Below are 56418 nucleotides of genomic sequence, written 5' to 3'. Positions count from 1 at the left end.
GCATGGGCGTCGGACAGTGCTTTGACGACGGTCTTCGCAAGTGTGTCTTTATCAAGTGTTCTGGAATCGTCGATAGCGTCTCGGGCGACAGCGGTGAGATATTGCACACAGCGGGTGGTGATACTGGCGTCAACGTCGCTGCTGGCGGGGGTATGCTGTAGAGTCGTGGTAGTATTCATTAGGGTGAGTCCCTCCACCAAATCGGGGACGACAAATGAGAGTGTGACTTTCTGGTCTTACGTTACGTTATTAGTATGATGGTAGCGTGGGATAGCACATGCCCGAACCTGACCCCGATGCTAGCGCTCCTGCCGGTCCTGAAGAGCGTAGTGTGAAGATGCCCGCACCCCCGGAGGGGTTAGCAAAGCGCGTGTGGGAACCCCTGCAGGCACAAACCGTCTCCGATCTCGAGCGAGTCATCGATTACTGCGAGGAACTCACCGAACACAAAGAGCGACCAGTGGCTCCGAGTGAGACGGCTGGGGCAGGTGACGTCGCAGAAGAGAAGCTACCACAGGATCTCTCCCATAAGAGGCGGCGTGCAGCCACGGAAGAACTCGAGGAGATGAGTGCGGACGAGCTGAAGAACCTCTCAGAGGACAAGACATTTGATGAACTTCTCTAACGCCTTGCACAGAGCGAGAAGCCCATTCACATCGGCGTGTGGAGCGAGGAAGAAGGCGATAGCGCACGAGAGGCAGTGAAGCGCTCTCGAAAGAACTTCGAGCGGTGACCTTCCTCGATTCCTCAGTCATCATCGACATGCTCGAGCGCATCCCTGACGTCGTCGAGTATGTCGAAGACCGCAGCCAGCCGTACCTTACGTCCTCGCTCTGCGTGTTTGAGGTCATCGATGGCGAGGTCGGCTCCGGATCCACAGATGTCGCCGCGGTCCGGCAGGAGTTCGGCGGTGTCTGTTCTCTCGATCTCGACGAACAGATCGCCGTGGAAGCGGAACGGATACAGGACCGCTTGATGGACGACGGCGAACGGATGGCGGCTCGGGACCTACTCACCGCGGCGACCGCTCAGTCTACGGGCGACGAACTCATCGTGATCGTCTGGGTTCGACTCGTCCGCTTCGTCACTGTGAGATGGACGGTGTCGGTCTGGGTCCCGCGGAACACTAATACCTGCGTTCTGGGTTTGAATAAGTATGGTCCGCCGGCTGTCTCGACTATACTGCGAAGCTCAGCGCTGAACCGTTCGTGCCACTTTACCACAGTGTTGACTGGTCCAGTACACGCTCCAGGTCCAGCTGCTCGGAGAGTGTCGGATGACATTCAGGACACTCCCTCAGGTCCGTTTCGTGCTCCCACCCGGTGGGGTCTTTTCAGTGAGAACACCCGAAAAAGGGCGTCCATCTGGCAGCGTGTCGAATTCCCATAGCAGTCTTGGGCTTCGAAGCGAAAGTATGCTATCGGAAGTTCGCAGATGTACTATTCGAGTGAGTCGTGTTCTTGATGACTAAACCAGACTTCCGAGACGACTCGAATGTCCGATTCTAATCTGGGGAGTGAGGTTCGATCGTACAACGGCGTTGAGTCATAGGTTGGACACCCAACGTACGGCTGTTGGGGGATTCGGCGAAAAATGATACATTGTGACTCACAGGTCGCAGCCACTACGAGATGCTAGCCACCACACGGTCAAGAATCCGTCTAAGTGATTATATGTGTGCTTTTGAGACATCATATTCGTTATACATATCCGGAGTTGGCACAGGCGACTGTCACATTTGTACGCTTGTTTTCGCAAAATATTGCCGGAGACAGTCATAGTTACTTCTCCATCACAATGACAAGTGTCATATCATGAACGAAGAAGCACCGGTGGATGGGCTCTGCCTTGTCGGAGATGTAGAGGTGACGTGTCTGTTCCGGCGTATCGACGTTCCTATCATTTTCTTCGTTAATTAAGAGATTAGTATACAAGGCTTTTTATTGCGTCGTCTGGGTCTTTGTCAGGAGGCGCTGTGGACGTTTCACCGCAGCCGACGACGGTTACCGGTTTCTCCTCTGATGTTAGTGGCTCCGGAGGATCTGTGTCGCCGTCGCCTGCTGGTTCTGGCTCCGGTTCCTAATCGGTCGATTTTGTGGACCTGGCTGTCTGTGGTGCATCAACTGGCTGTGAGTCGGTCTGCCGCGTCGTTGAGGCCGTCGTGTCGTGGACTCGTTGGACGTGCGAAAGCAAACGCCGGAACGCCTGTCTGTCGCTGTACACCCACCGTGTCGTCGCCTATGAAGACCGCACGGCGTTATGTCGGTCCGAACCGGATATGTTATGTCCGGACCGTGCGATCGCGACCGGACACTTCGCTGAACGGTAAGATGGCTGGATCCCGGATACTGAGACGTGACGCAAGCTGACGCTATTGAGCGGGGAACGGTCCGACCGACACACTCGTCTCGCGGGGTCCGTCTCAGTTCAACCGCTGTGGGTCGTGATGACAGGGACTCGGTCGGACACATGGGTGCGTAACAAGATTGAAGAGATTGTTGACCGCGCCGGGGTTCGCTTACCTGACGGGTCGAATCCGACGCCGAAGCATTTCCGACAGTTCTGGTTCAATGAGTACCTCGATGCCTACGAGGCGTATATCGCCAAAATAGAGGATGTCGCTACGGAACAGTCGAGCGCTTCAGCAGAGATCGTCGATAAACACTACCTCGCTAGTCACCGTGAACGAGATCACTTCCGCCGGTTCGCGTACACGCACTTCGAGACAGCGTTCCCGACCGACGTTGTGATCTCGCCTGAAGAGATCGCAGAAGCTCGGAACGACACTGATGACGACGGACAGACCTCGCTGGGAGACTTCGTCGGTGCATGGCTTCCCGGGACGGCGACCGCATGGGTATCCGCCCAGGCAACGAAGGCGCGAGCGAGCCGAGAAAAAGCCGCTATCGAATATGATCCGCGAACATCGCTCCCCTCACGGCGAGAAGCTGCTGTTACCGCTATCGGTACGTTTGCGCTGGCAGCAGTCATCGGTGTGATGACAGCAATACAAGGGATCAACCCGCTTGTTGCCCCAGGGTCAGTTCCGCCAGAAATGCCAATCGCTCTTCTCCTGTGGCTGGCGTACGCAATCTACGATATGCCTGATCTTGAAGAACCGCCTATACAGCCGGGATAATTACTGTCTGTTCGCGCTTGACACTTGATCCAACCGAAGTCCTCGCATACCGTGGTCTGGCCCGACGCTTATGGGTCCTCGGACGGGTGTAGGCGTTCAACTCGCATCTTGCGTTTTTTATCCTTTATTTCACGAACCCGCTCCAGTACTTCACCGCGTTCGTGTTCTCCAGCATGGATTCCATGCAGTTTATCGAGCGATGGCACCGGCTCGATGATGATGCGCCCCTGGTCTTCGTAGACGAACACTCTGCCCGGCGTCTCGATCCCGAACTTCTCTCGTAACCCCTTCGGGATTGTGGCCTGTCCCTTCTGGGATACACGTACTACCCTTGGTTCGTTTCTACTACCTACCATCGCTAGTAGTACTACGGTACTTTGTATCACTAATCTTTCCCAGCCAGCCAATCACAGCAGATGTTAATGTTAATATTAAGTTTAACCCGGTCTGTGTTTCTCATTTAAGACGTTTCAATCTTCTTGTGCCGACCCCCGTCAACTCTATAAGTATGAAAAAAGTATGTACTGGTATGCGTGAGCACAAGCGAAAGGTGGGCGACCGGGGACAAGTTACGATTCCCAAGGAACTCAGAGATCGTCAAGGCATCAAGGGGGGAGACGAAATCGAGTTCGTGGAAACAGACGACGAGATCGTCATCAAACCCCCGACAGACAAAGAACGACTCGCGGAAGGCTACCGGGAACGTGCGGAACGATCACAGCAGTTGGCCGAGGAGATGGCCCCAGCGTCATCGGAAGCGACTGACCGCCTTGGGGAAGCCCCTGGGTGGAGCGAGTGACGCCTAGGTGTTGATACGTGAAAGTACGCCGCGGCGACATCGTTATTGTTGATTTGAGTCCGACGAAAGGAAGCGAACAGCAAGGAACGAACCGCCCCTGTGTAGTCATTCAAAACGATGTGGGGAACAGGAACTCCCCGACCACGATCATCGCTCCGTTCACAAAACAGTACAACCCGAATAACACGTACCCGTTCGAAGTAGAGGTACTGGCATCGAATACAGCGCTCAATCAGGATTCGGTGGCAGACCTCAGTCAAATCCGCGTAGTGGATGTCAACAAGCGAGTGAAGACAAATATCGGATCAGTCCCTTCCTCTCGGATGAGAAAGATCGACACGGCGATTAAAACCAGTCTCGGCCTGTAATCGCTCAGTTGAATCGGCTTGACAAGGCCCACCGACTGATTTTACCAGCGTATAAGACCATTAGCGAGTGTCAATCATATATGAGGGAACGGCAAGCTAAAGCGATCAACGCGCCGTACGTGTGGGTCGCGCGGCTCACTGGATCGGTCAGTGACTACACCGGATTTTGTAGCCGCCACACAGCGCGGCGCTGGGTCGAGGAGCGAATCGAGACGGACAGCGATAACGCTGGCTGGACGGTCGGTGAGTCAGTCGATACGTATCACGTTCCGGATCGCCCGGAAACGGGACGTGTAGAACTCCTCGTCGTTAATGACGCAACGGCGATCATCCATGAAGACATGTGAATCAAATCGTTTTCTCAGACGATTTGATTTCAGTTATTCTTCCAAGCACCGCTAAGAACATCGCTCACCGCTTCAGCTGTTTCAGACGCATCAATATGGGAATAGGCATCGTGAGTCGTTCGGATAGACTCGTGACGCAACGCTGACTGCGCGAGCTCAGCCGATTCCCGGTAAAGCAGGTCCCCCAATCCTCGTCGAGCTCCGTGCGGTTTTAGATACTCGCCTTCAACCTCGATGTCAGCCCGTTCACATAGCCGTTCCATCAACGTTCGTGCCCCTCGAACCGTGATGGCAGGCGGTGAAATATCGTACTCTCGGAGAATCTCCTTTGTGGGCTGTTCGTCCAGGAGCGTCTCAATCGCTGATTCTTCCCATCCACGCTGTCCGAGTTCCCTTCGAATTGTTCTGTACAGCGACGGGACGTGTGCGGTCGGAAATACAGGCCAGTCGTTTGAAGCGGGTTGTTGTACGTCGTAGTGGCGACGAAGATGATCCCGCGCTTGAGACGGAAGCTGAGCGTATTCCCACTGCTGATTTTTTCCGAGCACGCGTAACGCTCCACTCTCCAGATCGACGCGTTCCCACCGTAGCCCCTGTCGCCCGTCTCGGTCATCGTCGGCGTCACGGCAGATTTCTGCTCCCCGCACACCAGTCGAGGCCAATAGCGAAACTAACGCCCGGTTTCGGATGGGTATCGCTGCTGCATCCATCCTGCCGTCATCGAGCCGTTCATCAATACGCTGAGAGAGGTGTGCGAACAACGCTTGGACATCCTCGGGCGTCCAGAATTGCCGATTCGGTTCGGTCGTATCTTCGGGGAGTTCTTTCGTCGCTCTCGTAGCCGCAGCAGGATTCGTGTCGATCAGCCCATCTTCAACAGCCCAACTGAGACAGGCTCGGACTGTCGCATAGTATGTGTTCGCAGTCGAGGCAGCGAACTCGCCATTCCGGACCCGCTTACGGAGTTCCTGCGCGTATGCCCGCATCACGCCGTCGTCGATCTGCTCTAATCGAGACAACCCCTGGGTTCAAGCCACGAAACCCACCGTCCAAGCGCTGCTGAGGCGAGTCCTCGGTAGTTCCCCCCGCCTTGCCCCTCTTGGCCTTCGCTTCCAAGTAACGCTCTACAACGCCGTCAATACGGGCTTCAGAAGCCTGTCCCGGTCGTGTGGTCACGATTCGTGGTCACCTGACGGCAAGGTGGTGTCGGAAACCACTTCTCTTTACTGGTCTAAAGAGAAGTGACTTAACACACCCTATTTCGAGTGAAAACCGTAAGACGGCGTGGTGTTCGACCCTATCATAAATCACAGACCGCTATATGGAAAGGTTGGGCGTGGAGTTGAGACTACAGTGGGTTTAGCGGGGCTGTGGTGCGTGGATTCGGTCGAATCAACGAGCGGGAACTGCCTCAGATGGCTCTCCAACCGGGCTCTCTTGTTGTACGGCCAACCATATGGCCGAATGTTTGTGACTTCCAGCAATGTAGCCACTCAGACGCTCCGCTAACTCGGATAGAGGTTCTAACTACCCGATGCCAGTCTCCTTCTTCAGCAGCGTCAGCGTGTTATCTGCCGTCACGATGGGTGAATGGTCGTACTCTCCGGCCAACTCCACCTGCACTAGAAGATCAACGGCTCGCCAAATTGAGTACAGGAGACACGTGAATGCGAAGTAGAAGAACCGCAGCCCGAAATAGTTTGATGTCGTCGCGGTCATGAACGGCTTGATCGACCTGTAGCCGCTCTCAATCTCCCAGCGATACCCGTACTCTGTGAGGTGGCCACTCCCGCAATTCGTCATGAACACCGAATACTGCCGGTGATCGTCGTGCTCGGAATTCGCTCTCCGACGGTAGATCAGCGTCGTCTCGTGCCACTCATTCTTGCCGAGGTGGAGCTTCCGGCCGGTCTCGTATCGGTCCTGTCCTGGTCGCGTTGGAGTAACCGCTTGACCTGGGCTTTCTCGCTGGTCTGCATCCGCTTTGGCACGACGTACGAGAGCCCCACGCTGGCTGAGCATCTCCAGGACGTGCTGGCTATCGAACTCACGATCCATCAGGACGTTATCGGCGTGAACCATCTCCTCAGCAGAGTCCAAGAGGTCCTCAACGATTTCTAAGCGGGACTCACCCTTCCGAACTGGTCTCGCGTCCAGCACAATCGGGACTGCATTGCCGACTAATTGGACGGTGGCCTGCTGATAGGCATACTCGTCGGTCTTCTCCTTTGTTCCGATTATTTCGTCTTCGTGGCCCGTTCTATCACCGGTGAAGGGGTCAGCTTCGGTGATATCGATTGCGACAATCCCGGCTCGGAAGAACTCCTCTATCTCCGCAACTTCGTTCAGGAGCCTGTTGACGGCCTGTCGGTACATCTCGCGAACCTGTTCAATCGAGAGGTCTCGAATCTGCTCGCGATGGGCGTGATCTAACGGCGTTCGCTCACGAGTCGACTCGTAGGTAAAACTACGAGCGCCCTCGTTAGCAGCTAGCCGCTCGCGAAGTCCGAGATACGTCTGTAAGTCCCAGTAGGCGTTCTCGTGAATTTCACAGCCTTCACTTCGATCCAGTGAGAACGCCGGGAAGACGACGTGACTGACGTGGTCCGTAACCGTTGCCGCTTCGTTGAGGACAGCTTGATCGTCTGGGTCCGATTCGTCCTCCTCGTCACCATGAGATGGGAGGTGTCGCTCTGGTTTCCGCGGGACTGCAACATCCGCGTTCTGGGCTTTGATCAGAATCGTCCGGGCGGCTGTCTCGACTGTACTGCGAGGTTCGACGGGGAATCGTTTGTGCCAACTTCGCCACAGCGTCGACTGGTTCGGGACACTTTCTAAGCCCAACTGCTCGCAGAGCGCCGGGCGACACCCGAGATACTCGATCAGCGCTGTTTCGTGGGGCTACCCGTGGAGCTCTTTCAAAATAAAGACGCGAAAGAGAGTATCCATCTCGTAGCGAGTCGACCCTGCGTAGCGGTCGTGCGCGTCGAATTCGAGATACGCCAGCGGAAGTGCGCAGATGAAGTTCTCGACCGACTCGTGGCGGTCGTGTCTGAACCAGATCTGCGAGACAATTCTGATATCCGATTCCAGCCCGTCGAGCGAGCTTCGCTCGTACAGCGGCGTCGCATCGTATACTGACCAATCAGCGTGGGGGCGGTGGGCAATCCGTCGAAAGAGACTTCGGCGAGACTCACGAGTTGATGCCACTACGAGACGCTGAACACGACTCGCTCAAAAACGCCGCTCTCTCGAGGAGCCATACTGATCGACCGATTCTCTCTCTGTATTCATAGCCGTTCTGCCCGACTTTTTGTATCCCTCTCCTGAGTACTGAATATGTTCGAGACGATCCTCTTTCCAACCCCGTGTCTCGATCACGAGCGAGACGGTCCCTGAAGAGCCAAGTTACCCCACAAAACGGGGTCGAGGAACTCTGTGGGGTAACTCTACGCAAACAGAGCCCGCGAATCGGGCCTCCGGAGGTGGCACCGTGAGGAGCACAGATACTGGCGGGATTCAAGAGAAGCTTCCACCGGAGAAGTTCCTCGAGACCGACCACCTGCGGCTGATCCGCGCTGGTGTCGTCTGTATGCACGACATTGAGACCGTTCGAGCATACGTCGTTCACGGTAACCAGCATCAGCGACCGAGGTGGGTACTCCGGTTGCTCGCTACCCGTGCAGCGACGCTCCGAGAGAACGAATAACCCGCTATCTTCGAGGGCTCGCTGGCACATACTCATATCCCACCATGACGGACAACTGACTACGTGGTGTGTTCCCATGGCAGTCAAACCCGGATCCGGCGGTGACCGCGACTTCGTGACGATCTTCAAGACTGGCTCGGTCGACCGCGACGACTATCCCGAGCTCGCCGAGCACCTCCTCGAGGGGCGGACCCAACTCGCTGCGGAGACTGGCTACCTGATGAAGTTCGGCGACATCTCACATCGGGGCTTGACCCCCTTCGACGTCGCCTCGTTGCACGACGCTCCGGCGTATCCCCTTCCCCTTCCCGCACGCAGCACTGGAATCACTGCCAGCGCATGTCCGAGCCGACTTGGAGCGCGATGGCGCCGTCCAACTATTCGCTGCATACGATCGGGACGCTCACGAGTTCGAAGACGTCGCGCTCGCGTGGGAGGAGCAGGACTTCCTCGAGCGACTTGCTGAGCTGATCGCCGGCGACTGCTCGGTCCACGAGGCGATCGATTGGGTCGTCGTCGAGGAGGCAGAACGCTATACTGTCGGCCAGTGGGCTGACATCAGAGCGGTAACTGAGGATGCCGTCCAGTCGAACATCAACGCGGCTCGGGAGAAACTGCTCGCTGAGGAGGACCGAGAGCACTAGACGAGATCGCATATCGGACCGTCTGAGCGTGTACCGGACTGTTTCGGTTCTTTTCACTCGATACTGAGGTCGCCGGTATCGGCCGCGTTCTCGTCCCACTCCAACTCGAATTCAAGTTCGATCTCTGCCGATCTCCCGGACGTTGATGTCTCGCGCTCGAGTTCAACCTCGAACTCGACCCGATTTGGCAGAGTAAGGGTGATCGATTCGGTCCCCGACTGCAAAGTAAATTCGTCGCCGGCTTCGAGGTGGTCTGCGACCGTTCGGAGATACTGAGCGACCTCAGCCACGTCCATGTCGCGCTCGAACTCGAACAGTGTTTCTTCAGGCATCCCTGTATCTTCGCAGCACGAGCTCTTGACTGTGCGTATCTGCGGCTGCCCTCTCAGCTAACGAGTTCACCGGAACTCGCTGGCGGTGATCGTTTCGAGGTATCCCTCGCTCACGTAGCGGTACTCGATTCGCCCCTCGAAGCCATGCCCCGGGAGCAGCGCCTCTGCGGCGTTCCCGGCTGGCTTGTCGGTAGTGAAGTGAGAAGGACGACGTCGTCGGATTTGCCGGCATCGAGCAGCTGTGCGGCGAGGCCGATCAGCGCTGTGTCTGCCTTCTCGACGGTGTCCTCGTCGCGATCGGTCTCGGTCTCGTTTGCGATCCACCGTCGAGTGTCGTCCATCACCGTCGAGACGAGTGGATCGGTGTAGTCGAGTTCGTCAGCGACGACGATCCAGCCCTCCTGGAAACCCTTGGGGTAGGGGATATCCCCCGAGGGGTACGCCTCGGCGGTTGGATCCCCGCCGAGTTCTTCGTACACACGCTGCGGAACGATCAACGAAACTCCTGCCTGTCGGACCGCCCGCCGGAGCCGCTGGAACTTCTCGTTGCCCGGGCCGCCACACCGAACGAACACGCCGGTGTCAGCAATATAGGCGGTCGTCATTCAGCCGCGTTGGTGTAGGTCGTTGCGACCGGTTCGAGCGCTTGGAGGATGATTTCGGCCTCGAGCGGCGAGAGGTCAAGCTCGCGGGCCATGATCCGGTGGTTGACAGTCCCGCCCACCTGTTCGAAGGCGTACTCCAGCGCCGCTGAGAGACCGTCGAGACCGTGGCGCTCGACGTACACGTCGACATCCTCGTCCGTATCCACCTGGGCGATGGCGGCAATCAGGGCTGGGGTGACCGTCGTGGTCGTGCCGTCGACGGAGAGCGTGAGCGAGATCGCCTCGGCGTCGTACTCGTACGGCCGCGACTCAGTGACTCTCTTCAGGAGACTGGCTGCCTCCAGCCGCTGGACGTAGTCGTAAGCTGTCCCCTGTGGAATCCCGAGTTCGTCGACGAGGTCCTCGACAGTCACCGGTCCCTCACGCTCGGTGTAGGCGTAGATGCGGGCGAGCGCTGGCGTCTCGATGAGGTCGGCGACGGTTTGGAGCTGCTGGAGGGGACGGTCACGACCGGTTGAGGACTTCGCCATCGTACTCATGAGTTATAGATAATTCATAATATGTCTTGCGATGGAGTTCACACGAGCACGTCTCGGACACGTAGAGCGAAAGCGTCTCTGTGACCGACTGGACCCGACAAAATGGAGTTCGTCGAGCACTCGTGAACGGGATTGAACTGGATGTCAGAGAACCCAGCCTGGCTAGTCGCGGAGCTCTGCGACCGACTCGCCGACCGCTCGGACGTGGTCGCTCCGCTCGAGATCGAATTCCTCGGCGAGGTAATCACCCGTCTGTTCGAGATTCATATCCGAACGAAGGCTTTCGAATCGTAAAACGACATAGCTGAATTGTTCAGAGTGATACCAACCGTACCCCGAAACGATCTGATAAAACTGAGGATCAATCTAACGTAACCGAACATATGAAACAAGAGCGTCAGAAAATGCGCATTCCATACAAGTTTCGGCGTGATAGTGTTCAGGACGGTCGGAATCGTGTTCCGTTATTCCTGCAGGAGGAGACGAGGGGAAACGAAAACGAGCGTGATGCACAACGAGAACTCGAAAGTCGAACGCGGTCGTCTGAACGGATTCTAAACGACCGCTCAGCGTTCCGGTCCGACGAAGTGGCACACCACCGACGCGAACCGTCGCAGTGTAAGACCCCTCTCCAGATAATTCGTAATTCGCCCCGTAGTGTAGACCCATCTGTTGAGAGAGCATTGGGTAGGCCACCTCCTGTGTGACCAGGCCGTCATCGTTCGTTATCTCGATCGTTATTCCCGAATCGATCGGTAGTGTCGTCCCCGTCTCTTTGTCCCACAACGAAACCATCAGATGGATCGAGTCGTCAGCTTCGACGACAGTCTTTCCGACCTCGTCTCCCGTCACCGTCCAGAATCGGTGCGGGTACGAATACATAACCGCAAGCCCGTATGGCCCGCTCGTTGTCATCCCGTACATCTTCATTCCCTCGGTGATAGCCGGGAGGTACACGGCGTTCGGGCGGTCCTCAACGAGCGGTGGGTCACGCCAGGCCGATTCCTGCTGGAAGCCCGCTGCTTCAACTGTTCCGAGGCAGCCGGTCGTCGCTGCCATTCCGACGCCCGCGAGCCCCCCAAGCAGTCGGCGCCGGGTTGAGCGGAGCTTCCCGTCCGGCATCGAAACGCAGCACCCGCTTGTCCGTACACACCGGCTCCTGCTCAAGCCGTTCAGTCCTGCTGTGACTGTCGCAGGCGATTGCCCCGCAGTTCGGACAATACGTGTACGGCTCGTCGACGCCGCTCGTATCACAGTGGACGCACCCGCTGCGTAGTACTCGTAAGGATAGGTATACTCCTGAGTGTCGGTGGTGTGCCGAACTTCCGGGAGGTATACTGGTTCGATCGACTGGACGGAGATGTCCGAGCGGTTCGGCTCGCAGGTCTCGTTGTACGTGACGTTGTTGTCGCCGGTGTAGGTGACCGTCGTCGTGTGGTGCTGTTGGAGCCGCTCGACGGCCCACTCCTTGTACTCGGTCTGTGTCTGGCCGAACCGGTTCTCCTCGACGTCGTCGAACACCTCCGCGAACTGCTCCGAGTCGAGGTTGACCGTCGCGTGGAGGTTCTCCGTGACCAGCGTCGCGACGTCCTCGTCGACGACCTGCGGCTGCCCGCGTTCGGCGTGGGCGACGAATCGAGTCCGGTCGTTGATCCGGTGGATGACGCCCACCGACGTCTCGAAGACGGCGTTCGTGTCCGCGGTGACCGCGACTACCGGACGGAACGTCACCGCCGAATGTGGTTCTGGGAGGTCACCAACCTCGATGTTTTCGATGTCGCGGAACGCCTCTTCGACGGGCGTACCGACATCGGCCGCCGGGTCGTAGGGGCGGAGCGTTTCGTTGCAGAGAATCTCGATCCGACCGTTGTAGAGGTCGAGGCCGATCTCCCGGAGGTCCTCGCCGTCGAGCAGCTCGATGGGATGGATCATCGTTCTGCTGGAGACGCTGGGCGTACTCCTGGGCGGGATTCGTAAACCGACCGGTCGTGACGACCGCGCTTTGGACCGTCGAAGTCGAACGTCGCGATTGCCGAGTGGAGCTCCTGGACGACCGGTCGCCCCACCGTCCCCGTATGCTTGCACTCCACAATGATCGCGCGCCGGGTGCCGTCGATAACCTCCTCCATGATGACGTCCCGCCCCTCGTCGGCGGTTCGCTCGGCCTGACGGACGTTCTCGTAGCCGAGATTTCGGAAGACATCCTCTATCACGTCCTCGAACTCAAACTCTGAGAGATCGTCCAGTACAGCCATTCCGATATACCTGGACAATACGTTGCAACTGTCAAATACGTTGCCGAACGCAGCCCCGCCCTGTTTTTGAACCCCCGAGAGGGGTGCGGGGGTGATCAAACGAGCCTCCCGCGAACCAACCTATGAGTGGAATCAGCGACCCACGTTCACACGTACAGTCACGGACCTCGGCTGATCTCGACGTCATCTACGTCGGTTACCGTCGTCGAGGCCGCGCCATCGTCGAGAAGCAATCGGACCAAGAACAGCTCACGCCAGAGCGGAGTCTCGAGCTGGCGAATCACAGTCCTTCGGGCTTCGAATGTGGATATGGTGGGAGTGGGCCGGCGCAACTCGCACTCGCCCTCCTGCTCGATTACACTGACGATGAGGAGGTGGCACTGGCGGAGTACAAGGCGTTCAAGACCGAAGTGGTGAGCCAGCTAGAGTGTACAGGACCCGACAACTGCTGGCGACTCACCGGACACGAGATAGGTGCCACCCTTCGTGAGATAGGCGACGATCCAGTCGCACCGTCCATCAACTAACGATCACAGAGAGCAATCAATGTCAGAACACACCCAGCAGCCTCGTACGAGCGCAGAATCGCCGCAGAACCGTGAGCGTCAGGCACCAACCGAGTACGTCGAGCGAAGCGATGTCGGCGTCTCACTCACCGTCAAACTCACTCGCGGTACTGGCACCCGCGATCAAGACAAGATCACGGCCAAAGTGAAGGGCAAGACGCTCGAAGAAGCCCGCGAAGATATGGAAACCCTCCGCGAGTATATCCACGACCTCGCTGAGGACACTCGCCAGATCCAGCCAGCCGACCCACACGAATAGTACTTCTTTTGACTATTGCACAGAATTGTGTAGCCATAGAATGTACGAAGTGTGCGGTGAGAAGGAACTCAAGTTCATCCTCGCGCTTGACCCGGGCGATTCCATCTCAGGCGTCGCGCGGAAGATCGACGAGAACCGGGAGACGATCCGTCGCGTCGTGCATCGCCTCGAGGAGGCGGGATACGTCGCGTACGACGATGGGCTCCATCTCGTCGATCAGACGCTCCGAGACGCCGGTCTCGAGTTCCTGACGGCGTCAGCAAACATCTCGCCGCCATCCATAGCGGAGGCGTATGTCCTCCCGCAGTTCGCGGGGATGGAGTATGCATACACTGGCATCGATGCGGTCTACGTCTGGACCCGCGGTGGCTACCAAGTCGCTCGCGAGCCGGATGATTATCCGCTGTTCATCGCCGTCCACGAGCCCGACCTCGACGCCTGGACGGCGTTCTTCGATCGATTCGGAATCCCGACTGCGGAAGAACGCCTGCCCGCTGCCGACCTCAATAGTGCGATTCAGGTGGTACTCAAGCCGCGGCCACAGATTGAGGCCGAGATGGTCGACGGGCGGGCCGTTATCTCCCTCGAAGAAACCGTGGCGTTCGCAAACGAGCACTACGCCCACTTCCAGTCGGCGCTCGACATGCTCGGCCGCATGTACGACAGCGTCGACACTGACGCGAACTACCGTCCAAACTGACTTGGGATTCTGACAAGGAATGTCTTCGACCGGGAGTGGCCTGGCCGCTGTTTATTGTCGCCTTGAGGGAGCGGAGGCGAACAAAAGTGAGCAACTCGTCAAACCTATCCGTCGAATCAGACGGTCTCACACCGGAACAGCGTCTTGAACCGCCAAACACTCGACTCATCAACGCTGGTATCGCGACGATTCACGACATGGAGACGCTCCGAGCCTGCGTCGCCTACGAGAATGCTAACCAGAACCGGACGCATATTCTGCGACGCCTCGAGTGGAAGGCTAGGGAGCTCCGTGAGGACAAGGAGTAGATTCCGGTCTTAACCAACAATCCCGAGTTGTATCACTAATTGTTGGTTAATAGAATGTAGTCCCGGTTTTTCGAGCCCCTGAATGGATGCGGGGCGGCCAGCAGCGGCCTCGCAAGCCCAGTCATGTCCCTCGATCTGAGTGCAAATCCCAACACGGCTAGTGAAATCGCTGCCGCCAGACAAGCCGACGTCGTGGCCTTCCTCCATCGAGCGCCGTTCACCCTGGATGCCTATAAGATCGGATTCCTACCCGGGTTCCGAGAGGACTGTGGATACCAGCAGAGCCAGTATCAGGACTTTAATATCCCCGTCGGAATGCTCGACAACGACTTCCGGAACCCCAATCTGGATCGATTCGTCGATCGGTTCTTCGAGCACGAACCATGGGTCGGTGTCATAGGCGATGTCTACGAACGCGACGACGTCGATGACCACGTCGCCGCTGCTCGCGAGATTCAGGCCAGCTACCCCGAGGCCGAGCTCATTATCGTCCCGAAGTCACGATCGGTGATCGACGCGGTTCCCGATGACATCGTCCTCGGATATTCGCGTGGCTACGTCGACCGGTTGGCCCACGAGTTCTCCGAGCCGACCGATTGGCGCGGTCGTCACGTCCACATCCTCGGCGGGAGCCCACCCAAGCAACTCGAGGCCATCCAGCAGCTGACCCGACCGACGCTCTCTGCCGATCCACCAGCCGACATCGTGGGCGTCGACTGGAACGGACTCCATCGCGGCGCACAGTTCGGCGAGTTCTGGACGGCCGACGGCTGGGACGACAGCGGTCGCAACGCCGATCACGTCACCGTTCGGAAGACGGTGCGCCATAGTCTCGCTCGAATACGTGAGTTCTGGAAGTCCCACGGGATCTGACCCGAGACGACACCACAGGACGCGGGGTTACACATCGAGTACGGGGGGCCGAGCCCAGTCGATCTCGAGGAGGCCGCCTGCACCGAATGCGACGTAAACGTCTGGCGAACACGTCGCGGCCCTTTCGTCGCTGAATACGACACTGGCGCAGTCTGTGGATACTGCAGCTACGAGTGCTACTTCAGCCACCGTCACCGGAACAACCTGGGGGAGATCGCCGGCGAGCAGAGCGTCTACCTCCCGCCGGCGTGACTTTGCGACCTGTTTTTCGTGCCTCCAGAGAGGGCGAGGGCTCCTTCGAAAGCTCTCAGAGGTGAATTCCAGTGAGTCAACAACAGAGTCCTGACAACGTCTCGATCGACGAGATCCCTGTCGATATCGATAACACGCAATCAGCAGAGGTCGATCCCGCCGACGTCCCCGACGAAATCGAATCCATCACCCGTGGGCTCGCCGGTGAGCAGCCGCCGACGAATCCGCTGGTCGTGCTGAAAGCGGCCCGGTGGTGGTACATTCACGGCAAGGGCGGCACGGATCCCGCCTTCCAATGGGCTATCGAGTGGGCACGTCACCTTGCGACCGATACGCCCAGCGACGTCGAGCGGTTCGACGAGTTCCTCGAGTACCTCGTCACGGTCGGCTTTGGCGCGGACGAACGCCACGAGCTCCGCTGACCGACAGCTCGGTTTTTTGAACGCCCCTGAGGGGGTGCGGCGCGGTCTGAACAGACGCAGTCGCCGTGAACTCGATTCGGTGAACACAATGGCTACGACCAGTGACTCGTCGGTCTCCTTCGACCAGACCGACACGCGATCAGACGAAATGAACAGCACTATCGAACAGTGGATCGACGACCTCGTCGCCGGCGTCGACGACGCGCAGGTCAGCGCGGAGTTCCAGGAGTGGCTTGACGTCCAGAGTCGCTTCCACGACTACTCCTACCGGAACACGCTCCTCATCAAGCGGCAGTGTCCCGAGGCAACGCGGGTGGCGGGCTACCGGACGTGGCAGGAGGAGTTCGACCGCCACGTCAAGGAGGGCGAATCGGCTATCTGGATCTGGGCACCAATCATCACGAACCAGTGCCCGGAGTGCGAGAACTCGCCGAGCTACCACAAGAGCAGCAACTGTGACTACGACGAGACACCGCCTGAAGAGTGGTCGAAGGGGCTCGTTGGATTCAACCCGCACCGGTGTTTGATATCTCCCAGACCGACGGTGAGCCGCTCCCCGACCTCGACACTGAGGCGACTGGGGACGCTGGCGACCTCGTTGGTCAACTGACCGACGCCTCGGATGAGCTCGGCGTGACGGTGCAGATCATTCCAACAGACGAGTGGACCCACGGTGAGGCAAAGGGCATTTGCGAGCAGTTGAGTCTCGTCGATATGCAGCCGCGTGTCGAGATTCGGGATCGGGATCGGGAGAACGATGCTGATCTCGCCCGGACGTTGATTCACGAGTACGCGCACGCCCTGCTCCACTTCGACGTCGACGACGACACCGAAACCGAACGGTCGAAACGCGAAGTCGAGGCCGAAGCCGTCGCGTACGTCGTTGGGCGGTACTGCGGACTCGATACCAGCGGCTCGGCGTTCTACCTCGCAGTCTGGGAGTCGGACGATCCCGAGGTTGTTCGCGAGCGGCTTGGACGGATCAGTACGTCGGCGCAGGAAGTCATCGACACACTCGAAGCGAGAGAGTAACTCTTAAGCAACGTTCTTCCCCGTGATCTCCTTCCGTTGGTTAACCGGGTTGGGCCCGTCAGCGAGTGGTGGCACAACAGTCAAGTTGGTGCGGTTGTATATTCTATGTACGAAACGCAGGCATGGGCGCCATAGAACAACCGCAAAGTAATCGGCAGGGGCTCTCAACTCGGGAGAGTCGGCTCCTCTCGCGGCTTGCCGCTGAGGGCCACCAGATCATCTCGGTCGACGACATCGAGACGACCCTGGAGGTCGCTCCGAACGCCGCCCGGGAAATCGCGTCCCGACTCACGGAGAAGGGATGGCTCGACCGACTCTTTCCGGGAACATACCTCATCATCCCGCTCGCGGCCGGCGAGAAGTCTATGTACACGACCCATGAGTACCTCATCGCCGCCCACGTCGCCGATCCGATGTACATCGGCTACTACAGCGCGCTCAGCCACCACGGGCTGACTGAACAGGTTCCACGGACAGTCTACGTCGTGACACCAACCCGGGCCCAGAGCCGGGAGATTCACGGCGTGCCCTACCGCGTCACGACGGTCACCGGCCGGAAGTTCTTCGGCACGACGCCGACCTCCGTTGAGGGGACCACCATCCAAGTCAGCGATCTGGAGAAGACGCTCATCGACTGTGCGGACCATCCCGAGTTCTGTGGCGGCATCCGCGAGCTTGCGAGCGCAATGCGTGCCGCCGATGAACAAGGTTGTTCCTGGCAAACTGTCGGCGAGTATCTCGAACGCCTCGACAACGGCGCCGCGACCAAGCGGATCGTTTACCTCGCCGACCAGCTCGGCATCGACCTTCCCACCCGAGAGGCGCTCGTCGCGTCGTTCACGAGTGGCTATTCTCTGCTGGATCCCACGCGTCCCGAGACCGGATCGACAGACAGCACGTGCCGCCTCCGGGTTAACGTCGAACCAGCCACGCTGGAGCCGTCGGAGTCCTGATCGCGATGATCAGCCAAGATAGGCTCCGGGTTCTCGCTCGGGAGCTCGGCGTCCGCCAGGGGTACGCCGAGAAGAACTACGTGAACTCCTGGCTTCTCTGGGGCATCTTCACCAGCGACTACGGTGACAATCTCCTGTTCAAGGGCGGTACCGCGCTGAGCAAGCTGTATTTCCCGCGCTCGTGGCGGTACTCCGAGGACCGTGACTTCGGCGTCGCAGGCCAGTATAAGGGGTCAAAGAGCGAGTTGCGAGCGCTACTCGAGACGGTCACCAATCGCTCCGGAATCGAGTTCACAATTCGAGAGCATCACGAATCCCGGCAGGATCATTACCCAACCCACTACGTCGACATCAGTATCCAGTATCGTGCTGTCCTCGGCCATCCCAACACGACCAGCATCGACGTGATGGTCGACGAGCACGTCGCCTTCGAGCCGGTCCAGCATACCCACGCCTACGAGGACGTCCCCGAGTTCAACCTACAGGCCTACAGCGTTGAGGAGATCTTCGCGGAAAAGCTTCGCGCGATCTACCAGCGGGGGGCCGCTCGCGACTACTACGACCTCTACCAGTTGCTCGAAACCGAGTCGGTTACAATTGACTTTGCCGAGGTTCAACCCGCGTTCGAGGCAAAGTGCGAACACGATGGACTCACCGTCGATCTGTCAACGGGACTTCCGGAGGACCAGCGGGACGAGATCTGCCAGCAGTGGGAGACGACGCTCCCAGACCTCACCGGCGAACCGCCAGCGTTCGAGACGGTCTGGGAACGGTTGGACACAACAATCTCGCAGCAGAGGTCACTGTAGGTGCTAGACGCTTTTGATGGCCGACCGGGAGGAATCGAATTCGGTAGCTCGATTCTTAACCAACAGCGCGGAGGTTCAGCCGACGATGTTGGTTAAGTTTTTCTGCGCCCGCAGAGGGGCGGAGGCGCATTCTGACCTCCACGAATCATGACTGACGACTATCTCACGACGGTCCTCGAAGAAGCTGAGCACGTTGCCGAGCAGCACGACCAGATCGCTCGCACGGCAGACAACGAAGCCCACGAGTATCTTCGATACGCCGTCCTCCGCCTCCGGATACTCGAAGGGCAGACAGACCACCTCCCAACGGACTGGACACCGATCGACGGCGTCACTGTCGGCTACGGCACCGACGAAGCGATGTTCGATAGCTGTGGCTCCAGCGAGGACTGGTGGGAGACTGTCCCGCCGCAGGAGGCGTATACACGCTTCCGGGTGTTCTTCCCGGACGACCACCAGACCGTCCCACGGACCATCGTCGACGTGATGGCCGCGCTCGGTGCCTGGCGAGTATGGACTGGGAGCGCAGCCGCGTGCGGTTCCTACGACCATCGCGAGCGCCGCGAAGTCCACTACCTGTGGTCGGAAAGGCCATCCGGTCGAGGAAGTGCTCCACGAGCGGCTCAGTGGCCCTGCGGAAGCCGTCGCTCCAGACGGTGGTCGGACTGGCGACGTCCGCGACCGGCTGGTCGTCGACGACGATCCACAGCCACAGGATGACCTCGAACCACGCACGAAGCGTGCCATCGACGAAGCAATGGACGTCTCGCTCCTCACGAAAGGTGGTCGCTACGAGGTCCAGTCCGCATCCGGTAATCGATACGAAATCGACGTCGTCGACGAGTCGTGCACCTGTCCCGACTGGCAGCAGCGCTCACCTGAGGGTAGCTGCAAGCATCTACGTCGCGTCGACCACGAGATCAAACGAGGCCGCGTTCCCCGACCAGACGGCCGCCTTCCCTCCCCGCAGTCGTGACCGGACTACTCCACAGGACGGACTGTGTCGCCATCTCGACAAACCCGGTCAAGCGTTGGTAGCCCATAAGTGGGGCTAAGAGCCCATCCCCGATTCGCTGGAACACGTCCTCGATGTAATCGCGTCCAAAGGTTGGCCTCATTGGGGGAGGTCCACCTCGTAATCAGCTGCCAGCTCCTGGAACTCAGACCACTCGGGGAGAAGGCCGTCCTGGATCTCGCCGTGTGTCTCAAGATACTGGAGTAGGGCATCAATCTCGTCATCGAGTCCGTACTTCACCGCTTGCTCGCGAAGGTCGTCTTCGTCGACGTCGACGTGGCTGAGCAGGAGGAGACAGTACGAGCGGTGGCGGCTGCCGTTGTCGATTAGCAGCGTGTGACAGCAGAGCTCCGCCGGCGAGACTTCGTCAAGAGTCTCGGAGTAGAGGTAGTAGCGGTGGTCAGTGAGCAGGAACTGGAGGTCGAACGCGGCGAAACGAGCTAGCCCGGTTTCGTGGAACCCTTCTGCGTCGATCTCCGTCTCGGCTTGGGCGAGGAATTCGTCGTAGTCCTCCCAGAGAATCGTTCCCTTCGAGGCGACAACTTCGAGCCGTTGTCGATGGAGATGATGTGCGAGTTCACGGGCAAACTCGTGCATGCGGTTGAAGTCGGCGTTGAAGTCATAGTGACCGTCGTCCGTCCCGACGAGGCCGCGGTCGCGGATTCGCTTGAGGACACGGTTGACCGTGTTACGGTAGTTGTTGCTCCGGTCGGCGATCTCGGCGACGGTTCGCGGCTGGTCGAGATAGTAGAGCACCTCAAGGGCCTTACCGGTCAACAGCTCGGGGAACTCGATGTGGGAGTGCTGGCGGACGAGGTCTTGATAGAGTTCGACGGCGCGAGCATCCGACGGGACGACCCGTTTTCGGCGACCGTCGCGTTCCGTGTAGACGAGCCCCTTGTCGACGAGGTCGGCGACGGCACGAGAGAGGTAGCTCTCGCTGTGGTCGAGCTTCATCGCGAGCTCGGAGATCGTGTCGCCACGGTCGACTGTGGAGAGGACCTCAAGCTCAATACGCCGGAGCACGGTGTAACATATTACGAAACCGATTTATAAATTAGTTGCTCATGATGTTACAGAGGACGAGGTCAGCGAGTCCACGAACCTGCTTAACCAACAGAACTATCGATCGGCGAGTTTTGTTGGTTAACACGAAGAGAGTCGATGTTCTACGAACCACCCTCCCCACCAGCAAACCTCCCGACGGAGATCGTCGACGCCCTCAACGAAGCCACACCGGAGCATCTTCGGGACGCTGCCAGCTACGCCGAGGCGTTGACCGAACACAAGGAGCGTGAAGCTCGTCTCGAGGAGGAAGCGGACGACACTGACGTCAACTCACCCCGCGATTACTTCTTCAGCCGACTCGTCGACAACCCGGACAAGGACCACTTCAGAGAAGGGAACCTGTTCCACGACTTCGCAGAGTTCTACGTCTCACATCCGGACGCCATCACGACGGACACACTCGATGAGGTCGCCGCAGTCATTCTCGACGAGGTCGACCAGTTCCTCCGAGGCGTCGATCGGGAGGTCCGACTCACCAAGTACCGCGTCGGCCTTCAGACCATCGTCGAGTTCCTCGATGCAAACCCGCCGCAGAGTGATGGCTTGACGACGCCGGACAGTGGCTGGGGAGAGAATTTCTTTGCAGAGTATTACGACTGCCCCATCGATGCGTCGCACACTGAGCGCTGGTTCAAGAACACCGACCTCGGATTGAAGGGGAAAATCGACCTCGTTCATACCCCTGGCCGACTCCTCGACTACAAGAGTGGTACAAAGAGGTCGGCATACTCCATCGTCAAACACTCGGCGCTCGACCCACCGAGCGACAAACCGAACTTTCAAGTACTCCTCTATCTCGCACATCAGCGAACCGAGCGCCCGGACGAGGAACTGCGATTCACGTTCTTCCACTTCCTCGAAACGCTCGACGATGTGGTGACGGGGAATGGGTCCCTTGGAGGACTGCCTTACGACGGTGACGTATTATCCCGTTACGTACAACGGATACATCGCGAGGCGAGACACCTTCACCGAACTGCAGGAAGACGCCGCGAACGACTGTAACAAGACCTTCTCCAAGGTGGAGTACGAAGAGTACTCGGAGTTCTTGGACGCACACGAGTTCCCGGAGACGAGAGACAAGAGTGAACTCTTGGACTCTATGTTTGCTCGCCTATTGACGGAACAGATGAAGGAAAGGAAAAGGAGAGTGTTGGAGACTACAAGTACGTGAAGAAGGGCTGTAAGCAGGCACTGAGACACTTGCTCCGTATTCGCAACCAGAACTATTTCACTGGCGACGTGGACGCATTCGAGCAGTTCGTTCGAGAGCGCCTTTCGGAACTGAACACTCGCCGTGCGGGTGACGAGCGCTTCCCAGTTCAGGGGCTCGGTGGCGATCCCAACTATCGGTACGTAGACAACCGAGATTGCATCCTAGAGAGTGAGTCGCGATGACCGCACCAAACGACCAACAGCAAGATCAGATCTGATCGACAGCAAACAGGGAATCCACGTCGTCGACGCCGGCGCAGGGACTGTGAAGACGTCCACCGTCACCCGTCGCTACGCCGAAATAGTCGACCAAGACGACGTCGAACCCGAGGACGTTCTCCTCGTGACGTTCACCAACAACGCGGCGACAGAGATGAAGGACCGAATCGTCGCCCACTGTGACTACGGGATGCGTGAACTCTCGGACGCACCGATCCAGACGTTCCACAGCCTCTGTCACGACATCCTTATGAAACACGGCTTCAAGGCACCGACGCTCCTCGGCATCGACGACCGCATCACGGGGTCCACACGTGTCCTCGAAAATGAAAACGTCGAGAAGGCGCAATTCCGCGAGTTCATCCGTCGATTCAGCGACGACCATCCCGAGTACGACGACTTCTTCCGTGCCGTCGAGGAGCCAGCCGAACTCCTCGGTTTGATTAATCAGTTCGCGGCGAAAGGTGTCTTCCCGACGGCTGATAGCTGGTACCGGAACGGCGAGTGGCATCTGAACGGCGACTTCGACGCATTTCGAGAGATCTTCGACGAGCTGAATCACCCCCGAAACGACGGGAACAAGCAGTCGAAGCTTCGCTCGAAACTCGGGGGCTACGGGAACGACAAGTGCTACCTCCCAGATGCGCCCGAGGAGGACGAGATCCGTGGCGGATGGGGTGAGAAGCAAGTTCCCGCTACCGTCGCGCGACTGGCGTTTGACGAACAGCGAGAGGGCCTCAAGAACTTCGTCCACGACGTCTATCACGAGTACCTGCAGTTCGCGCTCAGTCGGAACTACCTCAACTTCAGCTTCCTCCAACTGTTCGCGTTTGTGCTGCTCTGTGACGACCACCGACTCCGCGACGACGTCGCGTTCGAGTACGTGATGATCGACGAGTTCCAGGACTCCAGTGAGATCCAGTTCAAACTCGCACTCCTGCTCGCGGATACGAACAACGTCTGTGTCGTCGGTGACTGGAAACAGAGCATCTACTCCTTCCAATACGCTGCCGTCGAGACCATCACCGAGTTTGAGTCTCGACTGGACCGGTTCGTCGACGAACTCAACGAGGACCACGAGCGAGTGTCGTGGGCGACACGCCCGATCATCGATATCGAACTCGTCGAGAACTACCGATCGACGCAGGCCATCCTTGACTTCTCCGAGCACAGTTTGGTCACGCCCGTTTCGAGCAAGGACAACGTCGACGAGGGGGCCGTCCGAGACCGTCTCGTGTCGCTCTCTTCGAACGCCGCGCACGAGAACTCTCAGATAGAGGCAATTCAACACGAAGACGAACACGAGGCCGTTCTGACCAAGATCCAAGAGGTCGTCGGGAACGACGCGTATCAGGTCGAAGAGGACGACGAACTCCGTCTCCCAGAGTACAGTGACATTGCCGTCCTCACCCGGACTCGTGACTTCGGCCGGGAACTCCTCTCTGTCGCCGAGGAGTACGGGTTGCCGATGGCGTACGAGGGCGGCATCGAGTTGTTCCGGTCCGACCCGGCGAAGCTTCTGTTGGCGTGGTTGCGGATTCTCGAATCAGACGCCGAGCGAGGATGGGTGGTCGTCCTCGAGGAAGCGGGCTACACGCTCGATGAGGTCAAACACATCCTCGATACCGAGGCGTACCCCGCCAATATGCAGACGTTCAAATCGGAGCTTGGAACACTGGAGACGGTCGGTGGGGTTGCCCAACGCGTGTTCTCCCAGTACGACTACGACGGGGCCTACGCCGACGTGCTGCTGACGACGATTCAGTCCGTTCACAGCGCGACGACATTGACACGAGGTGACCTCATCCGATTCATCGAACGGGGCATCGAGGACGGAAGCACTCACGAGGTCCACGCGAGTGCTGGGATGAATTCGGTGACGGTCCAGACCATCCACGCGGCAAAGGGACTCGAACACCCCATCGTCGTGCTCGCGAACATGAACTCACACCATCCGGCGGGAACAGTAACGCGATCACGTTCACCGATCCAATCGGGCTACGCCAGCGGAAGGTCTACGCCGACGACCACAGGTATCCCCACATTCACGACAACTGGCGGAGTGACGTCCTCCGGAAGTGCCTGCCGCGTGGATACGATGAGGAACGACGCTTGCTCTACGTCGCGATGACGCGGGCTGAGAGCCACCTCGTGTTCGCTGCAGGCGAGAGCCCAAACACGTTCATCGAAGAGCTTCCGGTCGACCTCGAGGAACTAGAACCCAACGTTCAGGAAGACGACATCAGCGAGACGACGCAGGCGCACCTGCAGATTGCTGTGCCGACGCCGGACGGTCCGGTCGGACACTCGCCGCACACGCTCATGCGCGACGACGTGTTCGAGGACGTCGACGACGGGAGAGGGACAGTGTTCGGAACGCAGACCCACGAGTTCGCTGAGCGGTACGTGCTGGAGGGGGACGTCGAACCCTCGAACGATGACGAACGTCACATCAATTCGTTCATAGACTCGCTCGATGGTGAGCTTCGAGTTGAGGAGGATGCGTATCTGCCACTCACTGTCGACGGCGAGCAGGTCACCATCTCTGGAATCATCGACCTCGTTCACATTCGCCCCGATACTGTCGAGATCATCGACTTCAAGACTGACCTCGGGCGGCACGCCGAGGATGAGTATCGGAAGCAACTCAGCGTGTACTATCACGTGCTGAATGACTGGTTCTCTAGTCGAGAGGTGACCGCAGGGATCTTCTATACTGCACAAGAGGTCCGTGTTGATATTGATCCGCTCTCGAAAGCGGACCTAGTCGCGCTGATTGGTCAAGATCAGCGTTCGGAAGCCAGCGTTATCGAGTAGTCTTACCGCAAATCCAGATATCCCCTAAACAACGTCTTCGAACATGGTTGGACTTTGTTCGGGGACAAATTGTTCGACGGCAACGGATTCTTCAGAGCAGGGAAGAACATCTGCGCATTCAGCACTGATCGAGGTCAACTGAGGCTGTTTGATACTCGTCTGGAGCCATGCAAGCGTTTATACGGTAGAAGAGACAAGATTAGGTTGACCAATGAGTCTTGATGAGGCGGTTGACGAAGCGCTCGCGGCGTACAATATGTCTCGCAGCCAAGAGGCCGAAGAAACGGGCCGAACAGTCGCCACACTCCAAGACTAACAGAACTCCTTAGTCGAGATTCCGAATCTTTTCAGCGAACTCTGCTTTCGATAGCCCCGGTGTTTCCTTCAGGTCTGGATACCCTGCGCGTTCGACGGCCTCCTCGACGAACTCGATCCAGAGGTCTTCGTGCTGCTCCGCATAGATGATCTTCGCCTCACTCGGGTACATATCCAGCTCGTATGCAGTCAAGTCGATTTCGACCGCGTGTTTCCGCTCAAGTGTTCTCGCGCCGAAGCGGTACAGGTGTTTGAAGAGGACGTTCTTCCGTCGAACGGTCAACAGCCGCTTCGATTCGTTAATGTACTCATTAACCCACTGCCGCCAGTCGTACGTCTCTGGATCGACTTCTATAGACGTTTCCGGCATGGAGAAATTCGGATTCAGACGCCGGAGATAGAACTGGATCAGTGCGACAGCCGTCCGGTGGTTGGCGTTCGGGAGTGCGTGTTTCAGAATCAGGTTCGAGGCGAGTCGGCCTGCAACGTCTGTCGCTGACCCTTCCCACGACGTCCGATCAAGCACGTCTGGCAGCGCGTCGACGTCGATCTTCTTGTATGCCTCGACAGGAACGCCTTCTTCTTCCTCGTTCTGAGCGATGAGGGCGCGGTAGATCTCGAGCAGCCGAACGACGATGGTGCTGTTGTCCTCGCTCATCTTCGCGAGTGACTCATTCAGATTGAAATCGATCTCACGAACAGGCCCACCGCCGACGCGGGACGTATAGACGACGTAGAATTCTTCGTCGATATCGTATGTTTGGACCTTCACTGCGACGTCGTCATCGTAACCGACGATCTGCGAGACGATTTCACCAGGGTCCGGATGGACGAAGTCAAGAGAGAATTGCTTGTCACCGGGATGGTGGTAGTAGACGTGGCCCATCTGGTATGCTATACTCTATCGTCAGTACTTATTAACCCAGTTTGTTGAACAGAGGTTTATATGTAAAGCGTTGTGCTGGCGATTGTGTTCTGCGCGATTTCGGAGGCACATTCTCCTCAATCTATTCGCAACCAGACAATAATGGGGAGAGTCACTGATCTATACTCATATTCATGTAGCCGCCTTTAACGACTTCCTCGAAGGGATCTCCACGAACTAGGGATTCAGCGTCAGCGTCCGACACATCTTCGAGTACTATCTCAGAGACGAACCGCGTCTCTGACGCCCAGTTGGGTGTCCCTGGCTCAGGAACGTGGACGAGCCGAATCACGTATGACCGATCTCCTCGGAGGAATGCCTTGCAGCGACGGTATTCGTTGGTCGTTAGTCGGAAGTGGAATGGTGGGGAACGGCCTCCGACTGCTTTCACCTCGACGGGAACGAATTGGTTAATATCGAATTCTCGCCGTGGACCTGATAATGGACCGAATGGGTCGATTACGTCGAACCCGGGGCCCTGTTCAAGCGTGACGTTACAGAGTCTGACCAGTGGATGATCCCGGAGCCGCCCATCTCCAAGGTGATCACGCCAGTCCACGATGGACTCCCGCGTTAACCCACCACCCGACAAAAGCGGCAGTAATTCCTGGTCCCAGACTCGGTCGAGATGCCAGTTGTGATCGCCGTTTTGCTGATCGTCGTGCAGCGCACGGAACGTCGAGCAGACCGTCCGAATCATTCCGATGGGCTGGTCGTCAAGCCAGGCCGCAGCATCATCCAGAATCGCGACGAGCGTTGCAGCCTCACCTTGCTGACCGCGACCACGATACTGCGTACTTCCACCACCACCACCACCGCCACTGCCAGTCGTCCGCGTCGATGCGTTTTGTACCTCGAACCCTGCATCGAGAAGGCTCTCGGTCGAGAATTTCTGTCCACTCATGGCCGCAGACTGGAGGTCAGCAAGTGCGCCGTCCTGGTGGTCGGCAGCGGAGACCGTCGCTTCATCTTCCGGTAACTCTCCCTCCAGAATATACCGTCGCAACATTGTCTCCAGATTCGCTGTTTCGCTCGCGATAGCTCCGAAAAGTCCCTCGAGGAAGGGAGTGACGACCTGCGACCGGAACCGATCTTCGGGGGAATAGTAGAATAACAGCTCGCCGTCTGCGTCCTCATTCTGTAACCGGTCAGGGAGTCGGTCCACCCACTCAACGTGTGACTCCGTCGATAAGGCGCGAAGCCGCGACCGCCACACATCGATGTCGTTGAGCTCCGTCGTCTCCGTCCGGTCCCAGACGTTCATCACAGCGAGCACACGGCCGTAGGCGGACCGAACTGACTGTGGGAAACACGCTGTCGCGTCGAGGGCTCTCGCGTTCTTCGCCAGCCAGTCAATCACATCCGATTCGCGGCGGCTTTCGGACTCCAAGATTATCTCCCGCCACGGTCGCCGATCCTCGCCAAAGAGCCGATCGAGAACGAATCTAAGCTCTTGAGGAAGACTATCCCGAACGTCGCAAACGAACGCTCCCTGGGCCGATGTCTCATCTAGAGTAGTGGCTTCATCGCCGCACAAGGCCCGCTTGAAGTCTTGGACAGCGATGTCCTCCTCGCGCTCGATTGCTTCAACGACTTCGTCGACGGTCGGAGCGATCGTGCCGTCGAAACGCTCAATCAAGGTGACAACAGCGTCAAGCCGTTGCCGGAGATCTCGACGTCGTCTCGTACCCAGTATTCGTGCGACGTCGTCGACGGGGAAGGTTCGCCGCTGCCATCGCTTCGTGAGTTCTGCTGGTGAGAGATCACCGTCGAGTGCCTCTCGGAACGTCGCGATCGTCGTCGGTTGTTCGGCAAGCAGCGAGACAGCGTTCGCGAGCCCGTCGAGGGTAAGTCCGTCGTCGAAGGCTGCTGAATTGAACACGAAGGCTTCCTCACCGCTTCGAGGTGCATAGAGGCCCGATTTCGGGGCGTCGAGATCGTCTTCGATTACCTCGGGAAACTGTTCAGCTACTCGCAGCTCCGCGATTGCAGCGTCTAAATCATCTGCAAATTCGCGGATTCGATCCTCACTCCGCTGTTCGAGTGATGCAACGAGGAGCACCATCCGATCACGGAGCGCCGAACGGAACTCTGCGACTGACTCGTCCGTGAATGTCAGCTCGTCCGCTTCGAAGATTGGCTTCGATGCGTCAACCCGCGCAATCCCGAGAGCGTTGGTGAGCCGGGTAAACGGCCCTGACGCAGTTCGGGGAAGGAGCCAGTGACCTCCCTGCTCAACGGCACGGCGCTCCCACGGCTTCGGTGACTGATCCTCGTAGTAGCGACCCTTGTCGGCGTTCTCTGCCAACCACTCTAGCGACGCGACTTGCCACTCACCGCTACGCTTAATCGGGAGGTGAGACAGGAACGGCAAGTCGACATCTTCCGCTGCTGGGTCCTCTGCAGGCAGCTGGCGTAGAATCGGTTCCAGGAGCGCCGTATAAGCCGCGTTCCAATCATTATCTCGGTCGTCAGGGATATCGAGAGCGACCGGTTCCTCGTTTGGGCCGTCGACGGCGAGGACTTCGAGGAGCCGGTGCAGGTGCCACGCAGCTTCAGTAGCATCGAACGAATTGACTGCTTTCACTCCCAGCTTTCGGAGCAGTTCTTCAGAGAGATCGAGATCATCCGGATCGATGTGCGGGAAGAGTCGCGAGGCTCTAGCCCCACGCGACCCAGTCTTTACGACTGTATAGGCAAATCGTGCAGCGTCATCTCCCCAGCGGTCTTGGAGTTCTGGATTCGTTGTGACGGTCGCGTCCCAGACTTCCAGTTGGCGAAGCTGCCAGTTCAGAAGCGTCGGAACTGACTTCGACCATCCGTAGCCGTCACGCTGATGACCATGCGAGCAGGTCCATCCCGTCTCAAGTATCGACTTGGTGATGGCCTTCGTACCGGTGAAGGAGTTCGAGGAGATTCTCTTCGCCGAGCTGCTGAACTGCGTCGAGGTCGTCGAACCAGATCCACGTCGCAAGGAAGACGTCTCTGAGGACGCCATCTGTCTTGACGTTACATTTGTTCGAGTGCTCGGCAGTCGTCTGCGGATGTCTTCCTGGCGCCGTGATCCACTGTTGATAGACATTTCCTGCGTCTGCTAGAGAGCGCTGGAGTGCGCCAGCACTCTCCGGGACGCCGTCACCCGCCAGAAAGTCGCCTGCAGACCACTCGATGGGATCCCAGGATGCGTCACCTCGAGTTCGTGGATGTCCGGATCCATACATCCACACCGTCCGGATATCGGGAAGCACTGAGACACCGAACAACGAGAGTGTTTTCGCGATTCGCTCGTGAGCGTCGTCAGTCTCAAGCGCACCGGCAATCGGAACCCACGCCTCTTCAGTCGGCGCTGGCCATGTCGCACTTGCATTCCCATCGAACGTGTCCCAGTCTTCAGTCGCATCCTCTCCGTGGGCTAGCGCCCGGATACGCTGCCAATCATCGTCGAGTATCGTTTCCCGGATGGTATGGGTGCCTCCCTCTCGCGGGAGGGTGAGGCGATTATTCCGGAGATTCAGGCGTCGGCGGAGGTTTTGACGCTGGTCACCATCTGATCGTGCAACCGCGGATTTCACGTATTCAGTCGGAACAAACGAACCTTCGTCTGTCTGAAGGTCCGTCGACTCACTCCCGAGTTTGTTGATCTGTTTCGCGAGGAAGTAGAAGTCCAGCGCCTTCACACGCGCCGAGTCGTCCATCGCGAATGTATCTAAGAGTTCCCGGAAGTAGCTCGGCGTGCCATCGTAGACACGGACTCCCCACGGTCGACCAGCGAGGTCTAGAACGCGACGGGCCCGTTCGTTCTGTTCGACCTCTCGATCCAAAAAGTAGACGCGGAAACTCGACTTCTCACGCGGTACTTCAGGTGGTTGGGTATCTCGTTCCGGTGAGTTAACGTCCCAGATGACTGACCGTGTGCGGCTCGTCCCACGCTCGTTCGGATTTGGCCCCGATCGTGCCTCGATGGGAACGAGGAGGGTACTATCCGCCGCATCACTCTCAGAGCGTGTTTCTTCGGCATCGTCACCGACTACCCCGTTTTCGCTCGTGCGACGGCAGGGGAGGAGGTATACCCCCTCCAGGTGCGAGGAGAGCATGTCGAGCGTTGCTGACAGCTCATCATCGTTCGAGCCAGAGCGGAGTATCGTCTCGATAGTACCGACAAATAGTGCCCGCGCAGTACCGGAGTCGCAGACGAGATGTGACGTATCCTGACCGACCATCTGCCGGTCGAGGTGGCTGCCAAGGATCGCGCCCCATGAGCGGGCAATCTCGGTTGAGAACTGTTCTGCATCGTCAATCCAGAGGAGCGTCTCGATTCTCTCCTCCCATGTGGCCGGGACGGAACGACAACCTTCGAGTGTTTTCCTCGTTGGGAAGTGACGGTCGACGACAGCGTCGGATACTGATTCATCAAGCGAGTCGGTCACATCGAACAGTGCGAGGAAGCCATCGCGCACGGTGTCGTCCCAGTGCAGAAGCGACTCACCGGGGACAACAGGTGTCGAGATCCCGTCTTCATCGCTAACTGTGGGAATGCACGGCCGCTCACGGAGTTCCTCATAGACTGCGGCACGGAACCACGTGAGCAAGCTCGCCTGTGAACTCGGGTCGTCCGGGTAGCTCTTCGGTGGTGGCGGGAGGAGAATCCACGGATAGCGGTCGCCAAAGTTGCTCCCGCCTGCTGCCTCGGCTACTCGAGCCACAAGCTCCACTCCTCGTTCGAGGACTGCCTGATTCTCATTGAGGCTGTTGAGACTGAGATCCTTCCGATTCGTCTCGACTGTGAAGTGCCCATGGAGACAGAACGGGAGTGAAACGTCCCGTGTATTCTCGATCGGATAGTAGAGGTACAGTGGATATTCCTGTGGCAGCTCTCGTTCGGTTCTCGTCTGCGGAACGAGCAACTGCGTGGGTGCGTCGTCGTCAGCAAACCCGAACTGGTCAAACTGCTCGTCCGCGAATGATGCGTCCGTTCCTTCGACAGCCACCGTAACTGTCTCATGACGCACTGTCTCGCTATCGAGTGGCCCAGGGGTACGGTCGACATCCCACCGCTCCCGGCTTGGTTGCTCCGTGCTGTCGACGCGTTCGAGCAACAATGACTCGATCCCGCCAAATTGGATGAGCGTTTCGGGTGTCAGCGTTTCACTCGTCGCGTCTTCGCCGTCAGCCTCCTTCGAGAGATACGACCAGCACTGCCTCTGTCAGACGATTCAGGTAGTGGAATATCGAACGCCTCGAGGAGGTCGCGCCACTCCGTGTCCTCGTACTCAACGAAAACAGCCGTGCGGAAGGGGTCACCGTACCATTCGTCGACATCGCCCGTGAGGAGCGCCGATGCCCGGTCGGCAACGGGGTCGTCTGTCCCTGAAGCTGTCGTCAGTGGAACCGGAAAATCGAATAGCGGGAGCTTGCCGATGTCCTCCCGAGCGTCTTGGGTCAGCTCCTCGGTTCGCTGATCAGCATTCGAAGCCGTGGTGAGTGACTGGATCGCTTCGTTCGAGACAGCACCACGAAGATCGAACCCAGTCGTATCGTACCCTAACGACGAGAGCAACGCAGCAGTGACGTACGACCGACTGAGCCTGACGCGAAGCGTTTCATTTGTGGCACTCTCGTGGCGAGTCCAGATCTCGAATGCATCCCCAGTAGCGAGTATTGACTTCAACCCAACCCCCTTGTGTCCGATTTCTTGGTCGCTGTTCCCTTTCGAGGATTCACCGATCATCGTGACGGCGTCCTCGACATCCGGGTCGAACATATCGAAGGGGTGGCCGGTGTTCGCGACGAGAACGCCTTCGTCGTATACTCCAACGTAGACGCGGCCACCATCAGTGTCTCCAGGGATTGCGTCACGGGCGTTCTGAAGGAGTTCAAGGATTTCTCGCCCTTCGTGACCGCCGGCGATTGCTCGCTCTGCGTTCCCACTTTTCACTTTATCTCGGAGGCGTTCAGAAACAGTGGCTGAGGACGACGCCGCAGAAAAGTCATCGAGGAAATGGTCCCAACGATCGCTCCACCGTTCGAAGAGTTCTGCTTCCGAAAGGTGGTCAACAACCGCCGACTGACTTGCCATGCTATCGACAGATGCGTAATTCGTTAATAAATGCCAGGGAGGTGTTGTCGATTACTGTATGGTTGGGGTGTTGATCCTCCTCGAGGGAGGAGTACACGGGTCAGACAGCTGCGAACTCCAGTGGTGCGGCCTGAAGATTTTTCACAATGATCTATTTTGGTCGAATCCGTGAAGATCCCAGACTTACCGTTGACATTGCGGTTCCGCTTGCCAGTTCGGGTAGATCCGCTTGTATTCTCTTACTCGTCCACTGCCACCTGTGTATCCACTCTGAGTACCAAACTCTGGAACTCAGAGTTTGATGAGACATTAATATCCTCACGATACTCATAGTCAGTCCATTCAGCGACGTACTGGCCGACCAAGTTGATCGGCGCTTCCTCACCGCTCTTCGACATCCAGTCTCGCTGCTCTCGCCAATTCAATTCTCCTTCACCAAATTCGCGCCCTTCGTGGATCCGAAACTCGTCATAAAGGGCTTGACCAGCTGGTGAAGTCCAATAGTTCGAATCATTTGTTAGGAGAACCGCATACCCGTATCTTCCTTGGTCGGCAACAATCTGCTCTACACGGTTGATATCGCGAAGAAAGCGGTAGTGAGCCCGGTCGTGTGCACCTTGTGTTTTCAACTGGAAGGTTTCCTCAAAAACGGCGTCTTTGACGGTCGCCTGTTTCGTTTTGTATTTCAGCTCGATAGGAATTGTGACATCTCCTCGTCGTACTCCGATGTCGACTCTGACACCCGGCTCTGGGTTCCATTCTAGTCGAACTCGTTCATTACCATACATCTGGGCGAGCTCAGCTCCGAGAGCCAGCTTGAGATGATCCTCAGAGTGGAAGACTTGTCCAAGCTGACTCAAAGCCCACTCGACGTCAACCATACTTTGCTATGCCTGTCCACCAGTGATAATTCCAACCCACGACAGAGCACCTCTCAGGTTGTCCCCAGTCGCCCCTTCTCAAATGAGTTCTAGGTCTTCTAACTCCGATTGAAGCGATTGGAACGCCTGATTGTCTTCTTCCTCGCTTCGCCCACCTGTGATTACCACTTTACCGCTGGCAAACACAAGGAGAACACAACGGGTACCTGATGGTCGGTAAACCAAGCCTGGGAACTGCTCTGGTTCATATTCTGTTCGTTCCAAGCCGAGTCCGATCGTCAATGTATTGAGATCGATTTCGTGATGGAGGTTACCGACGCTGACGACGTTTTTCACCTCTAGAGTTGGCTCGTCAACCGATATTCCGAGTCCGGCGATGAAGTCGAGAAATTCTGCATTCACCTGGTGCATCCTCTCGAATTCGTCTCCTCCCCGGAGGATGTACTTCCCGGATGTGTAGAGAATAATCAACTCGCCATCTTCCTCGAACCGAAAGAAAGCCGCATTGTATTCAGGATCGAAGTTAGCCACGGGGAGCTCGGCATCTTCAACTACTTGTTCGATATCGACTTCGACCCCGAGTGTACCCAACGCTGCAATATTGACGACATCTACCTCAGATTCGGTCATTTATTACTTGAGATTGTAAACACGGTAATGAATGGCTCAGGATTGCTCTGGCTACTATTCTTTCTCAATCCGGAGGAAGTTCAGCATACATTCCTGCGGAAGGATCCCCCCGTGGTAATAGCGGGCGTCGGTAAGTCCGCTTTTGCTGTTGTACTGTCGAGGTTTGGCGAGCAATCGAACTGACGTTTTCAGATATTCTGTCCCGGGCGTCTGACCCGTGACTCGGACACCTGTTCCGGCGTCCTCGATATCGTCTCCAGCGATTCGCCGATATTTGACCTCTCCATCTCCGTCGTAGCTAGAAATCGATTCCATCGTAGTCCCCCTCGGAAGCAGGACGAATCCGTGATCCGTCACGACGTAGATTCGATCCCAGTTTTCGTTCTCTAGCTTCTCTGTAATCAGATCGTAGAGTTCGTCGATGTAACTAGTGAAGTGACTCTCTGGGTTGTCAAGTTCATTCTCACCGATGTCGTCGATGTCTTTGTCGTAGTAGGCGATTTGGTGGTGTTGCCACCCGGAATTGCGATCGTCTGGTACGTCCCATCCCTCTCGTTCAAGGACTTTCACTCGATTTCCTTTGTTGTCGAGACGCTGGCCACCTCGTTCGACAGAGAGCTTCCCGTTCCGGAGTTTGACACGGAACCTGTGGGCTCGCCCCGGTGTGAGTGCAGCCATCCCGAACTTGGTCTCCGATGGAAGCGTGCTAACTCTGGTCTCTTCGGCGATCGAATAGTCTTCTCGAAGGCGGTTGGTCAGTTCCCGAGCGAGGTCTAATCGCAGCGCATCAATCAGAAACAGGGCGACTGTTTCCCCTGTTGCGAGATCCTGCTCGTTGTCAGTCCACCACTCGTAGGCAGCGTCTTTCCCTGCCAGAGGCGATCCAGTACTGAACGAATTGACTACTGCCTCGCTCATCTCCTCAAGATAGTTCATATACCGCGTCTCCAAGAGCTCGGCGCGAATCTCAGGGAGCGATTCCGTCGCTGGGTGAGAGTTGAGAAGTCTCTCTTGCTCGGGTTCACCTGTAATCTCGAGCTCCAACACTCCATAGTCGATCTTCCAGGTTCCGTCTTCCTGATCGGCATACTGGTCGAAGGGGTCGAACGACTGGGACCGCTCTTCCCAGGCTGCAAACCGCAATTCCAACTCGGCTACTTGTTCGGCTTGTTCCCAGAGCGTCGTCCAGGGAATATCGTCCGGATACACCCCAAGGGCTTGTTGGCGTTCGTTCGCTCTTTCGACACATTCCGTATACTTCCCCTCTTCTAATGATTCGAGCCACGCATCCCACAGAGCTGCATCAAGCGCTCCATCAACCGGACAGGCCGCGAGCTCCCACACATCATCGGATGATTCGATTACATCCCCCCAGTAGCTCTCGCTCAGATAGCGCTCTGCCAACCGCTTGCTATGTCGGGAATCGACAATCCGTTTTAGTGGATTGATGTCGCCAAGGGTGCTACCCACGTTTCCATATCCCTCGGGGAAGGCGTCGACATCCATTCCCTCAGCGACGAGCCAGCGGGCAACGGCCCACTTCCAGACGACGTCCTCGATCTCCTCTGGTGTTTCAGCATTGTCTGCGGGAGCGACGTGCCTGTCTTTAAGCGACTTTTGTACTCGGGCAATCGTTTCATCATCCTTGTCGATTTCTGGCCATCCACCTTCGAGGAGATGCTCTAAAATCTGACCCTCTCCCTTTGTGATTATCTCACCGATTAGGTCCCCGTAGCGTGGAATCCCACCGCTTGCGAACTGAGTTTTGATTACATTCGCCGCGGTTTTGCGGTCAGACTCCGTTCCTCGCTCAACATCATAGATATCCCAGGGGTTGACCTCATACAGCTCGGCAGTCAGCTGTTCGATCGTGAGTTCGATTTCACCGCCAGTTTCACGGATGTCTCTGAACCAGTCGCGATTCTCCTTCACTTGCGGGATGTACCAGATGTGGGGTGTCTCTGGTTCGTCGATGGCGTTTCTCCTCAGTTCGAGGGGGAACCGCTCTGCCTCCGAGAACCCCACACCGATCCGGTCTGCAGCAGCACGGACGACCTCCCGGAGATGTCCTCCGTCGTCCCACCAGACGACTCGAACAGCTGTTGCGTAGTCGTCAGGAAATTCATCTTCTAGATGAGCTTTCGCTTGGTCTTCGAGCGTCGTCGTCGGTTGTGATTTCATCGGTCTCCTTCCTCTGTATCGATAACCACAATAGTGCCGTCACCTGGTTCAGTCACATCTGCCCAGAGCTCGTCGACAGATGGTCCGTCGTCATCTTGGTCATCATCGTCTGTTGACTGGAGTTTTGCATCGGCCTGTTTTACCAACGCTTCTGCTCGCGACGGTGTGACGAGGTCTGGTCCACTTAGCGCACGCTTCACCTGCTTCGTGATGAATGCATCAGGATGTTCTGAGTTGAGTTCTGCGTACCGAGACTCGAGCTGGTTGTAGAGTGGACCATTCGGTTGTTCCTCAAGTAGTCCTCATGCCTCCTCAAGCTGGCTAGCTTCACTGACTGCGTTCCCGGATGCGATATCAGATTCCGAGATGTCATCCGCGGATGCAGCGATCTCATCGAGTTCTCTGAGCGACTCGAAATTCACTCCTGAAATCGTCTCAGTGACGTTGTCGATTTCCACGATTATGTCTTGATCCAGTAACGCTTGCTCGACCGCTGAACAGAGATCCGAGATCGAATCCGCTTCAGGTGCAGTTCCCGTGAGAAGGTGGTAGAGTTCACTAATTTGTGAGGTACGGAAGTCCTGAGCCTCTGTCTGGAGCTTAGTCAGTCTCTCCTTGGAAGGGATGCGTGACCCATCGACAGTGTCCTCCATCTTGTAGGTAATCGCAGCATCAGGATACAGTGACCGCATCGTCTCGAGTGTACTCTTGAACTCATCCCAGAGCGGCTCCTCACCCTCGAATAATGGTTCAGCTTTGTGGAACCACTCTGCCTGCGTTGGTACTGGCGATTCAGTCAGTACTGCATCGTCAAGTTCGCCACCTGCCATCCCTGGTTCTAACGCGTCACGGAGTGCATCCAGCGTAATTTCTTCGTCAAATTCGAGATCCACACGAGCACAGATATTCCGAATCTCCGAACTATCCTTTTCTGACCATGATGCGAGATTGGAAAGCCAAGCGGTCGGATCATTCCCTTGTGGGGCGAATCCTCGGAGAGACTGATAGACTGCTTTTAGATTGCTACTTCCCTCAATGTCCACGGGATCGAATCCAATATCGATGTCACGGATATCGGAGAGACGTCGCATCACGCGACCGATTTCGCCCGGGTCTTCGATACGGACCCCATCACGTCTGATCTCGATTTTGTTTGCTGCGGCGAGCGTGATTAGAAGTGCCGCCAGTGCCTCGCGTGGCGTCTCGAGATATTTCCCCCGCCGACCAGCGATTTCTTCGAGGACAGTCTCTCCACTCACTAATTCTTCTCCAGCGTAATCGTTGAGGAACTCTTCAGCCCACCCGTCTCTAATCTCTCTCGGAACTGTCTTGACCCCGAGCATTTCTGCGTCGTCGCTTGAGAACGGCCACGTACCATTCCCGTTGAAGAACTCGAAAAGGGTACGAGCGTCGTCAACCTCCTGCAGCCGTGTATCGAGTGCTTTCCTGTTCTCGAATCTCTCCCTGACAGCATCAGCGAGCACACTATCGATGTTGCTTAGATACGGATACGTCCCTCGCGTCGTGTTATGATCCGGCGTATAGAGCTTCGCTCCATAGAGGAGTTCCTCAATCTCGTCTTCGACGGTCTCCTCTTCCTGTTGTTGCTCGATACGGAGTTCTGCGCTAGCCCCCGGCTCCAATAACTTATCCAGCGCAATCAGATGCCGAATACTCTCGCGAAGGCCCTCTGAAAGCTCAATAACAATAAGGACGTCTTCAACGCCTTGGTCACCAGCGTTCGCCTCCTGCCATCTCGTTCGTGACTCTTCTATTCTATGAGTGTGTCGACCGTCTCCAGGAACTCTCGATAGCGGTGTTGCTGGTCACCAACCTAAATGGCGACTTCGTCGAGCTCGATGAGGAACTCGTACGTTTCCCCTGATTCCTGTAAGTAGCGCTTCGTTCGGTCCAGCCGTTCTACGAGTTCATCGGGTGTGAACGCCTCAGTACTGATCCGTCCCGTGGCTTGTTCGATTGATTCCCTGACGCCATCTTTCGTTGCATAGGGCGTGCCATCAGTCTCGTCCATCTCAGGAAGTGCTTCATAGAGCCATGGGCGGAGCGCAGCCTTGTCTTGTGCTGCTTCCTGTAACGACATTCGTGCTCTACAGAGCCCGTGCTCGATCTCCAGTGTCCACGCCCACTCGAGTAACCAGAGTGGGTCAGTCGGGTAGTTGAGCTGATTCCCTAGCTCCTCGTATATCAGGAGCGAGAGAGTCGAATCACGAACCCTGTCCCGGTCGAGGAGGTTCATGAACAGGGGGACCAGGTGGTCGATGTGGGACGAATTGAGTCGGTCTCTGAATTCCTTGAACCCAGAGAATTGGCTCGACAGTTTCGGAGCGACCGTTTCGAGCCCCTCGATTTCGCCAGTCGCGATTCCGATCAGCTTCAGAAGGTGCGTTTTCCCGGATCCGAAGGTGGCATGGACATACCGGAAGCGTGGCTGTGATCCTGTACTGTTGACGACTTCACCGAGTTCCGTGAGTACCTTTCGAGCGCTATCAGTTTCGTAGAACTCGTCGATGTCCCGTTCGGCTTGACCGACTTCGTTGACTTTCTGTACTTCTTCGAGTTCTCGCGTCGGCGAGCGAGCAAACAGTGATTCAAGTGTCGTATCAGTCATCGAGATACACCTCAGTGATTTTCTCGTCAATTCGGTGGGCTGGGTAGTAGTGGCGTGCGTCCTCGTTGAAGAAGCTCAATTTCCCTCCTCTAATCGATCCAGGGAATGGGATTCCGATTGTAGTGTTCACGTTTCGGCGGTCCATCTCATCAAGCAGCTCTGAGGCGCGGGTGAACGGATAGAGGCTTCCGAGGTTCACCATCAGAAGGATATGCTGCTGCGCGTTCTCCCCTTTGAGTTGTCCTTCGACGAGTTTCCCGATGAGTTCGTCAGCCAGACTCGTTTCGAGTGTCTCCGTTACTGCGTTCGTGGTGGTCCGCTCAAGAGGCCCGAGATCGAGTGTGGTTTCGAAAACACGCGTCTCGGGCATCAGGTGATCGAGCCGAACACATTCGACTGTGAGTTCGTTACCGGCCTGGTTCTCGATGCCAGCCCAGTTCGTCAATGTATCTGGTGTCTCGGGGTCTGCCCACTGAACCAACCGTTCCGTCACTCGGTGTTCAACAGATGGTTCGACTGGCACCATGACGAAGGGATTTCGAATTCCCCGCCGTTCGCCACTTGCGAAGTCGACCAATTCCTCGGTGAATCTCTTAAGCGGGTTTCGCGTCGACGTCATTTGATAATCACACCTCCATCGATCTGTTCAATCGTCGGCTTCCTCGACTTCACGAGGCGCTCAAATTGGCCTTTGCCTGAGTGCAGACTCATCGCCGAATAGCACACCTACGCCTTCGATTTCCTCGGGTCGAGTCCCACCGACCAACTGCTCTACAGTCTCGTACTTTTCTCGATACGTGTCGACTCGGTCCTCGGTGAGGCTGTCCCAATCCGTCGTTGAGGATACCGTCCCGAGCGCTCTTCTCAGTGTGCGTTCGTCATGAGTTCCTGGTTCCCGGTTCGTTAACGCACTAATACAGGCTTGGATGCTTTCGTGGGTATCTCTGAAGTGCCGAAGTGGGCGGAGATATCCGGACTGAAATCCATCGTGAACGCTGTGCTCAGGGAGCTGTAGGGGCGGGATCAGCCATTGATGTCCCTCAAGTTCCGTCACTAGTGATTTCGCGTTAGTCTCTGCCACTTGAGCTGACCAATCCTCTTCAAGCGCTGAGATTGCGGTCAACCGAGCACCCAGTGACTGATCGAAGGACTGCCAGCCTTCCTGCGTCCACCACTCCCGACTAGACTCGTTTTCGAGCTGTTGGCTCAGCTGGTCCAGTGCATCGTAGAACGATTGACTAAGCCAGTCAATCTCCAGCTCTCTGAACCGCAGCAGCCCGTCGAGTTGTGATAGGTAGGATTCCCTGGAATCCCATCTATCCTCAACCGCAGTCATCCTCTCTTCGTCACTCGCCACCTGGTCGATTATCTCTTCCCAGTCCATGTCGTCAGCAGCGATTGCGTCGGCGCGAGATTCAGCGCTATCCGCTAGTTCCAGGAGCGCATTACTGAAGGCTGCAACCAGCGAAACGAGCGCCTCGCTCTCTAATTCAGTCTCTGTACTGACTTCTGTCGTCTCTGCAAGCGTTTGCGCTCGCCGCTTGACCGACTCGTTCAGTTCTTCGAGGGCGACGATCCCCTCGTCGACCGTTTGAATCGGGTCAATGATTCCAGCATCGATGAACTGTTCCTTGAGCGACGTCGAAGACGGCGACGTACGCAGCTTGATCTCCATCTGCTGAGAGAGCGTCAGCAGTTCATCCGCGGCAAGAGCCTCTCCGTCCTCTGCAACAGGACGGAACTCTCCCGCACGACACAGCCCCCAGAGGACCGCCGTTACTGCCGGTTTTACCTCTCCATAGAACGGCGTCTCCTCGGTGATCTTCTCGAAGAGCGCTGGGAGACCCATCTCGTTGTCATGGTCGACCAGCGTTCGACCGACGGCACCTCGAATCTCTTTCGCAATCGTCCCCATCGTGGACACCTCCGCATCTGGTGTTGGGACATCGATTTTCTGTGCCCACTCCGGGTACTCCTCGTCGTCGTCGAGTCGTTTTAGCTCCGAGAGGTAGCTCTGGTCCACCTCGAGCATAACGGGATGGAAGAACGAGGGGTAGGGGTAGGCACGGTTGATGCACTCTTTGACCGCAGACTCGAGACCACGCGGTTCCTGAGATTCAATCTTGTACGAGCCATCTTTGAGCGCGCTTGCAGGCTTACTCTTCACCCTGTCCGCTGCATCGTCGACGTCTCGGGCTATCGTATCGGGTGTTTCCGTCTCGGCCGTCGCTTCGTGGAACGACCACCACTCGATGAGCTGGCTTCGGAGATCATCTAACCCATCCTCCTTGACCGACCAGTAGATCGTTCCCTCGTTGACTTTCTTTGAGTCAACATCAGGTCGCACGCCCCGGATAACCACTGTGGCTTCGAGCGCACTCTCGTGTTCGTCCGCCCCATCTAGTGGTTGTCCATCGATGGAGAAGTTGTACGAGATTGGGTAGTTGTCGCCGTCCCCACCGTAGGGAACCGAGGTTGGGAGATTCAGACGAGGGCTGATGTCCGCCCAGAGTTCATTGTCGAAAGCGGCGATTATCTCGTCCCAATCTGGGTTCTTGCGGTTCTTGCTGCCTCTTCGATTATCTCTCGCTCCTCCCGATCCGTGATCCGAAGGAGAGGTCCGTGTTCGGCCTGATGTACTTGTCGAGGTTCTCCAGTGAATTCTGGACTTGGTTTCGGACGGTCGTTCGTGGCTGCCCGTTAAGATCGTCCATCACCGCAACCGCGATGTTGGCGTCGTTCTGCGGGACTGAGTCGGGCACGTACGAGAACGAGAGGAGTAAGACCGCTTTTGCGACCTTGAGATCGAAGTCAGTCGTGTCTTCGTCGGATTCGATCTCCTCCAGGACTTCGATCTCGTTGGGGATGATGTCCTCGAGCTCGTACCGAATCAGGTCATAGAAGTCGACGAGGCTGATGAGGGACAGCTCGTCTTTGCTTTCGTCGCGCATCCATCGGCCTCGGAGTCCGGCGACGATGGGGGAGAATCGCTCTCGCTGTCCCTGAGAAGATCGACTTCGTCGAGTCGGCCAACTCGTTCCGAAGGTTCGAGAGTATCTCCAGGAAGAGTGCTGGCTGGTACGGCAGGAGCGGATAGAACTGCACGAACTCCTTTTCTTTGACTCGATTGAGAGGTGGCTCCGTGTTCTGCCCGACTTCTGAGTAGACGAACGTAGATGTCGGATGTACCCGCGCCGTCAGCGCTTCTGACTTGACCCAGTCTACCCCGCCCCGTCATCGGTCTTCTCGAGGAGACGACGCTGAACGATTTCTCCGGCGTGATGGCTCGGTAAGTGGTACTGGTGAGGGAAGCGGTCTTTGAGAATCCCGAAGTCGAGTTGCTTCGCAGCTAGTCCCGGTCGAACGTCCTCGATCTCGGACTGTGCCGTCGCCACCATCTGGATGTTTCCATCTCCAATCGTATCGATACTCTCCGCGAGTGCGTTGAGTTCCGAGAGACGCTGGTAGTCCCCACCGATGAACAGCGTCACCTCGCCGACGAGGAGGACGATCTTGACTGGTTTCTCAGACTCTGCTTCGAGCTCCTGTCGATATGACTCGACGGCTTCGACAGCCATCCGCTGTCCGATATTTTGACGTTGGATGTCTGCCAATCCATCTGCAGTTCCCGTCTCTCGTTCGACTAACTCTTCCAGAACGAGATCAGAGAGGATTCGCTACTGTTGGACGTCATCCCACGAGTACTGATCCGCGTTTGGAACGCCTTCGTCCTTGAGGACCTCTTTCGTGAGTTCGTCACGCTGATCCCACGTTCCCTGATTCTGGTACCACTCCTCGAAGAATGCGACGTCGAGTCGGTTCGAGAGGCCTCGAGCCTGATAGACTGCCTGGAGGATGATCTCACTGAAGCTCTGTTCCCGAACACTCTGGTGCTTCAGGAGGTTGATCGGGAGGGGGACGAGACGGTACTCGTCGAGCATCGAGGACCAGGTATCGAAGAGGTCGCTGTAGGAACCATCTGAATCCAGTCGATTCCAGACTTCCTCTCTGTCTTCCTCTTCGAGGTCTGCAGATGCGGTGAGGAGGTTGAGGACGGTTAGCAGGTGGCTCTTCCCGCTGCCGCTGCCGCTGCCGCTGCCGCTGCCGCTGCCGCTGCCGCTGCCGCTGCCGCTGCCGCTGCCGTAGTACCCGTAGAGCCAGTGATTGGCTCCCTTTCGCATCTCCTCGTCGTAGCCGTGAATGCGAGTGAAGAAATCATGAAGGAAGTTCTCTGAGGCATCTGTAATGTGGTAGGTGTCGAGGTAGTGGCGGTAGAGATGATCGCGATGAGCGGCTCTGTCTTCGTCTTCCTCGAACTTCCGGTCGATGCGGATCGACTCCTCGAAGGTCGCGTCCTGCTTCTCGAACAGGTCGTCCATGGAAGTCATGCCGACCCCTCCGCGAGCATTGTGTAGAAGTCGTCGACCTCCAGTCGGATGGCGACGCGACAGTGAGTCTGGTCGTGAGCTACGACCTCGCTGACGACGCCGACCAGCAGGCATTCGATCAGCTCCGGGAGGATCCCTCGAATCTCACCGGCAACTTCGAGCAGCGACTCTCACGGATCGCGGACCGAACCGCCACTGACACCGACCGCGAGATGACGATCAGTGATGTCAGCGCCTCCGTCGAGACGAGAGACGGGGTTGGCGTGATCCGTGTTTCCGCCGAATGGAGCAACCTGGCAAGCGTTTCGGGCGACGAGCTGACGCTCACCGAGCCGTTCGCCAGCGAGTTCCAGCCCGACCGGCTGTTCGTGGTCGACCCACCTGAGGGCTACCAGCTCGCAACTAGTAGCCACAAGCCTGCCAACACGGACGCGGAGACGGTTCAGTGGACCAGTGGTAGTGGTATTGACCTCTCTGGATTCAGCACCACGTTTGCGACCGACAGCTCAGAGTCGCTTCCCATACCGCTTACGACGGTGCTTGCGCTTGGACTCGTGAGCGCGCTTGGATACGCAGGTCACCTCACCACCGACTTCGACAAAAACAGTAGTACAACCAGTCAATCGCGCCTATTTTTGAACTGTCCTACTCGTCGTCGGACATACCGGTCGACATGTATCGTTCGCCGCTGTCCCAGAAGACTGTAATCACGTGTGGGTCATCGACGCCCGACTCAACAGGTCGTTCGGCGACGCGTTTGGCAGCGATATTCGACCCCCCCTGCTAGACTGGCTGACGAATTCCGTATGCATTGAGCGAAGGACTCTCAACTTCAGAGTAATAAAATAGAGATTAGCCGGGGGTGTATGCTGAAGGTATTTCTGAAGAAGAACGACAGGCACAATATACTACAGGGTTGTGATATCTATGATATAGAGAGCGTTCTCCGCGAGTGCATTCATCTTTATACCTTGTCTCCAATCATTTTCATACTCTTCAAAAAAATCATCAAAAGGGGTACTCCAGAAACGGCTATCATCTTCGATATAGGCGTTGGACACACCGACCCAAAGCATCCATTACAGCTTGGAACAAAAATAGAACTTGATCGCATAACGGAGAAAATATGTTTCAAATAGTTCTCTCGAAATAATATAGCTTCAGTCCCTCTTAGAAGCCACATCCCGCAATACGCTGTGAATACATTCACGTGAGTGCGTACTCTTAACAGAAAGTAGGTGGACTGACGAATATGAGCAATGACCCTAATCATAAATCTATGCTTGCCCATGTGCTTCTACCGGTTGCGAACGAAGATGACGCATTGAAAACGGCGAGAGCTCTTGAACCATACAAGCCAAATCATGTGACGACAATTCACGTTGTCGAAAAGAGCAGTGGCGCGCCGGATAAGACATCAGTCGAACAAGCTGAAGAACTGGCCGAGGAGTCGTATGCCGCCATCCGGTCAGTATTCCCAGACGCCGAGGACTACACCGTGTACGGTCAAGATATCGCAGCGAAGATATTTGAGGCAGCTGATGAGGTCTGTGCAACTGCCATTGCCTACCGGTCTCGTGGCGGGAACCGTCTTATGCAGTTTCTCGCTGGCGATATCTCAATAAAACTGGTTACCAAGGCTGATTGTCCCGTCATCGCACTCCCCCGTGAGGAGGAAACATGAGTGAGGAAGACCTCGCTAAGGATCTCGGACCACTGGCGGCTCTGACCATCGGTATCGGGACGATGATCGGTGCGGGTATTTTCGTCCTTCCGGGAGAGGCGATCCTCAAAGCCGGCTCGATGGCGTCAGTCGCGTTCATCGTCGGTGGCGTCATCGCCATGTTCACCGCGCTGTCGGCAAGCGAACTTGGGACAGCGATGCCCCGCTCGGGTGGGGCGTACTACTATGTCAATCACGCGCTCGGTCCCGTGTTCGGCTCTGTCGCCGGGTGGGCTAACTGGCTCGGTTTAGCCTTCGCCAGCGCATTCTACATGATCGGGTTTGGACGCTATATTGCCCGGATCTTCGGTCTTAGTGGTAGTGTCGGTGTTGCGCCGGTGTCAATAACTATCGTGCAACTCATTGCACTTGCTGGTGGAGGCTTCTTTATTCTCATCAACTACGTTGGTGCGAAGGAAACCGGTCGACTCCAAAATATAATCGTCGCCCTGCTGGTCGTTATTCTCGCAGTGTTCACGTTCCTTGGGACGCTTCGGGCTGAGCCAGGGAATCTCCCTGATGCCCGCGGTGTTATGACGACGCTGGAAACCACGGGACTCATTTTCGTCTCATATCTTGGATTTGTCCAGATTACGAGTGTGGCAGAAGAAATCAAAGACCCCGGGAAGAACCTTCCACGGGCGGTCATCGGCAGCGTCGTCATCGTGACCGTCATTTATGCACTCGTACTCGTCATTATGAGTGCGGCTGTTCCACAGGGATTCATTGCGGATATCATCGGCTCCGAAGCCGAAAATCCCATTGCTGTTGTTGAGGTTGGGCAGTATATCCAAGGGGCTGCAGTGGGTGGGGCACTCCTGTTCGGTGGCTTGCTCGCTACCGCCTCCAGCGCAAATGCCTCCATTCTCGCATCCTCGCGTATCAACTTCGCGATGGGTCGTGATCGAATCGTTGCGCAGTCCCTCAATAAGATACACCCTCGATTCGGGACACCCTACAGAGCAATTGGCATTACTGGTGGGCTCATTCTCTTATTCATTATCATCGGTGATCTGACGCTGCTTTCGGGTGCTGCATCGGGTCTGCATCTCATCATCTACGGGTTATTGAATCTTGCACTCATCGTGATGCGGTATGTGAACCCCGAAGAGTACACACCCGCGTTCACCGTGCCGCTGTATCCACTAGGACCGATTTTCGGCATCGTCTTTTCATTTGCATTGTTAGTGTTTGTTACCGGAGATGCCCTGTTGCTCTCCTTTGGTATCGCTATCGCAGCGGTTGTTTGGTATGGGTTGTATGCCCGTTCCCGGACCGAGAAACGCGGAATTCTCTCAAAATATATCACCTCACGCTCCGAGGCGATTCCTGATGCAGCCGTCAGCGCGGTCACTAGTGTTCAGCCAGATGGTGGACAGTACCGCGTGATGGTGCCGTTGGCTAATCCTGAAAATGAAAAAGAACTCATCACACTTGCCAGCGCTATCGCCAAACAGCGCAACGGAACAGTGGTCGCCACGCATATTGTCACCGTTCCTGATCAGACAGCGCTCTCGGCCGCTGCCGATCGATCCGATGAGATAGACGGCACCTCAGAGCAACTGCTCGAAAACGCCCGCAAAGACGCTGAAACGTTCGGTGTCGATATCGAGACACACACGATCCTGTCACACAAATCCTACGAGGCTATCTTCGATGCCGCACGCACACACACCGCGAGTCTTGTTGTGATGGGGTGGGGTCCGGATTCACACGGGTCACCAGGACGGGCCGAATCAGCCATGGACGAACTGACCGAAACGGTCCCCTGTGACTTCCTAGTCTTCCGTGACCGCGGGTTTGACCCCTCACGTATCCTGATTCCCACGGCTGGTGGTCCAGACTCTGAGCTGTCAGCTCACATTGCGAAGTTACTCCAGTCCGAATACGACTCCGAGGTGACACTGCTCAATATCGATGACGACCGCGAGGCAGGCGAACAGTTCCTCCAAGATTGGGCGATCAACAATGGATTAGGGGACGCCGAACTCCGTGTCAAATCCGGTAACATCGAAACGGCAATCCAGAACGCATCTCATGACTCTACACTCTTAGTTATCGGTGCGACTGAGGAGGGATTGCTTCGTCGACTCGTCTCAAAATCGCTTGTGTTGGACGTGGTCACTGAGGTAGAGTGTTCTGTCCTGTTAGCAGAGAAACATCGCGATCGTGGGCTCATCGAGCGGTTACTCTAGGGATGGGTTGGGTACCTCCTCGCGGGGGCTGGATTCGACATTGCGAGTGTCGACTACTGGGGATCGGTGTTGTTCCGCGACGGGAATATCTCACTCAATATCGATATGCTGATGATCGCGTCGCTGATGGTCGGTTCCTTCATGCCCGCGTACGCCTCTGGTGATTTCCGGATCCGGAAGCCGAAATTAAACCGAGTCCCGAACTACGCGACGAGTGGTCTCCTGATGGCTGTCGGCTGGCGGCTCGCGGCTCGCGGCTCGCCGCTGGCTGTAATATCGCAAACCTATTTTCTGGGGTTGCGCTGCTTTCGGTCCACTCATTTCCCGTTGGCGCAGGCATCATCCTCGGCGTCTACGTGATGACACATTACATATACCGCGAGGTCGGCTGTGCGATCTGATTTGGCGTCTTGTCCGAATTGAAATCGGCGGTACGTTCGATGGCGGAGCAACAGGTAACAACGTAGTCTCCCGTGGACTGAATGGTGAAACCCTTCTAGAACCCGCCTACTCAGGCGTCTGCAGCCGCGCCAGTTTCCAATTCAAACGTCCATTCCTCGTAACCGCCAGCCATGCTCGCAACGACCACGTCGTCCTCGACGCCCTCGTAGCTGCTGATCAGCATCGCAGCCTGTTTTGAGGACTCCCCGACAGGACATGCGCACACTACGTCAGTGTCGTCCCAGTCGATGTCGGGGACGCGTGATGGAAGATCGCCCAGCGGAACATTGATCGAACCGGGGATATGGCCCGCCTCATACGCTTCGGACGATCGGGTATCGATGACACGGAGGTCGCCGCTCTGGGCGCGCTCGTTGACCTCTTCGGGGGTGAGTTCCTCCACCATAATTATTCTTTAGATAGGGAAATCTGATATCGTCCATCGCCCGACTGCCACACTTTTGCGGTCGCGTCGTCGCCAACCGCCTTCGGAACGTTCTCTGTACTCGGGACGTGGTCCTTTTTCGCCTCGACTTGTGGGTACGGACAGACCTCGCCTGTCATATCCTGTACCCCAGTTGCGTCCTCTGGGAGCGCCTCGACGGTTTCATCGTCGAGTTCGCCGGGCATCTCGACGACATCGTTCCACGATAATTCACTCATATAATTTTGTAGGCTCCTTCATAAAGAATGGTTTTCGTGACCGGCAGACTTCTCCCGTATCTCTGACGGACATCTGATACGTACGACCGTGATGCAACCCGAAACCCCGTTTTCGTCGGACTCTTATTCAGGAGCAGTAAATAATAAACATGACTGGACAGACCATCGACGAGTCGACGATCTTCGAGACGCCGCTGCTCGAACTTGATCTCGGGTTGGAGAGCAATGCGTCGGTGTACGCGAAAGCTGAGTGGTTCAATCTCTATGAGGCATCTCACGGCGGCGGGTCGATCAAGTCTCGGATCGCAAAGGGAATGATCGACGGAGCGGAGGAGCGCGGTGATCTTGACCCTGGCGTGACTGTAATTGAGCCTACGTCAGGCAATACCGGCAGCGAGGTCGCGCGGCTCGCGACTGCACGGGGGTACGATGTTGAGATTGTCATGCCTGATAACGCGGCCGGCGGTAAGATTGAGGCTGTCCGTGACGCAGGCGCGGAAATTCATTTTGTCGACGCGGACTTAGGATACGACGCGGTGATTGAGCGCTGCGAAGAAATTATTGCCGCCGACCCTGAAATGTACTATCGACCGAACCAGTACAAGAATCCTGATAACCCGGGGACTCACGAGCGGACGACCGCGCGAGAGATCTACGAGGCCACCGACGGTGAGGTGACCCACTTTCTTGCTGGCGCCGGCACTGGAGGGACGATCACCGGGACGGGTCGCGGGCTGACCGACCTGACCGACGGGAATGTCGAGATCGTCGGATTCGAGCCTGAGGAGCCGCTCCACGCCATTGACGGGCTGAAATACCTCCGCACGGGCGACCACTATCACCCAGAGACATACGACGAGTCGATACTCGATCGAAAGCTGTACGTTTCGACTGGTGACGCGTACGACTGCGCTCGCGCCCTGCGCGAACGATACGCTACTGACTCCATACAGATCGCTGACGCTGGGCAACACGACAAAGAAACGATCCAAGAACATCTTCGGGTCGACGACCAGTTCGTAGTGGGGACCTCAGCTGCTGCGGGTGCGGCTGCAGTCGCCGCTCTTGATGAGGCCGGCGACCTCGCGGACGACGACGTCGTTGTATTTATGTTGTGTGACCGCGGCGACAAGTACGCGGACATCCCACTGTGGGAAGGGTACCTATAGGCGTTGCAAAGAGCCGAGACCGAATGATTACGTTACCGACCGCCGCTCGCTGCAGGGATCACCCGCACCTGCGCGTCGTCCGGGACCTCCGAGTCAAGTTCGTCAACTGGTGTTCCATCGACATAGACATTGATGAACTCCTTGATTTTGCCGTCTTCAATTACGCTATCGCGCAAGTCGTCACCGTGTTCCGCGGCATGGTTGTCAAATAGTTCTCCGACGGTCTCGCCAGTAACTTCGACCTTCGAAGTTGCCGACCCCCCGACCAACGCGGCTGGAAGCTTGATAGTAGCCATATTATCTATTCGATGTTCACCCTCAAAAGGGGCGTGTCAACGGCAACGTCGACCAGAGTCTGACACGACCTCGAGTGGTTCCAGCTGTCGGTCATCCTCTTGATGGTGGCAACAGTGACAGTCAAGATACCTTTGCCCCGGTGGTGTGGACACTTCCCCTCGTCTGTGCGTCCGTGGCGCACCTCCGAGATGGCGGCAGCAACTACCGGTGGACGCCCGGCTTAAGCGTCCGTAGACTGTAGATAGGGTTGAATGAACGATCTCGACCTCGATCCGACACAACTTGACCGCTACTCCAGACACATAATCCTCGACGATGTTGGGCCTGAAGGTCAAAAAGACCTCTTGGACGCGGAGGTATTGATCCTCGGTGCCGGTGGACTCGGGGCGCCAATTATCCAGTACCTCGCCGCTGCTGGCGTCGGAACCCTCGGTATCGCCGACGACGACGAGGTTGAGCTCTCGAACCTCCAGCGACAGATCATCCACGGTGACGATGATGTTGGGCAGAAGAAAGTCGACTCGGCGGCCGAGTTTGTCGCCGATCTTAACCCCGACGTCGATGTCGAACGTCACGACCTTCGCGTCACACCGGACAATATTGAGGAACTCATCGACGACTACGACTTCGTCGTCGACGGCACAGACAACTTTGAGACGCGCTACCTCGTCAACGACGCCTGTACCCTCGCTGAGATCCCCTTCTCGCACGGCTCTATCTTCCGGTTCGAGGGACAAGTGACGACGTTCGCAGGCGATGACGACTCGCCGTGTTACCGCTGTCTGTTCCCGGAGGCGCCACCGGCTGGCATGGTCCCGAACTGTGCGACCGCCGGCGTTCTGGGTGTCCTCCCGGGCACGGTCGGCTGCCTCCAGGCGACCGAGACAATCAAGTATCTTATGAGCAAGGGCGAGACCCTCGATGGGTCGATGCTCTTCTTCGACGCCCTCGATATGGATTTCGACAAGGTAGAGATCCCTAAGCAGGACGACTGTCCGGTCTGCGGCGACGATCCGGCTATTGAGTCGGTCCACGATGTGGAGTACACTGCCTCCTGCGCGATTGATGCTGGTGGCGACTCCGAACCGGAGATCGAAGCGAGCGACTGAAGAGCTTCCCCCCGACCAGCTCTGGAGCGATGCGAACCGGATATTTCCCGATGTACGAACTCCTCGTAAGCATCAGTCTCGCGGTTTCCGTTGAGAGAACGCGTACAAAGAGTGGTGAGAATGGTCGCCTTACACGAGATTCGTTCAGTGCCCGCTTCGGACCGAGACGGTCTCTTGTTCAAACGCCTCCTCATCGTCGCGCCAGCGCCACGAACCGACGAAGGGGTAGCCGTCGAGTGCACAAATGACGTACGAATGGTTCGGCCATGTGGCCCGCGCGGCGTCCGTCTCGCTCGGGTGTGTCGGTCCGGTCGGGTGCGAGTGGTAGAACCCGACTACGTCGAGACCTGCCTCTTCGATGGTCTCGATGAGCTCAAGCTGCTTTTCGGGGTCAATTAGATAGCGGATCTCTGGTGTTTCGGCGACGTTCTCCGCAGCGTACGTGTCTGTGACGACGCTCTTGTTACCGTCAATTCCGTGTCCGCCGGCGAGCACACCGCAGATCTCCGCCTCACCGCCATTGTATGCCCGATACACGATATCGTCGTATGCCGCCCGTGTGAATTCGATCATACTCTGAGATAGCCTGGCGTCCAGATAAGTCCGTTCTGACCGGCAAGAGGTGAGGCGAGTCAGACGAACTGGTGATCTTTGAGGATGTGACGCACGGGAAAAGTAGCGGTGTGGTTTGCGGAGTCACCGTCCTCGATTACCACTAGTAGCCTTGAGCCCTGCTGACGAGGACTGGTCGGTGTTCCCGACGCGATGTTACGGATCGCTCACGCGGATCAACAAAAGAACTCGAAGCTCAGGCGAGGAGGATACCCTTCCTCACTGTAACCTCGTCGATGAGGTGCCGGATCGCGCCTGTCGGTACATCTCTCGAATCTGCTCTCAACCGACAACCGAACAACCGAGGGTGTTGTCACTCAAAAAACGCAATCTGAGGCGGTATACAGAGAGCTAATCCGGTAGAATCAGTGCTGAACAAACCAACTCGGCACACTCACCAGCCGTCAGAACTGGTGCGTAGTCCATTTTATTGTCGACAACCTCAGATTTCGGTCCAACACTAGAACCCGAGAAATCGCGGTCGTGGGTCTCTTTGACGACGAATTGAGCCGCAATTTAAACGAACTCCCGGACACCGTCGTTAAAAAGGTTGCGCCACGCTCGCGACAGCACGGACTCGTCGGGAACCCGAGCTAAACCTAACGGCTCAGTGAGCTCCTGATATCGGACCAACTCCCATAACTATTGCCTGTGATCTCCCGGTAGATGAGGAGTCGTATTATTTCGATACTCGTACTGTAGGTATCGGTCATCCGGCAGGCACGATCTGAAAGCGAGTCCACCAAGCTCGGCATCTCAATCGTTATGCTAATTTCATACGATGAGGGTTGCGTCGAAATCAGGATGATTGCCGACTAACAGCAATCGTCAGTATCGCAAGCATCGTCGTAGTCGACGCCGATTTGATCGGTGATCGCATCGTTACACTGTCCCAGCAGTGAGTCGAACTCGAGCTGTATCGACTCCTGTTGGGCGTTACGGAGTTCCTCGCCGAGTGCTTCAGCGGCCGCGAGCACGTCGTCGTCAGTAGTGCTCAACAGCACCCACCTCCCGATGTCTGGGCGAACTCCATGCCGATGTGCTCGCTGATAACGTCGTTCGTCTCTCGAAGCAGCTCAATGAGTTCCGATTGTGCCGCTCGGTGTTGTTGAATGGTCTCGTTGTCCGAGAGATCGGATTGAAGCTCTTGGAGCTCAGCCATGAGCTCTTGATCGAAGTTCTGTTGCAGCTGTTGTTGTTTCTGGCGGTAGGTTTCGAGCAGTTCTGTTGCTTCTCGGTCAACTTCAAGCTGCTCACTCGCCTCGACGAACTGCTGGTAGGTTTCGCTAGCTTCAATGGCGTCGATAAATACCTGCAGTTCGGCTTCGACAGCATCCTCGACAGTGTCGACTGATTCGGCGTCGCTCATTGCTGTGGTACCTCCGTGACCTGCTCGCCGAGAGCATCTAGCCCGGTCACTGCGTCGCCGAACGCGCTGAGTTCATCAAGATCAATCGGCTCATCCTGTCGGAGCGGCGCGAGCATCATGGGCGTCTCGAAGCGATCCTTGATTTCGCCGAGATACTGCTGTTGTTGGTCCCGGCGGTTTGCGAAGAAGGCGTTGTTGCCGTACTCCTCCGGTAGGAGGTAGTTGGCGACGACGAAGGCGGTCTTGATGCCGACCTGATCCTTCAGGTCCTCGGCCGCCCGGTGGGTCTCCATCATCGGCGTATACTCGGGGTACATCACGAAGGCGAACGAACTCTTATCGGGGTTTTGCATCGTCTCGATAACGTTGTCGTACTAATCACCTTTTGCAGGTGCGGCGCCCTTCGTCAGTGAACCAAGATCTATGAGCCCCTTCCAGTCAGAGGGCAATTCAACGAATCGGAGTGAACATCTGACGTCTCGCAGACTGTGTCTCTTTGTCAACATCACTATTCCTTTGACCGACCTGTCTCACGTGAGCGAATCAAGCAATAATAAAATATAAATAAAATTGAACATTCCCCGATTATCTCTTGTGGTGTGCTACAACTCGCATTCAGGGACGGTAACGTCAGGTCTGCCGACCGAGACTCCAATATCTGCGACTGATGTCATTTCAAAGACAAAATAATCTGCTGGAATCGCTGTTATAAACTCATTATAATCGTTAAGAGGTTCATGTTGGTCGCTCGTTCCATCATTATCATGGAGATGACAGACTCGGATTTGATCGCCAAATTTCTCAACGAATTCTTGATACTCACACCCGCTCATATTTGCATGCCCAACGTCCAATGTCACGTCAAGTGATTCATCAACATTATCAATAGATACTGCTGATGCGAGATCAGCAACTGTTGTTGTGTGTCTAATATCACGGTCACTTATTGGTTGATTCTCAACACAGAGTGGAACGCCAACACGGTCAGCGTGGACTGCGCACTCTCGAAGTGACTTACGTGCATTATCATGTGCTTTTTGTCGCACCCACTCAGGATAGCGGCGAGGGACTGACCCAGCGTGAACGACAACACCACCAGCCCCTGCCGCAGCAGCGTCATCGAGTGTTTGTTTCACCCGTGTAACACTATTTCGGCGAATAGCATCATTGAAACTCCCCATATTCCAGTCTCGAAACGGTGCGTGATATGTAAGAGAGACATCATACCTGTCTGTGAGCACGCCAAGCGTTGCCGGTGTTGGCGTGTCTGGAAATCCTTCGAGATACTCGCGTTTGAGTTCAAGATGTGAAAGTCCCAGATCGGTAATATATCCAAGAAATGATTCGACTGAGACACCAAATCGAACATCCATCGCAGCACCGAGTTGTGGTTGTTGTGTACTCATTTTGCTCCCTCCGCGCGGTACACAGGAGCTCCTGCGACAAATGCACGAGTAACTGTCGGGGTTGGATTGGGATCGACCATTGCAATGTCAGCACGTGCACCAGTTTCGATGCGTCCACGATCAGTCAACCCAATAGCATCAGCAGGATTCTTACTGACGCGTGCAACGCGCGTCGGCAATGGCTCACCCGTATCGATGAATATCGCTGCGAGTAGCGACATTGGATGATAGTCTGTGACAAGCGCATCAACCACATCCGCCTCAATTGCGTCCGCTGTCCGGAGATTCCCCCACTGGCTTTCCCCACGAATGAGATTGGGCGCTCCCATCGTGACAGTCATCCCGGTGGTATGAGCACGCTTTGCCGTCTCAATGTTGATTGGATATTCACTAATATTGACACCGATATCATGCAATTGCGCCACCTCCGCTGGATCCTCATCGTCGTGCGATGCTACTGGAATATCTGCATCGTGTGCGCGTTCAACAATCCGACGAACTCGTTCACGAATCGTTTCCAATTCAAGACTGCCACGCTCATCAATCATCTCTTCTGCCTCTGCGACAGTATGATTCTGCGAATTGCGATAATACTCTATGAATGCATCTGTATCGCGAAACTGCCCTTTACCAGGAATATGGCTCATGACCGAAACCAATCCTGCGTCGTCAGCGTCAAGAAGCGCCTCAATTGCCTCAACACAGCGTTTTTGTGTCACTTCACACCGAGCATGAATGCGGTGGTCAGCAATGAGCTCATCAGTCTGTTCAACCGCCGTAGTAAGCTCAGCGCCAAGTTCAGGTGAACGATTTGCTTCGGGATCAACCTCAAATGAGATTGCATGAAATTTGGTTGTGATTCCAGCAGCGACATTTGCACGGTCTGCACTCGCCAACGCCATCTGTGTATCAATTCGCGCGCCTGCTCGTGGGTACAGATGTGATTCAATATCATCACCATGAAGATCGATAAGACCCGGAAAGAGATACTGTTCTGCAGCATCGATGCGCCGGTCCGCAGCGGATAGTATCTCAGTTTTGATATTTTTCCCGACTGATTTAATTTGATCTCCCTCAATATGAATACTACCATTAATTACGGTCGATGGCGTGACAACCTGCCCATTTTCAATAACAACACTCGTCACATGGGTGTCGTCATGAGATCTCTCCTGTAGGCGTTTTGACGTTGCTGTGTCACGAGTATCGTTATCTCCATCATGTGTGTGCGCATCTTGTGTTTGATTATTATTCATTGAGAGCCTCCAACGTTGGTGTCCGTCTCCGAATCAATCGAAGCGTCTGCAGTGCGATCACCAGTTGTTTTTCTTGCCTTGTCGACACCAACTGAGTCGGTCTGTGAGTGTGTCGCTGAATATGTCTCAGCGGATTCAATTCGCTCGAGTTGCGCGTCATCAAGGACAAGAATCCGATCGGCAACAGCCGATACAATATTCGCATTGTGAAACACACCGATGACCGTCGTATGATCATCTAAATACGTTTTTAGCAGTTCAACCGCAGCATCACGTGTCTTTGGGTCGAGTGCACTTGTTGGTTCATCAAGCAAGAGAAGATCGGGTTTCGGTGCGATTGCCTGTGCGAGATTGACCCGTTGTCGCTCACCTCCACTGAACGTCGCTGGGTATGCCTCCCATAATGATTCGGGAAGTCGAAGTTGCGATAATAACGATTGTGCACGTTCACGAGCCTTTTTATCTGCAAATCCCTGTTCACGCAGCGGTCGCGCGACGACATCAACTGCAGGGACTCGTGGGATCTCATCAAGAAATTGTGATGTATATCCGATTGCGGTTTTCCGTAGACGAATGATTTCTCGGTCTGGGCACGAAGTAAGATTAACATCAGTCGTTATTTTATCGCCTGATTCATTATCTTGGTTTTGCACACGCTGATGATACAGAATATCCCCATCAGTCGATTGATATGTTCGATAAATGCACTTCAATAATGAAGACTTTCCTGACCCCGACTCACCAACAACGCCAAGAAACTCACCGGCAGTAACCTGAAATGAGACCTCATCAAGTCCAACAACCTCCGTTTCATCAACCGCGTGGAGTGCAAATGTTTTTGATAATTGCTTGACCGTGAGGACTGGTCGACATGACTCTGTTCGAGATATCGATTGTGTCTGTGTCTG

The 56418-nt window shown here is 56.4% G+C and carries 53 protein-coding genes and 11 pseudogenes (1 of these 64 only partly in view); 28 read left to right on the top strand and 36 right to left on the bottom strand.

The genetic code is table 11. The features are described 5' to 3' along the window. A protein-coding gene (locus tag J07HQW2_RS19350) for a hypothetical protein (RefSeq protein WP_303704276.1) crosses the window boundary here: on the bottom strand, nucleotides 1-179 show its 5' portion. Its footprint begins 148 nt before the window's first position; only the first 179 of its 327 coding nucleotides appear in the window; it begins with the start codon at nucleotides 177-179; its stop codon lies beyond the left edge, outside the window. A gap of 98 nt (nucleotides 180-277) precedes the next feature. On the opposite strand from J07HQW2_RS19350, the gene J07HQW2_RS16315 reads away from it, so the two are divergent. The 3 genes from J07HQW2_RS16315 to J07HQW2_RS16305 all read left to right on the top strand — a co-directional run bounded on the left by J07HQW2_RS16315 (nucleotide 278) and on the right by J07HQW2_RS16305 (nucleotide 3139). After that, complete coding sequence (locus J07HQW2_RS16315; protein ID WP_021056790.1) at nucleotides 278-625, top strand: hypothetical protein; 348 nt, start codon at nucleotides 278-280, stop codon at nucleotides 623-625. 104 nt (nucleotides 626-729) lie between these two features. Further along, on the top strand, nucleotides 730-1389 hold the full coding sequence (locus tag J07HQW2_RS19345) for a PIN domain-containing protein (protein ID WP_303704275.1): 660 nt from the start codon (nucleotides 730-732) through the stop codon (nucleotides 1387-1389). A gap of 1057 nt (nucleotides 1390-2446) precedes the next feature. Then, nucleotides 2447-3139 carry a hypothetical protein gene (locus J07HQW2_RS16305; RefSeq protein ID WP_021056787.1) on the top strand — a complete coding sequence of 231 codons (693 nt, stop codon included), beginning with the start codon at nucleotides 2447-2449 and terminating at the stop codon, nucleotides 3137-3139. 68 nt (nucleotides 3140-3207) lie between these two features. Here J07HQW2_RS16305 and J07HQW2_RS16300 read toward each other — a convergent pair whose 3' ends face one another. After that, on the bottom strand, nucleotides 3208-3495 hold the full coding sequence (locus J07HQW2_RS16300) for an AbrB/MazE/SpoVT family DNA-binding domain-containing protein (RefSeq protein WP_021056786.1): 288 nt from the start codon (nucleotides 3493-3495) through the stop codon (nucleotides 3208-3210). Nucleotides 3496-3668: 173 nt separating this feature from the next. Between J07HQW2_RS16300 and J07HQW2_RS16295 the strand changes: the two genes are divergently transcribed. The 3 genes from J07HQW2_RS16295 (at nucleotide 3669) to J07HQW2_RS16285 (ending at nucleotide 4653) form a co-directional block, all read left to right on the top strand. Continuing rightward, entirely contained in the window at nucleotides 3669-3938 is a 270-nt protein-coding gene (locus J07HQW2_RS16295) for an AbrB/MazE/SpoVT family DNA-binding domain-containing protein (RefSeq protein WP_048075360.1), read from the top strand. A 17-nt stretch (nucleotides 3939-3955) separates the two neighbouring features. Continuing rightward, nucleotides 3956-4306, top strand: a complete 351-nt coding sequence (locus J07HQW2_RS16290) for a type II toxin-antitoxin system PemK/MazF family toxin (RefSeq protein WP_048075359.1) — start codon at nucleotides 3956-3958, stop codon at nucleotides 4304-4306. Between the two features lie 80 nt (nucleotides 4307-4386). Further along, nucleotides 4387-4653: a hypothetical protein gene (locus tag J07HQW2_RS16285; protein ID WP_021056784.1), complete on the top strand. Its 267-nt coding sequence runs from the start codon at nucleotides 4387-4389 to the stop codon at nucleotides 4651-4653. 29 nt (nucleotides 4654-4682) lie between these two features. Here J07HQW2_RS16285 and J07HQW2_RS16280 read toward each other — a convergent pair whose 3' ends face one another. The 3 genes and pseudogenes from J07HQW2_RS16280 to J07HQW2_RS16275 all read right to left on the bottom strand — a co-directional run bounded on the left by J07HQW2_RS16280 (nucleotide 4683) and on the right by J07HQW2_RS16275 (nucleotide 7863). Further along, a complete protein-coding gene (locus J07HQW2_RS16280; RefSeq protein WP_021056783.1) occupies nucleotides 4683-5639 on the bottom strand; it encodes a tyrosine-type recombinase/integrase in 957 nt (318 codons plus the stop codon). Next, complete coding sequence (locus tag J07HQW2_RS19340; protein WP_303704273.1) at nucleotides 5611-5829, bottom strand: hypothetical protein; 219 nt, start codon at nucleotides 5827-5829, stop codon at nucleotides 5611-5613. The genes J07HQW2_RS16280 and J07HQW2_RS19340 overlap by 29 nt, the downstream gene beginning before the upstream one ends. A gap of 351 nt (nucleotides 5830-6180) precedes the next feature. Then, nucleotides 6181-7863: pseudogene (locus J07HQW2_RS16275) on the bottom strand (transposase). Between the two features lie 283 nt (nucleotides 7864-8146). On the opposite strand from J07HQW2_RS16275, the gene J07HQW2_RS16270 reads away from it, so the two are divergent. Continuing rightward, complete coding sequence (locus J07HQW2_RS16270) at nucleotides 8147-8362, top strand: DUF8129 domain-containing protein (protein ID WP_048075358.1); 216 nt, start codon at nucleotides 8147-8149, stop codon at nucleotides 8360-8362. Between the two features lie 353 nt (nucleotides 8363-8715). Beyond that, complete coding sequence (locus J07HQW2_RS16265) at nucleotides 8716-9006, top strand: hypothetical protein (RefSeq protein ID WP_048075357.1); 291 nt, start codon at nucleotides 8716-8718, stop codon at nucleotides 9004-9006. Between the two features lie 53 nt (nucleotides 9007-9059). On the opposite strand, the gene J07HQW2_RS16260 is transcribed toward J07HQW2_RS16265, so the two are convergent. The 5 genes and pseudogenes from J07HQW2_RS16260 to J07HQW2_RS16240 form a co-directional block, all read right to left on the bottom strand. Next, nucleotides 9060-9338 carry an amphi-Trp domain-containing protein gene (locus J07HQW2_RS16260; RefSeq protein ID WP_021056779.1) on the bottom strand — a complete coding sequence of 93 codons (279 nt, stop codon included), beginning with the start codon at nucleotides 9336-9338 and terminating at the stop codon, nucleotides 9060-9062. Nucleotides 9339-9404: 66 nt separating this feature from the next. Next, nucleotides 9405-9943: pseudogene (locus J07HQW2_RS16255) on the bottom strand (hypothetical protein). Next, nucleotides 9940-10473, bottom strand: coding sequence for a DUF7437 domain-containing protein (locus J07HQW2_RS16250; protein WP_048075356.1), 534 nt, complete (start codon nucleotides 10471-10473; stop codon nucleotides 9940-9942). Before J07HQW2_RS16250 ends, J07HQW2_RS16255 begins: the two are co-directional and overlap by 4 nt. Nucleotides 10474-11007: 534 nt before the next feature. Next, nucleotides 11008-11604, bottom strand: a pseudogene (locus J07HQW2_RS16245) (iron transporter); the annotation flags it as partial. A gap of 22 nt (nucleotides 11605-11626) precedes the next feature. Continuing rightward, a pseudogene (locus J07HQW2_RS16240) lies at nucleotides 11627-12737 on the bottom strand (restriction endonuclease); the annotation flags it as partial. A 122-nt stretch (nucleotides 12738-12859) separates the two neighbouring features. On the opposite strand from J07HQW2_RS16240, the gene J07HQW2_RS16235 reads away from it, so the two are divergent. The 10 genes and pseudogenes from J07HQW2_RS16235 (at nucleotide 12860) to J07HQW2_RS16190 (ending at nucleotide 19887) form a co-directional block, all read left to right on the top strand. Beyond that, nucleotides 12860-13264 (top strand): DUF6166 domain-containing protein, encoded by a 405-nt coding sequence (locus J07HQW2_RS16235; protein WP_021056773.1) that lies wholly within the window; start codon nucleotides 12860-12862, stop codon nucleotides 13262-13264. A gap of 19 nt (nucleotides 13265-13283) precedes the next feature. Then, nucleotides 13284-13562 carry a DUF7389 domain-containing protein gene (locus tag J07HQW2_RS16230; protein ID WP_021056772.1) on the top strand — a complete coding sequence of 93 codons (279 nt, stop codon included), beginning with the start codon at nucleotides 13284-13286 and terminating at the stop codon, nucleotides 13560-13562. Between the two features lie 40 nt (nucleotides 13563-13602). After that, on the top strand, nucleotides 13603-14262 hold the full coding sequence (locus J07HQW2_RS16225; protein ID WP_021056771.1) for a helix-turn-helix domain-containing protein: 660 nt from the start codon (nucleotides 13603-13605) through the stop codon (nucleotides 14260-14262). Nucleotides 14263-14348: 86 nt separating this feature from the next. Continuing rightward, complete coding sequence (locus tag J07HQW2_RS16220; protein ID WP_048075354.1) at nucleotides 14349-14570, top strand: DUF8129 domain-containing protein; 222 nt, start codon at nucleotides 14349-14351, stop codon at nucleotides 14568-14570. Nucleotides 14571-14693: 123 nt separating this feature from the next. Continuing rightward, nucleotides 14694-15695 (top strand): annotated as a pseudogene (locus J07HQW2_RS16215) (DUF6610 family protein). A gap of 71 nt (nucleotides 15696-15766) precedes the next feature. Further along, nucleotides 15767-16117 (top strand): DUF8013 domain-containing protein, encoded by a 351-nt coding sequence (locus tag J07HQW2_RS16210; RefSeq protein WP_021056768.1) that lies wholly within the window; start codon nucleotides 15767-15769, stop codon nucleotides 16115-16117. A gap of 88 nt (nucleotides 16118-16205) precedes the next feature. Further along, a pseudogene (locus tag J07HQW2_RS16205) lies at nucleotides 16206-17149 on the top strand (ArdC-like ssDNA-binding domain-containing protein). Nucleotides 17150-17271: 122 nt separating this feature from the next. After that, a complete protein-coding gene (locus J07HQW2_RS16200) occupies nucleotides 17272-18102 on the top strand; it encodes a type IV toxin-antitoxin system AbiEi family antitoxin domain-containing protein (RefSeq protein WP_021056765.1) in 831 nt (276 codons plus the stop codon). A 5-nt stretch (nucleotides 18103-18107) separates the two neighbouring features. Beyond that, nucleotides 18108-18911 (top strand): nucleotidyl transferase AbiEii/AbiGii toxin family protein, encoded by an 804-nt coding sequence (locus tag J07HQW2_RS16195; RefSeq protein ID WP_021056764.1) that lies wholly within the window; start codon nucleotides 18108-18110, stop codon nucleotides 18909-18911. Between the two features lie 147 nt (nucleotides 18912-19058). After that, nucleotides 19059-19887, top strand: a pseudogene (locus tag J07HQW2_RS16190) (hypothetical protein). Nucleotides 19888-20025: 138 nt separating this feature from the next. On the opposite strand, the gene J07HQW2_RS16185 reads toward J07HQW2_RS16190, so the two are convergent. Continuing rightward, nucleotides 20026-20952, bottom strand: a complete 927-nt coding sequence (locus J07HQW2_RS16185) for a MarR family transcriptional regulator (protein ID WP_021056761.1) — start codon at nucleotides 20950-20952, stop codon at nucleotides 20026-20028. Between the two features lie 138 nt (nucleotides 20953-21090). Between J07HQW2_RS16185 and J07HQW2_RS16180 the strand changes: the two genes are divergently transcribed. The 3 genes and pseudogenes from J07HQW2_RS16180 (at nucleotide 21091) to J07HQW2_RS16175 (ending at nucleotide 25245) form a co-directional block, all read left to right on the top strand. After that, a complete protein-coding gene (locus tag J07HQW2_RS16180; RefSeq protein WP_021056760.1) occupies nucleotides 21091-21999 on the top strand; it encodes a PD-(D/E)XK nuclease family protein in 909 nt (302 codons plus the stop codon). A gap of 165 nt (nucleotides 22000-22164) precedes the next feature. Next, nucleotides 22165-22392, top strand: coding sequence for a hypothetical protein (locus J07HQW2_RS19335; RefSeq protein WP_303704272.1), 228 nt, complete (start codon nucleotides 22165-22167; stop codon nucleotides 22390-22392). Beyond that, nucleotides 22389-25245 (top strand): annotated as a pseudogene (locus J07HQW2_RS16175) (UvrD-helicase domain-containing protein). The gene J07HQW2_RS19335 and the pseudogene J07HQW2_RS16175 overlap by 4 nt, the downstream one beginning before the upstream one ends. Nucleotides 25246-25570: 325 nt before the next feature. Here J07HQW2_RS16175 and J07HQW2_RS16170 read toward each other — a convergent pair. The 14 genes from J07HQW2_RS16170 to J07HQW2_RS19290 form a co-directional block, all read right to left on the bottom strand. Next, a complete protein-coding gene (locus J07HQW2_RS16170; protein WP_021056756.1) occupies nucleotides 25571-26446 on the bottom strand; it encodes a DUF8172 family protein in 876 nt (291 codons plus the stop codon). Between the two features lie 151 nt (nucleotides 26447-26597). Further along, complete coding sequence (locus tag J07HQW2_RS19330; protein WP_303704271.1) at nucleotides 26598-29483, bottom strand: hypothetical protein; 2886 nt, start codon at nucleotides 29481-29483, stop codon at nucleotides 26598-26600. 2139 nt (nucleotides 29484-31622) lie between these two features. Then, a complete protein-coding gene (locus tag J07HQW2_RS19325; protein WP_021056753.1) occupies nucleotides 31623-32561 on the bottom strand; it encodes a sacsin N-terminal ATP-binding-like domain-containing protein in 939 nt (312 codons plus the stop codon). Nucleotides 32562-32800: 239 nt separating this feature from the next. After that, nucleotides 32801-33442, bottom strand: a complete 642-nt coding sequence (locus J07HQW2_RS16160; RefSeq protein ID WP_021056752.1) for a hypothetical protein — start codon at nucleotides 33440-33442, stop codon at nucleotides 32801-32803. Between the two features lie 78 nt (nucleotides 33443-33520). Next, nucleotides 33521-34072: a TATA-box-binding protein gene (locus J07HQW2_RS16155; RefSeq protein ID WP_021056751.1), complete on the bottom strand. Its 552-nt coding sequence runs from the start codon at nucleotides 34070-34072 to the stop codon at nucleotides 33521-33523. 54 nt (nucleotides 34073-34126) lie between these two features. Then, nucleotides 34127-36253, bottom strand: coding sequence for a BREX-5 system phosphatase PglZ (gene pglZ, locus J07HQW2_RS16150; protein WP_021056750.1), 2127 nt, complete (start codon nucleotides 36251-36253; stop codon nucleotides 34127-34129). Further along, a complete protein-coding gene (locus tag J07HQW2_RS19320; RefSeq protein WP_021056749.1) occupies nucleotides 36250-36453 on the bottom strand; it encodes a hypothetical protein in 204 nt (67 codons plus the stop codon). The genes pglZ and J07HQW2_RS19320 overlap by 4 nt, the downstream gene beginning before the upstream one ends. A gap of 102 nt (nucleotides 36454-36555) precedes the next feature. Further along, nucleotides 36556-37896, bottom strand: a complete 1341-nt coding sequence (locus J07HQW2_RS19315) for a hypothetical protein (RefSeq protein WP_021056748.1) — start codon at nucleotides 37894-37896, stop codon at nucleotides 36556-36558. 191 nt (nucleotides 37897-38087) lie between these two features. After that, nucleotides 38088-38882, bottom strand: a complete 795-nt coding sequence (locus tag J07HQW2_RS19310; RefSeq protein ID WP_021056747.1) for a hypothetical protein — start codon at nucleotides 38880-38882, stop codon at nucleotides 38088-38090. After that, nucleotides 38875-39501 carry a BREX protein BrxB domain-containing protein gene (locus tag J07HQW2_RS16140; protein WP_021056746.1) on the bottom strand — a complete coding sequence of 209 codons (627 nt, stop codon included), beginning with the start codon at nucleotides 39499-39501 and terminating at the stop codon, nucleotides 38875-38877. The genes J07HQW2_RS19310 and J07HQW2_RS16140 overlap by 8 nt, the downstream gene beginning before the upstream one ends. Nucleotides 39502-39561: 60 nt before the next feature. Then, nucleotides 39562-41229: a hypothetical protein gene (locus J07HQW2_RS19305; protein WP_303704269.1), complete on the bottom strand. Its 1668-nt coding sequence runs from the start codon at nucleotides 41227-41229 to the stop codon at nucleotides 39562-39564. A gap of 232 nt (nucleotides 41230-41461) precedes the next feature. Beyond that, complete coding sequence (locus tag J07HQW2_RS19300; protein WP_021056744.1) at nucleotides 41462-41833, bottom strand: hypothetical protein; 372 nt, start codon at nucleotides 41831-41833, stop codon at nucleotides 41462-41464. Between the two features lie 270 nt (nucleotides 41834-42103). Beyond that, nucleotides 42104-42496 (bottom strand): hypothetical protein, encoded by a 393-nt coding sequence (locus tag J07HQW2_RS19295; RefSeq protein ID WP_303704267.1) that lies wholly within the window; start codon nucleotides 42494-42496, stop codon nucleotides 42104-42106. Between the two features lie 63 nt (nucleotides 42497-42559). Continuing rightward, nucleotides 42560-43261: a hypothetical protein gene (locus J07HQW2_RS19290; RefSeq protein ID WP_021056741.1), complete on the bottom strand. Its 702-nt coding sequence runs from the start codon at nucleotides 43259-43261 to the stop codon at nucleotides 42560-42562. A gap of 83 nt (nucleotides 43262-43344) precedes the next feature. Between J07HQW2_RS19290 and J07HQW2_RS16130 the strand changes: the two genes are divergently transcribed. After that, on the top strand, nucleotides 43345-43977 hold the full coding sequence (locus J07HQW2_RS16130; RefSeq protein WP_303704266.1) for a DUF7345 domain-containing protein: 633 nt from the start codon (nucleotides 43345-43347) through the stop codon (nucleotides 43975-43977). On the opposite strand, the pseudogene J07HQW2_RS19675 reads toward J07HQW2_RS16130, so the two are convergent. Continuing rightward, nucleotides 43916-44050: pseudogene (locus J07HQW2_RS19675) on the bottom strand (cysteine synthase); the annotation flags it as partial. The gene J07HQW2_RS16130 and the pseudogene J07HQW2_RS19675 overlap by 62 nt on opposite strands. A 472-nt stretch (nucleotides 44051-44522) precedes the next feature. Between J07HQW2_RS19675 and J07HQW2_RS16120 the strand changes: the two are divergent. From J07HQW2_RS16120 to J07HQW2_RS20150, 4 genes and pseudogenes are all read left to right on the top strand, one after another. Next, nucleotides 44523-44954, top strand: coding sequence for a universal stress protein (locus J07HQW2_RS16120; protein WP_048075352.1), 432 nt, complete (start codon nucleotides 44523-44525; stop codon nucleotides 44952-44954). Further along, complete coding sequence (locus J07HQW2_RS16115) at nucleotides 44951-47188, top strand: amino acid permease (protein WP_021056737.1); 2238 nt, start codon at nucleotides 44951-44953, stop codon at nucleotides 47186-47188. The genes J07HQW2_RS16120 and J07HQW2_RS16115 overlap by 4 nt, the downstream gene beginning before the upstream one ends. A 66-nt stretch (nucleotides 47189-47254) precedes the next feature. Next, a pseudogene (locus tag J07HQW2_RS20155) lies at nucleotides 47255-47377 on the top strand (YeeE/YedE family protein); the annotation flags it as partial. Further along, entirely contained in the window at nucleotides 47374-47589 is a 216-nt protein-coding gene (locus J07HQW2_RS20150; RefSeq protein WP_394324651.1) for a YeeE/YedE thiosulfate transporter family protein, read from the top strand. The pseudogene J07HQW2_RS20155 and the gene J07HQW2_RS20150, both read left to right, overlap by 4 nt. Before the next feature lie 110 nt (nucleotides 47590-47699). Here the strand turns inward: J07HQW2_RS20150 and J07HQW2_RS16110 are convergent, their stop codons facing one another. Continuing rightward, the gene (locus J07HQW2_RS16110; protein WP_021056736.1) at nucleotides 47700-48035 is read right to left on the bottom strand and encodes a rhodanese-like domain-containing protein; all 336 of its coding nucleotides are present in this window, start codon (nucleotides 48033-48035) and stop codon (nucleotides 47700-47702) included. Nucleotides 48036-48037: 2 nt separating this feature from the next. Continuing rightward, nucleotides 48038-48292 carry a hypothetical protein gene (locus J07HQW2_RS16105; RefSeq protein ID WP_021056735.1) on the bottom strand — a complete coding sequence of 85 codons (255 nt, stop codon included), beginning with the start codon at nucleotides 48290-48292 and terminating at the stop codon, nucleotides 48038-48040. Nucleotides 48293-48441: 149 nt separating this feature from the next. Between J07HQW2_RS16105 and J07HQW2_RS16100 the strand changes: the two genes are divergently transcribed. Then, complete coding sequence (locus tag J07HQW2_RS16100) at nucleotides 48442-49461, top strand: PLP-dependent cysteine synthase family protein (RefSeq protein WP_021056733.1); 1020 nt, start codon at nucleotides 48442-48444, stop codon at nucleotides 49459-49461. A gap of 32 nt (nucleotides 49462-49493) precedes the next feature. On the opposite strand, the gene J07HQW2_RS16095 is transcribed toward J07HQW2_RS16100, so the two are convergent. Continuing rightward, nucleotides 49494-49757, bottom strand: coding sequence for a MoaD/ThiS family protein (locus J07HQW2_RS16095; protein ID WP_021056732.1), 264 nt, complete (start codon nucleotides 49755-49757; stop codon nucleotides 49494-49496). Nucleotides 49758-50009: 252 nt separating this feature from the next. Here J07HQW2_RS16095 and J07HQW2_RS16090 point away from each other — a divergent pair, with 252 nt between their 5' ends. After that, nucleotides 50010-50867, top strand: coding sequence for an SAMP-activating enzyme E1 (locus J07HQW2_RS16090; protein WP_021056731.1), 858 nt, complete (start codon nucleotides 50010-50012; stop codon nucleotides 50865-50867). A gap of 144 nt (nucleotides 50868-51011) precedes the next feature. On the opposite strand, the gene J07HQW2_RS16085 is transcribed toward J07HQW2_RS16090, so the two are convergent. The 7 genes and pseudogenes from J07HQW2_RS16085 to J07HQW2_RS16055 form a co-directional block, all read right to left on the bottom strand. Further along, nucleotides 51012-51440: a desampylase gene (locus tag J07HQW2_RS16085; protein ID WP_021056730.1), complete on the bottom strand. Its 429-nt coding sequence runs from the start codon at nucleotides 51438-51440 to the stop codon at nucleotides 51012-51014. Between the two features lie 854 nt (nucleotides 51441-52294). Next, nucleotides 52295-52483, bottom strand: coding sequence for a halo-CC-star protein HcsS (gene hcsS / locus J07HQW2_RS16080; protein ID WP_303704264.1), 189 nt, complete (start codon nucleotides 52481-52483; stop codon nucleotides 52295-52297). Continuing rightward, nucleotides 52474-52848 carry a halo-CC-star protein HcsL gene (gene hcsL, locus J07HQW2_RS16075; protein ID WP_021056729.1) on the bottom strand — a complete coding sequence of 125 codons (375 nt, stop codon included), beginning with the start codon at nucleotides 52846-52848 and terminating at the stop codon, nucleotides 52474-52476. The genes hcsS and hcsL overlap by 10 nt, the downstream gene beginning before the upstream one ends. Continuing rightward, nucleotides 52845-53315 (bottom strand): annotated as a pseudogene (locus J07HQW2_RS16070) (ArsA-related P-loop ATPase); the annotation flags it as partial. The pseudogene J07HQW2_RS16070 and the gene hcsL, both read right to left, overlap by 4 nt. Before the next feature lie 135 nt (nucleotides 53316-53450). Further along, nucleotides 53451-54254, bottom strand: a complete 804-nt coding sequence (locus tag J07HQW2_RS16065; protein ID WP_021056727.1) for a sugar phosphate isomerase/epimerase family protein — start codon at nucleotides 54252-54254, stop codon at nucleotides 53451-53453. Next, on the bottom strand, nucleotides 54251-55510 hold the full coding sequence (locus J07HQW2_RS16060) for an alpha-D-ribose 1-methylphosphonate 5-triphosphate diphosphatase (protein WP_021056726.1): 1260 nt from the start codon (nucleotides 55508-55510) through the stop codon (nucleotides 54251-54253). The genes J07HQW2_RS16065 and J07HQW2_RS16060 overlap by 4 nt, the downstream gene beginning before the upstream one ends. Beyond that, nucleotides 55507-56418, bottom strand: a 912-nt coding sequence (locus tag J07HQW2_RS16055; RefSeq protein ID WP_021056725.1) for a phosphonate C-P lyase system protein PhnL, incomplete at its 5' end; no start/stop codon positions are given. The genes J07HQW2_RS16060 and J07HQW2_RS16055, both read right to left, overlap by 4 nt.

The organism is Haloquadratum walsbyi J07HQW2, assembly GCF_000415985.1.
Lineage (GTDB): Archaea > Halobacteriota > Halobacteria > Halobacteriales > Haloferacaceae > Haloquadratum > Haloquadratum walsbyi_B.
This window is presented reverse-complemented; position numbering and strand designations above follow the sequence as displayed.

What these genes read in the sequence shown, in the direction of transcription:
- J07HQW2_RS16105 (WP_021056735.1), bottom strand. Translation starts at nt 48,292, where the DNA reads ATGAGTGAATTATCGTGGAACGATGTCGTCGAGATGCCCGGCGAACTC.
- pglZ (WP_021056750.1), bottom strand. Translation starts at nt 36,253, where the DNA reads ATGAAATCACAACCGACGACGACGCTCGAAGACCAAGCGAAAGCTCAT.
- J07HQW2_RS16200 (WP_021056765.1), top strand. Translation starts at nt 17,272, where the DNA reads ATGGGCGCCATAGAACAACCGCAAAGTAATCGGCAGGGGCTCTCAACT.
- J07HQW2_RS16110 (WP_021056736.1), bottom strand. Translation starts at nt 48,035, where the DNA reads ATGGTGGAGGAACTCACCCCCGAAGAGGTCAACGAGCGCGCCCAGAGC.
- J07HQW2_RS16260 (WP_021056779.1), bottom strand. Translation starts at nt 9,338, where the DNA reads ATGCCTGAAGAAACACTGTTCGAGTTCGAGCGCGACATGGACGTGGCT.
- J07HQW2_RS19290 (WP_021056741.1), bottom strand. Translation starts at nt 43,261, where the DNA reads ATGGACGACCTGTTCGAGAAGCAGGACGCGACCTTCGAGGAGTCGATC.
- J07HQW2_RS16180 (WP_021056760.1), top strand. Translation starts at nt 21,091, where the DNA reads ATGTTCTACGAACCACCCTCCCCACCAGCAAACCTCCCGACGGAGATC.
- J07HQW2_RS16090 (WP_021056731.1), top strand. Translation starts at nt 50,010, where the DNA reads ATGAACGATCTCGACCTCGATCCGACACAACTTGACCGCTACTCCAGA.
- J07HQW2_RS16250 (WP_048075356.1), bottom strand. Translation starts at nt 10,473, where the DNA reads ATGGCGAAGTCCTCAACCGGTCGTGACCGTCCCCTCCAGCAGCTCCAA.
- J07HQW2_RS16065 (WP_021056727.1), bottom strand. Translation starts at nt 54,254, where the DNA reads ATGAGTACACAACAACCACAACTCGGTGCTGCGATGGATGTTCGATTT.
- hcsL (WP_021056729.1), bottom strand. Translation starts at nt 52,848, where the DNA reads ATGAGCGACGCCGAATCAGTCGACACTGTCGAGGATGCTGTCGAAGCC.
- J07HQW2_RS16155 (WP_021056751.1), bottom strand. Translation starts at nt 34,072, where the DNA reads ATGACCGAATCTGAGGTAGATGTCGTCAATATTGCAGCGTTGGGTACA.
- J07HQW2_RS16140 (WP_021056746.1), bottom strand. Translation starts at nt 39,501, where the DNA reads ATGACGTCGACGCGAAACCCGCTTAAGAGATTCACCGAGGAATTGGTC.
- J07HQW2_RS16095 (WP_021056732.1), bottom strand. Translation starts at nt 49,757, where the DNA reads ATGGCTACTATCAAGCTTCCAGCCGCGTTGGTCGGGGGGTCGGCAACT.
- J07HQW2_RS16285 (WP_021056784.1), top strand. Translation starts at nt 4,387, where the DNA reads ATGAGGGAACGGCAAGCTAAAGCGATCAACGCGCCGTACGTGTGGGTC.
- J07HQW2_RS16085 (WP_021056730.1), bottom strand. Translation starts at nt 51,440, where the DNA reads ATGATCGAATTCACACGGGCGGCATACGACGATATCGTGTATCGGGCA.
- J07HQW2_RS16160 (WP_021056752.1), bottom strand. Translation starts at nt 33,442, where the DNA reads ATGGTTGACGTCGAGTGGGCTTTGAGTCAGCTTGGACAAGTCTTCCAC.
- J07HQW2_RS16235 (WP_021056773.1), top strand. Translation starts at nt 12,860, where the DNA reads ATGAGTGGAATCAGCGACCCACGTTCACACGTACAGTCACGGACCTCG.
- J07HQW2_RS19300 (WP_021056744.1), bottom strand. Translation starts at nt 41,833, where the DNA reads ATGCGCGACGAAAGCAAAGACGAGCTGTCCCTCATCAGCCTCGTCGAC.
- J07HQW2_RS16305 (WP_021056787.1), top strand. Translation starts at nt 2,447, where the DNA reads ATGACAGGGACTCGGTCGGACACATGGGTGCGTAACAAGATTGAAGAG.
- J07HQW2_RS16295 (WP_048075360.1), top strand. Translation starts at nt 3,669, where the DNA reads ATGCGTGAGCACAAGCGAAAGGTGGGCGACCGGGGACAAGTTACGATT.
- J07HQW2_RS16100 (WP_021056733.1), top strand. Translation starts at nt 48,442, where the DNA reads ATGACTGGACAGACCATCGACGAGTCGACGATCTTCGAGACGCCGCTG.
- J07HQW2_RS16280 (WP_021056783.1), bottom strand. Translation starts at nt 5,639, where the DNA reads ATGCGGGCATACGCGCAGGAACTCCGTAAGCGGGTCCGGAATGGCGAG.
- J07HQW2_RS19330 (WP_303704271.1), bottom strand. Translation starts at nt 29,483, where the DNA reads ATGGCGTCCTCAGAGACGTCTTCCTTGCGACGTGGATCTGGTTCGACG.
- J07HQW2_RS16115 (WP_021056737.1), top strand. Translation starts at nt 44,951, where the DNA reads ATGAGTGAGGAAGACCTCGCTAAGGATCTCGGACCACTGGCGGCTCTG.
- J07HQW2_RS19325 (WP_021056753.1), bottom strand. Translation starts at nt 32,561, where the DNA reads ATGGCAAGTCAGTCGGCGGTTGTTGACCACCTTTCGGAAGCAGAACTC.
- J07HQW2_RS16225 (WP_021056771.1), top strand. Translation starts at nt 13,603, where the DNA reads ATGTACGAAGTGTGCGGTGAGAAGGAACTCAAGTTCATCCTCGCGCTT.
- J07HQW2_RS16230 (WP_021056772.1), top strand. Translation starts at nt 13,284, where the DNA reads ATGTCAGAACACACCCAGCAGCCTCGTACGAGCGCAGAATCGCCGCAG.
- J07HQW2_RS16195 (WP_021056764.1), top strand. Translation starts at nt 18,108, where the DNA reads ATGATCAGCCAAGATAGGCTCCGGGTTCTCGCTCGGGAGCTCGGCGTC.
- J07HQW2_RS16060 (WP_021056726.1), bottom strand. Translation starts at nt 55,510, where the DNA reads ATGAATAATAATCAAACACAAGATGCGCACACACATGATGGAGATAAC.
- J07HQW2_RS19310 (WP_021056747.1), bottom strand. Translation starts at nt 38,882, where the DNA reads ATGACTGATACGACACTTGAATCACTGTTTGCTCGCTCGCCGACGCGA.
- J07HQW2_RS16315 (WP_021056790.1), top strand. Translation starts at nt 278, where the DNA reads ATGCCCGAACCTGACCCCGATGCTAGCGCTCCTGCCGGTCCTGAAGAG.
- J07HQW2_RS16300 (WP_021056786.1), bottom strand. Translation starts at nt 3,495, where the DNA reads ATGGTAGGTAGTAGAAACGAACCAAGGGTAGTACGTGTATCCCAGAAG.
- J07HQW2_RS16120 (WP_048075352.1), top strand. Translation starts at nt 44,523, where the DNA reads ATGAGCAATGACCCTAATCATAAATCTATGCTTGCCCATGTGCTTCTA.
- J07HQW2_RS16170 (WP_021056756.1), bottom strand. Translation starts at nt 26,446, where the DNA reads ATGGGCCACGTCTACTACCACCATCCCGGTGACAAGCAATTCTCTCTT.